Origin of the sequence: Bradyrhizobium sp. NAS80.1 (assembly GCF_001908205.1) — a bacterium.
Classification (GTDB): Bacteria; Pseudomonadota; Alphaproteobacteria; order Rhizobiales; family Xanthobacteraceae; genus Bradyrhizobium.
This window is the reverse complement of sequence record NZ_LGHL01000034.1, coordinates 1-45,971: the sequence shown is the minus strand read 5'-3', so window position 1 is coordinate 45,971 and position 45,971 is coordinate 1. Positions and strand designations below refer to the sequence as shown.

Here is a 45,971-nt window from a genome sequence, read left to right as displayed (position 1 = left end):
TTCAAAGGTGAGCTTTCAATTCTGCGTATTCTTCTCTCGTCAAAGCAAAACGCGCGCCGAGCGCCGACGCTGCGGCCGTTTGACCGGTCTGACTATGTATTGACTTCTCCTGAATGCTGAATGGCAGGACAGCATTCGCATCGTCGAGGGCAAACGTTGGCTAAGCGCCTTGCGCACAATTCCCGGATTTCTGTCAAACTCCAGCGACTGGATAAACAACTAACATCAGGTCGGGGCAGTCGTCATTCGGCGGCCGTCCACACCCTCGTTCGGGGATTGTGGCAATGATTTCCTCGCGAGCTGGCGTTTAGCGCCCATCAAGCATTTCAATCCGAACGCGGCGGCAACCTCGCCGAGTGGCGATACGCGATGAGCCTTGATCGGCCAGTTAGATGGTGCTCAATGCAATATTCCGCGATATTGGTAGAATCCAATGTTTGGATGCTAAGCATCGAGATGATGAAAGCGCGGAGACATGCGCGGAAACCTATGCCGGAATCACTTGCGGAAGAGCCAGATGGTGCAATCCAACCGTCACTTGCAGGAGCAGATCGCTATAATCCGCCACTTCGACCAGAACATGCGAGGCCCAATCTGGAGCGGTTTCGCGCGTGGGCGGCGGGGGTGAGGGATGAATGGGACGAGGCGGCAGCTGCGACTTCATCGACTCAAATGTCGCTGCCTCACGGAAATTGAGCGGCGCATCAGGCGCATGAACGATCGAGGTGCCGTGATTTGAGGTCCGACCATCCAAAGACCCAAATCGACCGGCGTGCTCGAGGTCAAACTCAGGTGAAAGAATTTCGGAGCGCGCGAGGGTGCTTTTGACCTGAAAGACTGAATGGGGACCTTGCGTTAAGTTTCGCGTGCCAGCATCGCAGAAATATTTGTGCTGCTTGGTGGGTTTTCTCACATCACGTTGTGAACGATTACGAGCGAGTTTTTGCCGATCTGCTGCGGCATCGCAAGATGTGTAAGTAAGACAAATCGAATTCGGTCGCAGTAAGCGCCATCGTCGCTGCGAAGGCATCAGCATCTTCGGCGCTCGACAGGGGAGCGGTAAACCTTTGAAAGATGCCGTGTATGATCGTGAGTCGCTCATCAGATCAAAAAGGGGCAAGAACGTGCATGAGACCGGGCGGCCCAAGTCCCAGGGCGCGTGACAGAACGCTTCCGTTGAGATCAAATGGCTTCAGGAGTTTCCCAACGCCGCTATTGGGATCCTGTCTCTCGCGCCGCTTGCGCCCATCGCAGTAGTTGAGACCCTATTTTTTTGGATGTCCCGGCGGCTGATCGGCACGCTGGATGGCATTATGCGGCTCTGTAAGGCATGCCTGTATCAACGCGTTCGGAATCCTGCGCAACCGACCAGAAATCGATGGATTTCGGCGCAATTTGCGTTCTCGCTTCGCAATATCGTAGAGCTCTTCCGTTTAAAAAGATTTATCTACGCAGGGAGATTGCAAATGAAGGTCGGGGTTCCCAAGGAAATCAAGGCGCACTAATATCGCGTGGGCCTAACTCCTGGGACTGTGCGCGAGTATGTGGCTGCGGGCCACAGTGTCGTCGTAGAGACCGATGCCGGGGGGAGGCATTGGCGCAACAGACGACAATTACCGCAAGGCTGGCGCAACGATCCTGGACTCCGCGCACGAGGTGTTTGCATCGAGCGAGATGATCGTAAAGGTGAAGGAACCTCAGCCGTCCGAATGGACGCAATTGCGTGAGAACCAAATCCTGTTTACCTATCTGCATCTGGCGCCAGACCCGGAGCAGGCGAAGGGTCTCCTAAACTCTGAGTGCACCGCAATCGCCTACGAGACCGTGACGGATGCGCATGGCGGCCTTCCGCTGCTGGCGCCGATGAGTGAGGTCGCGGGCAGACTTGCGATCGAAGCGGCAGGTAGCGCCCTGAAGCGGTATACAGGGGGGCGCGGACTGCTGATAGGGGGTGTGCCCGGTGTACAGCCGGCCCGTATCGTCGTGATTGGAGGCGGCGTTGTTGGCACGCATGCGGCTCGCATGGCGGTCGGCTTGGGTGGCGAGGTCTCCATCATTGACCGATCGATACCTCGACTTCGCGAACTTGACGAGCTATTCGGCGGTCGCGTTCGAACCAGGTTTTCGACGATTGACTCCGTGGAGGATGAGGTCCTGGCGGCCGACGTGGTCATTGGTGCGGTGCTCGTTGCCGGAGCGAGCGCGCCAAAACTGGTCAGCCGTGGCATGTTGAGCTCGATGCGCAAAGGTGCGGTGATCGTCGATGTCGCTATCGATCAGGGTGGATGCTTCGAGACATCTCACCCGACGACCCACGCTGACCCAACTTACGAGGTAGACGGCGTCATTCACTACTGTGTGGCTAATATGCCCGGAGCCGTCCCGCTCACCTCAAGCCAGGCGTTGAACAACGCCACGCTGCCATTCGGTTTGGCTCTGGCCAATAAAGGCTTTTCCTCCGTACGCGAAAATCCGCACCTTCGCGCGGGCCTCAACGTCCATCGAGGCCGGCTAACTTATAGGGCCGTCGCCGAGAGTCTCGGTCTGCCCTTCTCACCGATCGATCAGGCTGCGGCCTGATCCCAGGGGCCCCAGGCGGGGCGTTTCCTCCCTGACTTGGGCCACTTCACTCGGAGTGGCCCATTTTTTTTGAAAGGCTCGCATCCATTCCTGCCTGCGTCCCAATCTGGTAGCGGTTAGCCCCGTCAGTCAAATAATCTAAGCCATTGATATTGCGTTAATAGTCTCTTGGCGCTCGGTCCCAAATTGATCCCCAAGCGTGTCAGTGCACGGCTAAGCGATGTTTGCGAATTCCGACGATCCGCCTGAAGCGATCTGGAGTTCGGCACCCATTTACATTCCCAGCCGGTCGGCTGGGGGCTGATTGCCCTCGGTCCGCGAGCTCACCGATAGCCTGCAGATTACTCTTGTTCCGCTTTTTCGATCAGCGTTTCAGTAATACGCCGCGACCGATGCGGATTGCCGCTCCGAACTGTTAATGAAGAGCATGAGCAACTCTTTTCCGGGTTCACGGTAGGCCACAAGACTTAAACTCGCCTGTTGCTTTGTGTCGGTGGCGTGCAACGTCGCCGCTGAACTCTCCTTCGAAAATCGGCGAAATGTTGCGTGCTGTTTGATGGCATTCATTCACTCGCCTCCGCTGAAAGCCTTCGATCTTGACGATCGGCACGTCGCCTAAGCGGCCCAGAGCCGATATACATAAGGTGCGCTCTCGAAGTGACGCTGATCCCGCGAAGCACCTCTCGAAGAGGGAAGTACCGCATCGAAATCAAGCGTCGATGCCGACTGTAGAGTCTGCGACACACTGTCGAAGCGGTGACATTCGACAGAAAATAACGGAGGTAAACCAAGCCTCCGTAGTGTGGCACGAGACTTGAAACAAAGAAGCCGTCCCGCATTTTCTGCCCATGGAATCGCAGTGATGACTTACAAGATAATCGCGTCCCAATGCACCGGCTGCGGAGCATGCGAGTTCGAATGTCCCAACGCCGCAATCAGCCTCAAGAACGATGTGTATGTGATCAATCCGACGAAGTGCACCCAATGCGAGGGACATTTCGACGCGCCACAATGCGCCGTTGTCTGCCCAGTCCCCGGCACCTGCGCGCCGGGATAGACGTGCAGCCGTTTGGCGGCACCGCGGTACGTGTGAGGATTGAGACGCTATTGGCGGCCAGTTCAGTGGTGGGTCGCCTGATCGGAACGCTTCCAGGCGCCGACCTGGTTGTGACTTGCGCGATATCCTTCGTGGCAAAGGAAACCCGCCGCAGCGTCGCCGGAACGGGTCAAAATGGTTCTCGCACGGGTGGAGCAGGCGATGTAGCTCTTCTTGAGACCGTTGAGCGCGTCCGGCGCATCGACGTCGACCAGTATCGATATGGGTTTGAGACGCTGATCGAGTCTGACAAGGCCCCCAAGGGGTTGTCGGAAGAGACCGTCCGCTTCATCTCCACGAAAACGAAGCCCGCCTGGATGCTGGAGTGGCGCCTGGAGGCGTCTCGAAGATCTCCGAGGATGTGTTGTTCTACTGCATCCAACGCGGGCTATACCAGGAGGAAGCCATTGGCCTCGTCGTCAACGGCTTCGCCAGGGATGTATTACAGAAATTACCGAGAAATCACTTGCGGGCTCAATCTCACCGTCAATCCGGGCGAGGTGCACGCGATCATGGGGCCGAACGGCTCCGGCAAGTCGACGCTGTCACACTTCATCGCAGGCAAGCCGGGCTATGAGATAACTTCCGGCCAAATCCTTTTGAAGGGCGAAGACCTGCTCGCGATGGAGCCGGACAAGCGCGTCGCCAATGGCGTATTTCTCGCCCTCCAATACCCCATAGAAATTCCAGGCGTCACCACGATGAACTTCCTGCGCGCGGCGCTCAACGCTTAGCGCAAGGCACGCGGCAAAGAGGAACTGTCCACGCCCGCAAGGTCGCCAAATCTCATAAGATTCGGCAGGAGACGCTGAAGCGAGGCGTCAATGTCGGTTTTTTCGGCGGTGAATAGAAGCGCAACGAGATCATGCAGATGGCCCTTCTCGAGCCAAGTCTGTGCCTCCTGGACGAAATCGATTCCGGTCTCGATATCGATGCGCTGCGCATTGCGGCCGACGGCGTCAAGAAGCTGCGCTTCGCCCAAGCGTGCGATGGTCGTGATCATCCATTATCAGCGGCTTCTGAACTATATCGTGCCGGATGTGGTGCACGTGATGTCTAAACGACGCGTTATGGAGAGCGGCGACAAGCAGCTCGCCCTGGAGCTCGCGTCTCCGGCCACGCCCAGTTCGAGGGGGGCGCCTGACGGCGCAAGAAATCTTTGGGATGAATTTGGATCTGACTAAGACGGACCCTGCAGTCACGACAGGCAACATCTTCGCGGCCGCTCGAGAACGACTGCCCGGCGCTGGCCGCGTAGCTGAAATCCGCGCGACGCTTTCGAGGCCTACAAACGTGCCGCGTTGCCGCATTCACGCATCGAGGATTGGAAATACACGGATCCGCGCATGCTGATGCCCGACGTGCTGCCGCTGGCCGCGCACCCAATGCGGCTTCGCTGGAGCGGGCAAAGACTGCGGTCGAGCGGGCGGCAGTCGAGGAGGCAATCAAGCTAGTGCTGGTCGATGGCATATTCGTACCTAGCCTATCTGATGCCGCCAAGCTCGGAAAGAAAGTCGATCTACGGACGCTAAAGTCGATCTGCGGACGCTGCACGCAGTTCTGGAGAACCCGGCGAATGGCGCGATGGCCAATCTTGTATTGTCGACTACAAGTGACGCGATGGTCTCACTTAATTCCGCGATGGCGACTGACGGTGTGGTGATTACGATCGCCGACCATGAGCGATGAGACGTCCGATCCAAATCATTCACGTTGCGCCCGGATCCGCGGCATCCAGCTTTACGCGCTGCTATCTGCACCTCGGGAATGGTGCGCACGCGAGCGTGGTAGAAAATTTTATCGCGGCCGACAGCACATGTGGCCATCGAGCCAACGATGCAATAATCGTCCTGGTTGGCAATCAGGCAGCCCTCTCATATCTTCGCATGGGAGCCGACGCGGCTGACGCCGTAAACGTCTCGTCCGGAATCATCGTAGTCAGTGCCAAGGCGAAACTCAATCTATTCAACATGACCCACGGTGGCGCCGTCAGTCGCTATCAAGTATTTGTCACATTGGCAGGTGAGGGGGCTGAACTCTCCGTCAACGGGCTCAACCTGCTCAAGCACACGCAGCACGCAGATGCCACACTCGTGGTCGACCACGCCTTTCCGCATTGCACCAGCCGGAACAATTTTCACGCCGTCGTCGATGACGACGGCCGCTCCGTGTTCCAGCGCCGAATCATCGTTCGCCCCCACGCGCGAAAGACCGACGCCAAGCTGACGACGCGCGCGCTGCTCTTGTCAGACCAATCCGAGGCCGACAATAAGCCCGAGTTCGAAATCTTTGCCGACGACGTGAGCTGCGCGCACGGCGCGACATCAGGCGCGCTGGACGAGAATCTGCTATTCTATCTGCGCGCTCGAGGTATATCCGAGAGAGATTCGCAGGCGCTATTGATTAAAGCGTTCCTCGCCGAGGGGATCGCAGATGGCAAATTGCGCGATATTGCGACGGCGCAAACTGAGGGCTGGCTCGAGGCGCGGCGATGAAAAGGATACGCTCGACTGGGTGGGGAGCTGTCTGCGCTTGCTCTGATGTCCGTGGCAAGCCGCTAGTTCACCTCGATAACACCGCAGCTGCGCAAAATTTGCAAGACGGTGGTCGATCGGACAAACTAAGCCTGCGCGTGCGAATATGCCAGTGGTACGTGGCCGCCTGCACTCACTCGAGAGCGCTGCGACAGTGGCCTATGGGGGCGTGGCAAGGTGGTACAATTCGCGCGACTTCTGGCGTACCAAGATGGTCAGGATCACGCCTGTCTAACGTGCTCGGCACCGTCCCGCCCGCATAGATGTGGTGAGCAGCGCGCGTGCTCGCCGCACCCCCTGCCGCTCGGTGGTTCGCAGGCAAGCGCCTATCTGGAATATCGTTGTACGCGACATTGATCCCGATTTTTATGTGATGACGGGCCAATTGTATGGTCCAACAGGCATCGATGTACCCTTACGGTAAGTATGCAGTTCTGACGTCGATGCCGGCTTAACAGGGGCGGTGAGACGATCCGTGAGGTCTCGCTTTGACGCGTCAGCTATGCTGGTCCCCCGTAGCGCCGGGCTAGGTGCGCAGCCGATGTGGAGGTGATGCGGTTGGGCGCTGTTGCGGACTACATCAACTCTATGGGCAAGGCAAAGATACGCAAACCCGAAGGCGCGCGGCTCGCCTACGGAGAGCTCGGCGGCTTCAGCCCGCTACGCATGATCGGGACGACGGTTGTAGGACGCGCTGGGAACTTGGCTCATGCCGCCCTGTCTCTGGTTCTCTTCGTTATGCGCGCCATCCAGCTCGGTCCGCCAGGTACCCACTACCGTAGAGAATTGCCGTGCAGCTCATAGCGTGGACCGCGCTTGTTCTGTTTCTAACATGGCGAACGGGGACTGATCTGCACGAGGCGAAACTGTCGCATTCACAACAACATTCGGTCGCTTCACGCGCTAACTGATTCCAAATCCGCTCGTTTCTGCGTTCACTCGGCGCTGGCATGCTCGTTGCAAAAGGCTTGACCGACTGCTCCCCATTCCAACAGGAAAGCTTCGAAGGACATCAGCATGAGCCTCGTAACGACCCAGAGCGCAGCGGAAATCAGAGCGCGAAACAAGGAGCTGATTGAGGAGACATTGAAAGTCTATCCGGAGAAGACCGCGAAGCGGCGCGCCAAGCACCTGAATGTTCACGAGTCGGGCAAATCGGACTGCGGGGTCAAGTCCAACCTAAAATCAATACCCGGCGTGATGACGATTCGGGGGTGCGCCTACGCGGGTTCCAAGGGCGTGGTCTGGGGACCTATCAAGGACATGGTCCATATCAGCCACGGCCCGGTCGGTTGTGGCCAGTATTCGTGGGGCTCGCGGCGCAATTATTACGTCGGCACCACGGGAATAGATACGTTCGTGACCTTACAGCTAACCTCCGATTTTCAGGAAAAGGATATCGTGTTCGGTGGGGACAAGAAGCTCATCAAACTCATTGACGAAATCCAGGAGCTGTTCCCGCTCAACAATGGCATCACCATCCAGTCGGAATGTCCGATCGGCCTGATCGGCGATGACATTGAGGCGGTGTCTAGAGCGAAATCTAATGAATATGACGGAAAGACCATCGTTCCGGTCCGTTGCGAAGGTTTTCGTGGCGTGTCGCAATCGCTCGGCCACCATATTGCCAACGACGCGGTGCGCGATTGGATTTTCGACAAGAATGGGCCCGACAGCAAGCCGGAGTTCGAGTCGACGCCTTATGATGTCGCGATCATCGGCGACTACAATATTGGCGGCGATGCTTGGTCGTCTCGGATTTTGCTGGAGGAAATGGGGCTACGCGTGATTGCGCAATGGTCCGGCGACGGATCACTGGCCGAGCTGGAGGCAACGCCCAAGGCAAAGCTTAACATTCTGCATTGCTACCGCTCGATGAACTACATCTCGCGCCACATGGAAGAGAAGTTCGGCATTCCCTGGTGCGAATACAATTTCTTCGGACCATCGAAGATCGCGGAATCGTTGCGCAAGATTGCGAGCTTTTTCGATGACAAAATCAAAGAGGGCGCCGAGCGGGTGATCGAGAAATACCAGCCGCTGGTAAATGCGGTGATCGCGAAATATCGGCCGCGCCTCCAAGGCAAGACTGTGATGTTGTTCGTCGGCGGACTGCGGCCTCGTCATGTGATCGGCGCGTATGAGGACCTCGGAATGGAAGTTATCGGCACTGGATATGAGTTCGGTCACAACGACGATTATCAGCGCACCGCCCAGCATTACGTGAAGGACAGCACGCTCATCTACGACGACCTCAATGGCTACGAGTTTGAGCGCTTCGTAGAGAAGCTCCAACCCGACCTGGTCGGGTCAGGTATCAAGGAAAAATACGTGTTCCAGAAGATGGGTGTGCCGTTCAGGCAAATGCACTCCTGGGACTATTCCGGTCCATATCACGGCTATGACGGTTTTGCGATCTTCGCGCGCGATATGGACATGGCCGTTAATTCACCAATCTGGAAGAAGGTGAAGGCGCCTTGGAAGGATGTCCCGAAGCCGAAGCTCTTAGCCGCAGAATGACGCAAGTAGGTGCGCTCTCAGCCGAGAGCCGTAGTCCACAGTAATCAAAACTATATCTAAAAGGGTGTTGCCAATGGCGCAGAGTGCAGAACACGTGCTCGATCACTTCGAACTGTTCCGCGGTCCGGAGTACCAGCAGATGCTGGCCAAAAAGAAAGCGTTCGAGAATCCCCGCGATCCGGCAGAGGTTGAACGCGTAAAAGAATGGACAAAAACGCCAGAGTATCGCGAAAAGAATTTTGCGAGGGAAGCGTTGACGATAAACCCGGCCAAGGCCTGCCAACCACTGGGCGCCGTATTCGCCTCAGTTGGTTTCGAGGGCACGCTGCCATTCGTGCACGGCTCTCAAGGCTGTGTCGCCTATTACCGCAGCCATCTGTCGCGGCACTTCAAGGAGCCGAGCTCGTGCGTCTCCTCTTCGATGACAGAGGACGCAGCGGTATTCGGCGGCCTTAACAACATGGTCGACGGGCTCGCCAACAGCTACAACATGTACAAGCCGAAGATGATTGCGGTCTCCACCACCTGTATGGCCGAGGTGATCGGGGACGACCTCAATGCCTTCATCAAGACGTCTAAGGAAAAGGGGGCTGTTCCGGCGGATTTCGACGTGCCATTTGCGCATACTCCGGCGTTCGTCGGCAGCCACATCACCGGCTATGACAATGCGCTCAAGGGCATCCTGGAGCATTTTTGGGACGGGAAGGCAGGAACAGCCCCGAAGCTTGAGCGCAAACCGAATGACAAGGTCAACTTCATTGGCGGCTTCGACGGCTATACCGTCGGCAATCTTCGTGAGATCAAACGCATCTTGGAATTAATGGGCGTCGAATATACCATCCTCGCCGACAATTCCGAAGTGTTTGATACACCGACAGACGGCGAGTTTCGGATGTATGACGGTGGCACTACACTCGACGAGGCCGCGAACGCGGTTCACGCCAAGGGGACGATCTCTATGCAACAGTGGTCCACGGAAAAAACGCTTCCGTTCATCGCCGACCATGGCCAAGATGTTCTAGCTTTCAATTACCCTATGGGCGTATCCGCAACGGATGACTTCCTGATGGCATTGTCGCTTCTCAGCGGCAAAGGCATCCCGGAAGAACTAGCGCGAGAGCGCGGCCGCTTGGTCGATGCGATGACTGACTCCAGCGCGCACATCCATGGCAAAAAATTCGCCATCTATGGCGATCCAGATCTCTGCTACGGGTTGGCCGCCTTCCTGCTCGAGCTCGGCGCCGAACCGATCCATGTGCTGTCTACAAACGGCAATAAGGCTTGGGAGGAGAAAACAAAGGCGCTATTGGCCGGCTCGACGTTTGGGCAGGACTGCAATGTGTATCCGGGGCGAGACCTTTGGCACATGCGCTCGCTCTTGTTCACCGAGCCTGTCGATTACCTGATTGGCAACACCTATGGCAAGTATTTGGAACGAGACACCGGCACGCCGCTGATTCGTATCGGCTTTCCTGTGTTTGATCGCCATCACCATCACCGTTCTCCAGTATGGGGCTATCAAGGCGGCATGAATGTGCTGGTGAAGATTCTCGACAAGATCTTCGACGAGATCGACAAGAAGACCAGCCTTCTCGGCAAGACCGACTATAGCTTTGACATCATTCGTTGATGGCGAACGATGCGGGTGTCATCGCCGGTTAGATCGGCGATGACACAACCCATGACGGATCGATTCTTTTGTAGATCGCTTCAGTTGACAGGAGAGGCGGATGAGTTCGCTACGGGCCACGGTCCGGAACATTTTCAACGAGCCGGGCTGCGCCAAGAATGGCAGCAAGCCGGAGAGTGAGCGCAAGAAGGGTTGTACCAAGCAGCTACAGCCGGGTGGCGCCGCCGGAGGTTGCGCTTTTGACGGCGCCAAGATAGCGCTGCAGCCGTTTACCGACGTCGCTCACTTGGTGCATGGTCCGATCGCTTGCGAAGGCAATTCGTGGGACAGTCGCAGTGCGGCGTCATCGGGCTCGAACCTGTGGCGCACGGCATTCACGACGGATATGAACGAAACGGATATCGTATTCGGGGGCGAAAAACGACTCTACAAGGCGATTAAGCAGATAATCGACAAATACGACCCGCCTGCCATCTTCGTCTACCAGACTTGCGTGCCAGCCATGATAGGCGACGATATCGACGCCGTCTGTAAGGCGGCTGCGGGAAAGTTTGGCAAACCGGTGATCCCCGTCAATTCGCCGGGGTTCGTCGGTTCAAAGAACCTCGGCAGCAAGCTCGCCGGCGAGGCCTTGCTCGAACATGTCATCGGAACCCAAGAGCCGGACGACACCACGGCTTACGACATCAATCTGATTGGGGAATACAATCTGTCCGGCGAGCTCTGGCAGATTAAACCTCTGTTTGAGGAACTTGGTATTCGCATCCTCTCCTGCATCTCAGGCGATGGCAAGTATCGCGAAGTCGCCTCGTCACACCGGGCCCGTGCCGCCATGATGGTGTGTTCAAAGTCTTTGATCAATGTCGCGCGTAAGATGGAGGAGCGATATGAGATCCCGTTTTTCGAAGGCTCGTTCTACGGCATTCAGGACTCCAGCGACTCTCTGCGAGAGATCGCACGACTGCTGGTGGGGCGCGGTGCACCCGATCATTTGATCGAGCGCACAGAGTCGGTGATCGCACGCGAGGAAGCGCGCGCTTGGACTGCAATCGAGCCATACAAGGCACGTTTCAACGGCAAGAAGGTCTTGTTGATTACCGGCGGCGTCAAGTCCTGGTCGGTCGTTGCCGCGCTACAGGAAGCCGGACTGGAATTGGTTGGGACCAGCGTAAAGAAGTCCACCAAGGAGGACAAAGATCGCATCAAGCAGCTTATGGGGCAGGATGCGCACATGATCGAGGACATGCCACCGCGAGAGATGTACAGAATACTGAAAGACGCGAAAGCGGACATCATGCTCTCGGGCGGTAAGTCGCAGTTCGTCGCGCTGAAAACGGCGACGCCCTGGCTCGACATCAACCAGGAGCGTTGCCACGCCTACATGGGCTACGTCGGAATGGTCAAGCTCGTCGAGGAGATTGACAAATCTCTGTCCAATCCGATGTGGGAGCAACTTCGCCGACCGACGCCCTGGAACGCCTTGGCGAGAGCGATGGTGAAGGTGCGCTCGCAGGCCATCGCTAGCATCTCCGACGAAGCGATCGGCGAGACGGCCCGCCGGGCCAAGAAGATCTGCGTCTGCAACACAGTTGATCTCGGCACAATCGAGGACGCGACTTGTTCACATGGTCTAACGAGCGTTGAAGCAGTCAGACAGCACACCAATGAGGCCGGTGGTTGCTGCAGCAGACGGATCGAGAATATTCTTCGTTCGCCGCCTGCCATGTTTCAGGCGGCGGAATAGGGGATGTCATGGCTATCCTCATGACGCCGAAGAAGGCTTGCGCCGTCAACCCGCTGAAGATGAGCCAGCCGATTGGCGGGGCATTCGCCTTCATGGGGCTGCGCGGGGCGATGCCGATTCTACACGGCCCTCAAGGGTGCACGTCCTTCGGGCTCACACTGTTTGTGCGGCATTTCAAGGAGGCGGTTCCCTTGCAGACCACGGCGATGACCGAGGTCACGACCGTACTCGGCGGCTACGAAAACCTCGATCAGGCTATACTTAATATCTTCAACCGCGCCAAACCAGAGATAATCGGTATCTGCTCGACGGGTGTAACGGAAACCAATGGCGACGATGTTGACGCCTACATTAAGCTTGTTCGCGAGAAGCATCCCCAACTCGCCAGATTGCCTCTGGTCTATGTATCGACGCCCGATTTCAAGGACGCGTTCCAGGATGGCTGGGAGAGGGCTGTTGCGCGGATGGTCGAGGTGCTAGTTGAGACGCCTTCGGTCGAGGCGCCGCGTGATCCAGCGCGGGTGAACGTTCTTCCTGGATGTCACCTGACGCCGGGTGATCTGGATGAGCTCCGAAACATCCTTGAAGATTTCGGCTTGCAGCCATCCTTCCTACCTGACGTTGCTGGATCGCTCGATGGGCATATCCCCGATGAGTTCACACCGACGACGATCGGCGGCATCGGGGTCGACGAAGTCGCGGCCATGGGCCGGGCAGGCTGGACTATTGCCATCGGTTCGCAGATGCGGCGAGCTGCAGAGGCAATGCAGGCCAAGACTGGCGTGCCATTTCGACTCTTTGAGCGACTGTGTGGTCTTATTCCCAACGATGAATTCATCGCCTTTCTGAGCGAGATCAGCGGCCGTTCAGTGCCGGCAAAATATCGGCGTCAGCGCGGGCAGCTCGCTGACGCGATGCTGGACGGGCATTTTCTTATCGGTGGTCGCAGGCTTGCAATAGGAGCCGAGCCGGACCTCTTGTTCGACCTGTCGAGCATGCTGCACGATATGGGCGTTCACGTGATCGCGGCCGTGACGACCACGCACTCGCCGGTGCTGGAGCGGGTCGAGACGCAGGAGGTGCTGATCGGCGACCTCGAGGATCTAGGAGAGCTGGCCAAGAACAAGAATTGCGATCTGCTCATCACGCATTCTCATGGCCGGCAAGCGGCGGCGCAGCTGAAAATTCCGTTCTATCGGGCCGGCTTTCCGATGTTCGATAGGGTAGGCGCAGGACACCATATATCGGTCGGCTATCGGGGCACGCGCGATCTGATCTTCGCCATCGCGAATCTCGTGATCGCGGACCGCGAGCAGAATCATAGGCCTACGCCAGATACTTGGCGGGACTCGAAACTGCTCTCGAGGACCGGGCGAACAGAGAGGTCAGTTGCATGAAAGTGGCGTTCGCTACCCAAGACTTGCAGCGTGTCGACGCGCATTTTGGTTGGGCCAGAAATATCGCAATCTATGACGTCGGGTCGGAGGGGTACGTATTTCTGAACGTCGTGGAATTTCAAGGCGATCTCAAGGAGGACGGCGACGAGGACAAGATCGTGCCGAAAATCGCGGCGATCAAAGGCTGCGCCATCCTCTATGTCGCAGCCATCGGAGGTTCCGCTGCCGCGCGGGTGGTAGCCAACAAGATCCATCCGATCAAAGTGAGCAAGCCTGAGAACATCCTGGTGCTGCTCGAAAGACTCAAGCGCGTACTGAAGGGAACGCCACCCCCCTGGCTACGCAAAGCCTTGGCTAAAGATCAAAAGCGCACTGATTTCGACGAGTGAGGATGACATAGTGGAGGCCGCAGACATAGTGCAACGAAACGGCGCGCTCGATGCGCCGATCGTCAAAGAGCTGGTCAAGCTTTGGCGCGCCCAAGCTTCGCATGGGACTTGGCAGAACAGGAGCGATATCGACCTGCTCGAACCTTATATCTTGCATAGGGAGAAACGACGCGAACTTCCGATCGTCGGCGATCCGGATCCCAATACGATCCAGCGGCTCGAAGTGTTCTTTAACGCGGTCTCGCTTTCGATCGAGAGGGCGACCGCGGTGATGATCCAGCCGGTGTTGACGATGCATCGTGAAGGCTTTGGTCGCATAGTGCTGATCGGCGGCCGGCTGATTGTAGTGAACAAGCAGCTACGCGATGTGCATCGCTTTGGCTTCGATAGTCTCGCAAAGCTTGCGAGCGAGGGTGACAAATATGTCAGGGAAGGCGAAAACATGATCAGGAAATTTCCCGACGTAGCGAATTATTGAGGATGCCTCATGAATGATCGTGAAGGACTGAAAGAAGACTTGAAGAAGCTTTCGGCAAGAGCGACGCAGGCCAAAATGGATCTACACGATCTCTCGGAGGAATTGCCCGTCAATTGGTCCTCGATCATGGCGGTGGCGCAGAAGGCGCATGATGCCTTCGATGAACTCGAGCGCAAGAGACGGGAACTAGATCAGCTGGAAGAGCCTAAAGGTCTTCAATCATGTCAGTTGTAGCGCGTGATGGTCGCCGTTGGACGCCGGACTACCTGAACTCAATTGATGCCAAGAAGTGCATCGGCTGCGGCCGCTGTTTTAAGGTATGTGGTCGTGATGTCATGACGCTGAAGGGGATCAGCGAGGAGGGCGAACTTGTCGATCTCGACGATGACGAGGACGATGAGATTGAGAAGAAGATGATGGTTATAAGTGACCAAGGCGCATGCATCGGCTGCGGTGCATGTGCCAGGGTTTGCCCGGCCAATTGTCAAACTCACGTTTCGGCAGAAGCGAAGGCGGTGTGAAGGGCGCCTAAATCCAAGAGCAGTTCCTGTCGACGTCTACCTCATTCCGGCCAATTGTCTTCGGCAATATCGTTGTCCCGCTGATCTCCAATGAGAGTGTGCCTGCCTCCTGCGTTTTCGCGATCGGGATCGAGCAGCCGTCCCATGGATCTGCGAGCAGATGGGGCAGGGAGAGTTGTCAGAGCGTGGCAGCTAGCTCGCCTATTAGTGGCGTGGACGCGCGGCCAGCCATAGCCGGATGGATGCGAGTTGGACGAAGGCAAGGTAGTCTCCCGCAAGCCTGTCGTAACGCGTCGCCACACGACGACATTGTTTGATCCTGTTGAAGAACCGTTCGACCTGGTTGCGAGCGCGATAAAGGTGATCGGATTGCTGCGATTGCTTTTCGCGGGGATGTTGGCCTACGCCCCCTTTTTCATGGCCAGCTCTCTTATCCGGTCGGCGTCATAGCCACGGTCGGCAAGCAGCATTGACCCGCGCTTCAGGCGAGAGAGCAGTTTTCCGGCAAGTCGAACGTCGTGGGTCTTGCCGGGGCTCAACGCCAACCGTACCGGCAAACCATTGCTCGACGACCGCGTGGATTTTACTCGTCAAGCCGCCGCGTGACGTTCCCATCGATTGGCGCCGATTCCTGGTGATGTAGGCTCCATGCTGATGCACGCAGGACACGTCGGTCGTTCACCCGAGGAACGCCACGCGGCTTGTTAGGCAGCATCGGCCTTATGGCAATCCATTCATCGTCGGCGAGTTCGTAGCGCATGGTTCGAGCCCCCTGTTTGGGAGTTTGAATCACGGGCCGGCCTACTGCAACGCCTCTGGCTGGGCCCCGGTTCGGCGCTTACGGGCAGAAGCGAACATCAACCTGCCGACAATCCCTGATGAACGTCGAAAATGACCCAAACCTGACATCACTTAACCCATCAAATCCGCAAGAGTCCGAGTTCGTATTCAAAAAGGCTCATCGTACGGCAACCCTTGCGAGGCTCTTCGGTCCTGCCGATGAGGCGCTATTATAGCTATAAGCTGACAAAAGTATGGGTCTTCTAGAGTATCATTGCGCATCAAATCAGATCAGTTCCGCACAGCTTCTCGCGGTGCAGACGAGTGATCTCCATTGTAGATCTCAGGAGTACTCATCTGCTCGTCGAAAACGCGGGCTATATTTTTCTGGAAGATCAGCTTAGGCGAGACGGCGATCGCGGCTGTGATCTCGCGGTTGCCCTTGCAGCTATGGACCTCCTGCTGGGGGCGAGCTCCAAACGCGCCGGACTGTCCTCCAGATTGGTGCCGCCGAACGCCGGCTTCAGCCGCGGCGCCGGTCTCGACCAGCGATCGATAAGCTCGACGTTGATCTTGATGTCAAACGCGTCGACACCGGCGAACTCTTTGAAGCGTGCTGCCTTGCCTTCCATAGCGGGCTTTAGGTAGCGAGCCGATACTGCCAAGGCAGAGCACGCGGTCCCCGTTCTTGGCTCTCGCTGCGGTCCGCGGCAACATCAGGCGAATGGGCCAGCGCCAGGTTGCGTTGATTGGCAAGTGGCGTGATGAGCCTGGATCTCGAGCTTACCGGGCCGTGACAGACCGTGATAGGCGAGTGCTGCGTTGTTGAGTTCTTCAGACGATGACATAGGCTCCCCCTTGGATCCATGACGTGCGTCGGCGGACAAACTTCGTTGTTCGCGCGGATTCACCTATCGTGCTTGGCCTAGCTGTTAGTGGTTGTGCTTACGAACTCGATGCAATGGATTGTCCAACAGATGGAGGGATTCTTGCATGACGGATCGAAGGACAATCAATGAAGGCGTTGGTCATGAACGAGCAATGGATAGAACCAGCTATCGCCTATGCGATCTGTCGGTTCGATGGCATTCCAAGCCGCCGGGCGATGGGCTTCCATCTGATGATCGTCGATGAGGACGGCAGCCGAAGGCCCTGGTCCATCGTCGTGGTCCGCTGGGGCAAGAAGGTGCTTGGCTACGTCAACGAATGCCCGCACAACAACGTCAACTTAGACTGGGAACGTAACGAGTTCCTGGATCCGTACGGCATGCGGCTGATGTGCGGAAAGCACGGCTCAACCTTCGAGCTCGGCACTGGCCGCTGCATCGAAGGTCCATGTAAGGGCAGAGATCTTATGCCCGTCGCGCTGACAGTTCTCGATGGCGACATCTGTGTCGTTGGCGTGCGGCTTGTTGAGGACGATCCTTCTTGTAATATCTGAACCGGTGTTTAGACAGGCCGATTCTCGTTGCGGTTTTTCACTGGCCCCATTCTCGTCAGAACTTCTTCGTAAGAGATCTGGTCATAGGAGGAAACGTCTAGGGTCTTCGCCGCGTCAAGCAAATAATCGAGCTTGCCGCCCGCGTCTTGACTCTTGATATCGTTTTTATTGACCCCCACCAGGTCCATCATCTCCTTCCACACCGTGGATTCGTCGCATGGAAGAACGCGGAAGGTGATCTTACCAAGCTTGGTTCGGTACTTCGCCAACAGGTCTATGTTGTTGCAGAACATGAAGTAGCTGCCATCCGGGCTTAGCGCTGCGCCAAGGACATCTGCGACGTCGGCAAGATAGGCAAATGAGTGCAGATAGCCGGCCAGAATCGGGATGGTGCTTTCGCCCTCCTGCGCGATCGTCAACACTTGCTCGATCGAATAGGCTGGCGGCCGTTTCTCATCCGCGACCTGAATCTGGAATTTCAGTGCGATGTCGCCGCGAAAGCCGAACCGGCCCGGCTTCGTGGTCCCGCCTTTGAATACGGCGTTGAGCAAGCGCCCCTCCGCCTCAAGTCGGCCCAGTGCGGTGTTCTCGATTGAAGTCATCAAAACATCCTTGATCTAAACTCTTTACCGACGCCTTGGCCGGTGTGACACGCAATGCAAATTGCTTGCCGTCGCATGCGCGAGGGCTTTCCCGCGTAGCTCTAACGAGAACACGCAAGCATGGTGCGACATTCTCAAGGAGCGTTGTCAGGAACTCGACACAAGCTCGAGAGCCAACAGGTGAGCGTCGAAAAAGTCAGCACTTTCAGGGCATGTGCGAAGTGGCATGTCCCTTGCCAAGCGGTTGATCGAGTACAACCCAGATGAGAGCCGACTATGATCAATCTGACCGATAGCGCAGTGAATGCGCTCAAGAGCGCTATTTCAGTGTCGGCCCAGCCGGCAAGCGGCGTGCGCATCGCAGTCGAAGCAAGCCGTTGCGCCGAGTTCAAATACAAAATGGGTCTGGCCGGTCAGGCAGAACCCGCCGACACAGTAATCGAACGTGACGGGCTCAAGGTGTTCGTCGACAATAAGAGTCATCAGCATCTGGTGGGCACGACTATCGATTTCGTGGTGGCGCTGGAGGGCTCGGGCTTCACCTTCGACAATCCAAACGCAAAGTCGTGCTGCTCCTGCGGAAAATCCTTCAGCCAATGACGGGACGAACCGCAGCGTGCTGGCGAGCGCGAAAAACGACTGAAGCCGGGGCCGACCGGGAGCAGATCATTCGCGCCGTAATCGGGAAGAGCCGCCGGAATCTGCAGCGCGAGGGTGGCGAGGGCCAATCGACGGCAGCAGGGATCATGACGTCAGAAGGCTTTCAGGCGCGGCTGGTTAAAACCGGTGAATTCGTTCGGCCTGATCCGGGTGGCCAGCGCAATCAAGGCTCTGGATTGAGGGAGTATTAAGTGCCGATTTATCTCGACAACAATGCGACGACACGGACAGATCCATCAGTCGTACAAGCCATGTTGCCGTTCTTCTGCGAGCGGTTCGGCAATGCCTCCTCGGCCCATGCGTTGGGCAGAGAGGGGGCAGACGCCGTGAAGCAGGCGCGTCGCAGCTTGCAGCGATTGTTAGGCAGCGCGCATGATCACGAAATAGTCTTCACATCCGGCGGGAGCGAGGCCAATAACACGGCCATTCTTTCTGCGCTCGCGACCCAGCATGGCCGCGACGAGATCGTCACCACCTCCGTCGAGCATTCCGCCGTCCTTGCGTTGGTCGAGCAGTTGGCGGCAACGAGCGTCAAGACCCACGTGATCCCCGTAGATTCGCGCGGCCGGCTCGACATCGAGGCGTTTCGATGCACGCTCGGGCCACATACTGCCATTGTGTCTGTCATGTGGGCCAACAACGAGACCGGCACGATTTTTCCAGTGGAGTTTCTAGCTCGGTTGACGCGAGAGGCGGGCGCGCTGTTTCATACGGATGCGGTGCAAGCCGTAGGCAAGCTGCCCATCGACCTGAAGGACAGTGCCATCGACATGCTGTCGCTGTCCGGACACAAACTGCATGGTCCCAAGGGGGTCGGCGCGCTCTATTTGCGCAAAGGCACAAAATTCAGGCCGCTGATCTGGGGCGGATCACAGGAACGGCGCCGGCGTGGCGGAACCGAGAATGTCCCCGGCATCGTCGGTCTTGGAAAAGCTGCAGAGCTTGCGGCGCAGAGGGTCGATCCGGATCGCCTTCGCATTGGCGCATTGCGCGACCGCCTCGAGCTGGCGATTTTAGATCAGGCCGACTGCATGGTGCTTGGCGATATCAGTAACCGGCTACCAAACACGACAAATATCGCCTTTAGACATCTCGAAGGCGAAGCAATTCTGTATCATCTCAAACGTGCGGGCATTGCCGCTTCGCTCGGATCGGCCTGCGGTTGCCGCTCAATCGAGCCATCGCACGTCCTGCGCGCCATGGGCTTGCCGGAGGAGAGCATGCACGGGGCGGTGCGCTTGTCCCTGTCGCGTGAGACAACCCTCGAAGAGGTCGACCAGGTCGTCTCCGTACTGTCAAAGATCGTGGCTCAGCTGCGGGCCAACTCGCGGGAGCATGCGAAACCGTCCAGCATGCATCGCGGTCCAGGGAATTGACCTGATGAAAATCATGATTCGCCGCTCTCCCGATGTGGGCCTTTCGATTTACGTGCCGAAGAAAGATCTCGAAGAGCCGATCGTGGAATCCGAGTATGAGACGCTTTGGGGCGGTTGGATTAAAATTGCCAATGGCTGGGTGCTCGATCTGCCCGAGATGGCGAGCGACACGCCGCTGCCGATCACAATAAGTGCGAGGAAGCGTGGGGAAGACAGGGACGACCGATGAAGGCGCTCCCGCAAATTGAGTTTGTCAATAGAGCCGACGCGGAGCCGATTCTTGCTGGTCTCGCGGCTAGGATGAGGTCCGGCAGCATTGTTCCGTATCTCGGACACTGGCCTCGCCGAGTTGTTCGAACCCGATGAGCCAATAAGACACAAGGCCTTGGCCGCCTTCTTTCTCGAGCAAGGTTACGCTGCCGCGCCGGGCAAAGGCAACGGCTTCGCGTCGGCGCAGTATGTCGAGAGCAACATGCATCGCTCCACCGCGACAGCATTGATGGCGCAGGCGTTCGCTTTCCCGGTGGAGCGCCGCCAATGCAGCATCATCTCGCATCCTTGCCTCTGCCGATGATCGTCGACCCCTAGTACGACGGCGCGATGCGCTCGGCCCTCGGCACGTGTGACGGATGGTGTGAAGTGCGAGGCATCGCGCGTTCCGACATCCACGACGATCGCTGGTATCACGATGCGGCGGATTAGGAGGTTAGTGATGCCTCTGCGGCCCATTGGCCTCATGTGCTGTACAAGCCAGATGGCGGCACGTGCCGTTCAAGAACTTCCTGATTACTGATGCTGATTGTCTTGAGGTGCTGATTGAAATCGATCCAGACTCCGATTCCCGATATCATCAAGGAAAGGCGGAACGGGTGGCGTTTCCTACTCATCGGCTGTCGCTTCAACGACCAGCTATTACGTAGTTATGCGCGGCAGACCACCAAGCGCTCGGCCAACGTCCATTACGCGATCGTCAATCCGGAAGTGCTCTCGCCCAACGAACTTTGCTTTCTGGTCGAGCATCGCCTGACACCGCTCGCGATAGGGCTCCTGCGCGCGATGGAGATATTGCTTGCCAACGAACGTCGCAAAACCGACTGCCACCCGGTCCGCTAATGGGAAGAAGTCGCATCGCAAGCGACCGGTGCGGGTTGGGAGGATTCCACGCGAACTCATTGAGACCGTGACGGCCGTGTCTGTCAAAAATGGCCATGCCTGTCGCATTTGCGACGTATGAACCATCGTTGGGGCGTTCAGAACTGTGTGGATCGCTTCAGCTAACTCATTCACGTAGCAGAAATGCCATCGCCTCCGAGGTGGCACGCGAGTTGCTAACTGTCTTTTTGTGGTCGCTCGGGCTGGTCGCTCTGGGGACAGCCTGCAAGAGAGAACTGAAATGAACGCTGTTGCCGGAAGCGGAGAATATGTCATGGATGCTGAGGATAGCGGCGAGATGCGGGTCATTGCCGATTATAAGGGGTGCCAAAGCTCTCCGAAAAATGGCAAGGGGAGCTGCGGGTCACAGGCTGGCCAAGGCGATCTGCCGTCCGAAATCTGGCATAAAGTTAAGAACCATCCCTGCTATAGCGAGGAAGCTCATCATCATTACGCTCGCATGCATGTCGGGGTTGCGCCGGCTTGCAATATTCAGTGCAACTACTGCAATCGCAAATACGACTGCGCCAACGAATCGCGTCCGGGTGTCGTTAGTGAGAAGCTCACTCCTGAGCAGGCGGTCAAAAAGATGCTCGCTGTCGCCACGAGAATTCCACAGCTGACTGTGCTCGGCATCGCCGGCCCCGGCGACGCTTTGGCCAATCCAAAAAATACATTCAAGACGTTCGAACTCATCGCCAGGGCGGCGCCCGACATCCAGTTGTGTCTATCAACGAACGGGTTGGACCTGCCGGATCATGTCGACACGATATCCCGCTACAAAATCGACCACGTCACCATCACCATCAACATGATCGATCCCGAAATCGGTGCCAGGATATATCCGTGGATTTTCTTCAACCACAAGCGCTACTCCGGAATCGAAGCTGCAAAAATACTCACCATTCGTCAACTGCAGGGTCTCGAGATGCTCACGCAGCGGGGTGTCCTGTGCAAGATCAATTCAGTGATGATTCCCGGCATCAACGACCAGCACCTCATCGAGGTCAATAAGGCAGTGAAGTCGCGCGGCGCCTTCCTGCACAATATCATGCCACTGATCTCCGCGCCCGAGCACGGCACAGCATTCGGTCTCAAAGGCCAGCGAGGTCCGACGGCGCAGGAATTGAAGGCGCTTCAGGATGCTTGTGAAGGTCAGATAAACATGATGCGGCATTGCCGCCAGTGCCGCGCTGATGCTGTCGGCCTGCTCGGCGAGGATCGCAGCGGCGAGTTCACGACAGAGAAGGTGATGGCCATGGACGTTCAATATGACCTCGAAGCGCGCAAGGTTTATCAGGCCAGGATTGAGGATGAGCGTGCGGCGAACATCGCGACAAGTGAGGAGCTAGCGGAACTCGCTGGCGAGATGAGCGAAATCAACCTTCTAGCCGCGGTCGCAACCAAAGGCTCGGGCCTCATCAATGAGCATTTTGGGCATGCTAGGGAATTCCACGTGTACGAAATCTCGACGTCCGGCGTCAAACTCGTCGGGCACCGCCGCGTCGACGTTTACTGTCAGGGCGAATATGGCGAGGAGGATCGGCTCGCGAGCATCATCCGCGCCATCAACGACTGCCATGCTGTATTCGTGGCCAAGATCGGTGGCTGCCCAAGAGACATTCTGATCAACGCTGGGATCGAGCCGGTTGATCAATACGCACATGGCTCCATCGAGAAGTCGGCGATCGGCTGGTTCCGGGACTATCTCCATAAAATCAAAAGCGGTGAGATCCTGCACGTCAAGCGCGGCGAAGCCGCGATCCCGCAAGAACTACTGATCTCGGTCGCGTGAGAGGTTGTATCTATGCCATTCAAGATCATCGCCTCGCAATGCACGAGTTGCTCGGCTTGTGAACCCTTATGCCCGAACGTTGCAATCTGGGAGAAGGCCGGAAACTTCGTGATTAAACCAAATAAGTGCACCGAATGCATCGGCGATTTTCACGAGCCGCAGTGTGTCGCTGTCTGTCCAGTTGAAAACACCTGCGTTATCGACACATCAGTGCCGCGGTCCCAGGCGTCTGCCTAAAAGGGATGTGCTCGTGAACTTCAAGCCGAGCTCCGTCGCTGGAAACTCGCGATTATCGCCGTGTGCATTGCTGGCGCCGCTTCGCGCCGCGTCGACCTGGCTGGCTGATGAATGATGAGGCCAATGAGGTTCGCTACATGATGGCAGGACGTATGCGGCTACTTGCCAGGATGAACGACCCCGACACCTCCGTGCACCTCGAGATCGCGCAGCGACTTTCACCTCAGTCGCTAACCGCTCTGAATCGTGACAGCGAATGGCCTGCCCACTACGAAGTGACAATAGGCGTCGCGGATGGCGAGTTCACATGTCTCAGCAAAGATGAGAACGGTATGGTGCATAAGAGCGTCCGTACTCGCGTCGTTGTGCACCCTGCAGGTCCGCAAGGGGAAGGCGCATGAACAACATCGTTCGCGACAGTGATGTGGTCGAGCTAAACGGGCCGCCCGCGTTCACCTTTGGCGAAAAGGTGCGGGCCAGCCGCACCGTCCGCAATGACGGCACTTTTCGAGGCAAGGAGATCGGTGAAATTCTGGCGAGAAGGGGCGAGGTGGGTTATGTCATTTCGATCGGCACGTTCCTGCAGAAATTCTACATCTACGGTGTCGAATTTCTTGAAAGTGGCTACCGCGTCGGCATGAAGCGCAAAGAGCTCGATCCGGTCGGTTCGTGCGTCGAGAGCGATGATCTGCCCTTGCCGGACGAGGCTGTATCATGACGGAGGCGCGCGTTCCAAAATATCGATCGGGCCAGTGCGTGAGAATCGCAGTCGATCTCGTCAATGACGGGTCAGTTGCGACCGCGCCGCCTGATGGGATCCTGGTCGGCGCTGGTCGTATCGGCCAGATCGTTCGGGTCATGATGCATACCGAAACAAGCGTGCCGATCTATCTTGTAAAGTTCAGGGGAGGGCTGGTCGTCGGTTGTCTTGAAGAAGAGATCACAGTCCATTGAGGGGAGGAGTCTCGCAATGAGAGCAATGAAAAAGGTGCCAATAGGGTTGATCCCACATCCGAACGAGCTCGATCGCAAGCGGATCGAACGTGCCTTAATCTCGCGCAAGCATTACCGGTATGTCTCGCCCCGTGTGACGGCGGTAAGGGCTGGCTATCTCATCGAGAGTCCCTGCTGCTCGCGCAATATCGATAAGGGCGGCGGTCAGATCAATGTTGCGTTGTTTCAGTACGATGCTGTGAGCGGAACCTGGAAGCTGTTTTTCAAGAATCATGCACGACGAAGCTGGGAATTTTACAGCATTTTCCACCGGCTGGCGTCGGCGATCGACGAGTTGAACACGGATCCCGAGCGGCTGTTCTGGCAGTGATGCTCATTTGGGAGCAGTCTTACAGGAGCCACAATGGCGCTCGCCAAAGAACAACTGAACGAAATCGAACGCCTGCTTGCGACACGTAACACTGATACTAGCGCGCTTGCCGAACTAAGGCGCCGCTTTCCGCAGCTCACCTGGGTTCAATGTGATGCATCAGATGTGACGGAGCAGCCGTTCCGGCGTCTTCCGCGGTTTGACCTGCATCTAGTCGATGGATCCAACCCCTGCACGCAGATCACGGCCGACCAGGCGCGAGCCACTGGATTGGTGCTGGCTAGAAGGCATCTTGGACGGTGATTGGCACTGGACCCGCAGAGGATCACCTCGATGTCGCGCATTCGGTGAATGCGACGCCTCTTTCACTCGGCTCTCGGAGCGCCGAAGCGCTATCGCGTTCGAAGCGAATTTCTAATCGGCAGACGACTGAGAACGCTCGAGTGGGCTTTCGCGGCCTATCTTGGCCGTCAGTATGCCGTTGCGGTTCCAAGCGACCTGGGCGTATCGGCCACCCCTGCACCAATGCAGGCGCCGAGCCCAACTCTTGGCGTGAGGTCCAGCAAGGGGCTCGAAACTGAGGGCGTCACACTCTAGCTCTTCAGACTTCGGCTTCCGGTCTCTAAACCTAACAACAACGGGAACGATATGAATTCGCAGATCATTATTCACGTCCGCTTCGCCCCAAATAGCAGGGTGATCCATATCAGCGAGCGTCCGGCGAGGCTTACGCCCGAGCAATGGTTCGATTTCCTCAAGGCCCGAGCCGGCTCTGCATATCGTCCACTGGGCCGTTGTCGCGGCGTTTTCCAGCTGACGCGCGCGGCAGTGGATGCCTTCAGGCAGGAAGCTGTAGCGCCTGCGGAGCGAAGAAATCAGTGAGACCCTGGCTCGCCGCGAGGTTGAGCCCTTCGCATTCTCCAGCCGATGCGATCGAGTGGGCGGCGCAGGGCGTTTAGTCTATCGCGGATCGAACACGACAGCGAGAAGCGGCCGCTTCCAATTGTTGTGATGCGAGCTTTCGGCAATGACTATTGGGGTTATCTCTTCGCATGATGGCGTGGAGCCTGGATTAAGAAGTCGAATGGTGGAGCAGATCAAAATGGACCAAAGGGGTGTGACGACAAGATCAAACACTGGAATTAGCGAGGACTGTGACGCTGAGGTTATAGGTAACTGATCTCGCCGGCGAGGCCAATGATCATGGTGCCAGCGTGTTGGCTGTCTGCGCAACCGGCAGGTGGAGCGCTATCATTTCGTGCGTGCGCCTTCAAACGAAAAGCGGTCGTCAGAGACGATGAGCTCGTACCCGATCGTTCATTTTCAGAGAGATTGCGAGCCAGAGGCATGATGCCTAGAAATAATTCGCGTTTCCTCAACTCTATAGCATCGTGTCGTTGCCTGCCACACCGAGCGTCCGCCCACTGATCCCGCTTCCGGCGCCATTGCCCTATGGACGATCGGGCAAGGCGATCGAAGCGCATGCCCTCTCGGATGTCGGCTTTGGCGGCGGCGGGTTGCCTCGGCTTTGCAACACAGGTCCGTTGGTGGTTGTCTATCTCGACGGTGTCTGGCACCGCCCGGCCACGACCGAAGGCATTGACGAAATCGTGCCACCTCAGGGAACGGCAAACGAGTCGATCGCCTTGTGAGTGTATTGAAACGTACCTAAAAACGCTCGGCTCGCGCTCGCGTTAGCCGGGAGCGGCTTATCCTGCTGGAACCGACGCCTCTGGAATTGTGGATCTTCGTCAGCAAAACAAAACGTCGCCTCGAGAATCCTTTGAGAATTCCGTGCGCCATGTAAGGCCTTGCATGTTGCTGATTTCATCGGGCTTTTAGTGGGATCGATGTTCCATCGCGGATCACGTGGAACGACCCACTTCGTTTATTGTGGCGCTGTCCACCCGAAGTCTATCTTTGATCAATGTCTTGCCCGCTGCGAGGCTGAATTTCGCGACCGGCGCGCCAACGAAAGAATAACCTGGTCGGACACTTTCTTTGGCACTGCGTCCGACATTGGCTCGTTCGAGCGAGATGCGGTTGTTTGAATCGTCATCACGCTCTATCCTTGGATCAAACCTAACCTTGCGGGATGTCGCGTCAGAACTTGTACGCGATGCCGCCGCTGACCAGCCATGGGTCCATATTGGCGTGTCCGAAGACTGGAATCGTGTTGTTTGCAAGTGCCGAATAACTCGGCCTCAGCCACAACTTCTTCACATCGAAGTTGAGGCCCCAATGAGGATCGAGCATGTAGTCGAAGCCAAATTGGACGGCCGGGGCAACTTGGTTGCTGATGCGCAGATCGGTCACGACCAAGCCAGCGAACGGCGTATTGGCGGCGGATTGGTTGAAGAATACGGTGTAATTGATGCCAGCACCGACATACGGCTTGAACGCGCCGAAATCGGTGAAGTGATATTGCAAAGTCAGCGTCGGCGGCAACAGCGAGGCTTTGCCGATATCAAGCCCGTTGAGCGTCCCGGTGCCGATGATATGATGCGTGGTCACGCCGAGAATAAGTTCGGCAGCGATGTTCCGCGTGAAGAAATAACTGATATCGAGTTCCGGTATGACTTGATCGCTGATCGCTGATCGAGAGCGCGGAGTGCGGGGAGGACAGGAGCGGGACGCCAGCGACATTGACCGAGGTCCCGCCGACATCCGGCACAACGCCCAGTACGCGCAAGCGGATCATCCATGGATTGCAAGCGTCGACGACCGGCGCTTTGGTATAGAGGGGCGCGTACGCCAGATCGGCAGCCTGTACGGTCATGGCGCCTGCACCGAGCGTCGCAGCTAGCACAATCGTCAGAAGTGTCCTTGTTCTCATCGAAATCTCCATTCCAAATCCATCGCGAGGAGTCGCGGGACATCTCTGACACAAGTTGGATGGCAAAGAGGTTGATGCCGATCAAATCGAGCAGCTCGTGGATCGATTGTTTCACGACGTTGAAGGATCGCCGTCGTCAAGCATTAGTCTCCTCTTCTAAACATCATTCGGCATGTCGTGCCTGAGTTTCGCTTCTTAGAAACCGCGTTTTGGCGTCATGCTCTGGCGTAAATCCATTTGCGGTATAGCGCCGTGATCCTGGTGTTCGATCTGTGCGCGCGAATGCCTAAAGGAGATCGTGTTCGCGAGGCGAAAAGCCGAATTGAAGCTCTGGTCTGTGAATACCGCTACTCACCTTCGAGCTTGCCCCGAACAGTAGCCTATGGGAGAGCCGCGTTCTTCTCTCCCACACGCACGCCAGCAAGTTCTGAAATCCTATCACATGGGCGGACAATGCGTGCTCGGTTCATCGCGTGAGCATCGCTGGGGATCATCTTGAGTGCTCCATCCAAGCAACGACAGTACTGGGGTCCAGGCTCAATTGAGCCAATATTCGACGAGACCGGCGAGATGAACAGCGGCCAGTAAATTCCGGGCGAGCTTGTCGTATCGGCTGGCGACGCGGCGGAAGTCTTTGAGCCTGCAAAAGCAGCGCTCGATGACATTTCGGCCTTTGTAGGTGCGTTTGTTGAAGCGATGGATGAGGACGCGGTTGGATTTGTTCAAGATGACTGGCTTGACGCCGCGACGAACAATCGCCGCGAGGGTTGTCGCCGTCATATCCTTTGTGAGCGAGGAGCGCGCTCATGGGCGGCGCGAGCGCCAGAACATCGGGCGCCGCGATATCGGCATCCTGGCCTCGGGTCAGATGCACGACGACCGGCCGGCAGAGCGGATTGCTCAGCTTATGGATTTTTGTCGTGCGGCCTCCGCGCGAGCGGTCGATTGCTCGATTGTGCCCCCCACTTTTTCGCCGAAGGCACACCAGTGAGCTTTAATCGAGGTCGAGTCGAGCGACAGCACGACGCAGTCTTCGCTGGGCGTGGCCCTTCGAAGATGCGCACCAGAGGTCTCCTGGCATCATTCCAGGACAGGACAACTGATAAAGAAGGTGCCGCCGGTCTGGCGTCTGACGACCGTACTATCCGACACTGGTCTGTCACCTTTGTCGGCTTCGCGACACCGGCCTATTTCGCCGGGCTCTTGTCCGGCCTCAGGCTAATCCGCTGAAAAGCAATCACAATGTTGTTGTCCTGCTGGGTCGGCCAATTTGGCACGAGTTTTGATACTCTTTCGTTGCGAGCCGGGAGCCGCCGACCGAGCTTCATTTCGTCGATGACCCCGATCTATGGAACGAAGAAAGAAAAGCAAAATGTCAAATCTGCATCATTCTATAGGAAGGGGCCTCGGCGAAACAGCCCCTAGCAAACAGGCTCGCCGTCCTTGTCCATCCTTGCGCAGGAAATCTTGATGGCCGGCTGCGACTGAAAGGCCCACCACACTCGCCTTATCCTGAACTCGAAGGCGCAGGATAAAGTTCTGCATCTCGCCGCGGTATGCCGACAGTTACACGTTGGCCGATCTTCAAAATCGAGTCGGGCTACGCCGCGGAGGACGTCGTCTACATGCCGTCTTACTTCATTCGCCGCCCGCAGCCCCTGACGGTCACCTTCCGTCCTTCCATCGCTTAGAGAGTGAAGTGCTACCATGTCCGAACAACCCTTGCCGACGCTGCCGATGTCGCGCGTCGATCACATCGAGCCCTCGCCCGAGATGTTGGCGCTACGCGCCAACGGTCCGATCCACCGCGTAAGCTTCCCATCCGGGCACCAAGGCTGGTGGGTGACAGGCTACGACGAGGCCAGAGCGGTGCTGTCTGACGCGGCGTTCCGGCCCGCGGGAATGCCGCCGGCGGCATTCACCCCGGATTCGGTGATTCTCGGTTCGCCGGGGTGGCTGGTCTCGCACGACGGGGGCGAGCATGCCCGGTTACGCACGATCGTGGCGCCGGCCTTCAACGACCGCAGGGTGAAGCTGCTCGCGCAGCAGCTTGAGGCGATCGCCGCGCAGTTGTTCGAGACGCTGGCGGCCCAGCCCCAGCCCGCCGACCTGCGGCGCCACCTCTCCTTTCCGCTTCCAGCCATGGTCATCAGCGCGCTGATGGGCGTGCTCTACGAGGATCACGCCTTGTTCGCCGGGCGGTCCGATGAGGTGATGACGCACCAGCATGAAAGCGGCCCGCGCAGCGCGTCGCGCCTGGCCTGGGAAGAACTGCGCGCCTACATTCGCGGCAAGATGCGGAACAAGCGCCAGGATCCGGGCGACAACCTGCTGACGGATCTGCTCGCGGCCGTCGACCAGGGCAAAGCGACGGAGGAAGAGGCGATCCGCCTTGCTGCGAGCATGCTGGTGGCGGGGCACGAGAGCACCGCCGCGCAGATCGAATACGGCCTGCTGGCCATGTTCCGCCATCCGCAACAGCGCGAATGCCTGGTCGGCGATCCATCCCTGGTAGACAAGGCGGTGGAGGAAATCCTGCGCATGTACCCGCCGGGCGCGGGCTGGGACGCATCATGAGATCATCACTGGCGGGTTCGAGGAGTTGCCGGTGCTCTGGTGATGAGGGACGCCGCCGGGAAACGCGATCTTCTCCGCAATTTGCCGGCGCGCCTGGCGCGCGCCGGTCAGATCAGCCAGCCGAAAGGTAACCAAGATGGACGTGCAAAAAACCAAGGCAGCATGCCGGGACGCCTTCGCCGAACTGGCGTCGCCAGCGTGCATCCATGACCCCTATCCGTTCATGCGGTGGTTGCGCGAGCACGATCCGGTGCATCGCGCGGTGTCGGGCCGCTTTCTGTTGAGCCGCCACGCCGACATCTACTGGGCGCTCATGGCCACGGGCGATGCCTTTCGGGGACCGGCGCCGGACGAACTGGCGCGCTATTTCCCGCGTGCGGCGACCAGCCTGTCGCTCAATCTGCTGGCGTCTACGCTAGCGATGAAGGACCCACCGACGCATACGCGTCTGCGCCGGCTGATCTCACGCGATTTCACCATCCGTCAGATCGACAACCTGCGGCCGAGCATCGCGCGCATCGTCGCAGCGCGCCTGGACGGCATGGCGCCCGCGCTCGAGCGCGGTGAGGCGGTGGACCTGCATCGGGAATTCGCGCTGGCCTTGCCCATGCTGGTCTTCGCCGAACTGTTCGGCATGCCCCACGACGACATGTTTGGGCTTGCCGGCGGCATCGGAGCCATTCTGGAAGGGCTGAGCCCGCACGCCAGCGATCCCCAGCTCGCCGCTGCGGACGCGGCCAGCGCCAGGGCGCAGGCCTACTTCGGAGACCTCATAGAGCGCAAGCGCGCCGATCCCCGCCACGACATCGTGTCGATGCTGGTCGGCGCACACGACGACGATGCCGACACGCTGTCGGATGCGGAGTTGATCAGCATGCTGTGGGGCATGATACTGGGCGGCTTCGCCACCACTGCGGCGACCATCGACCATGCGGTCCTGGCGATGCTGGCGTATCCCGAACAGCGGCACTGGCTGCAGGGAGACGCTGTGGGGGTGAAGGCATTCGTCGAAGAAGTCCTGCGCTGCGACGCGCCCGTCATGTTCAGCGCCACTGCGCGTATCGCCCAGCGCGACATCGAACTGGGCGGCGTGGTGATCCCGAAAAATGCGGATGTGCGCGTGCTGATCGCGGCCGGCAATCGCGACCCGGACGCCTTCGCCGATCCCGACCGCTTCGATCCATCGCGGTTCTACGGCACCAGTCCTGGCATGTCGACCGACGGGAAGATCATGCTTAGCTTCGGCCACGGCATCCACTTCTGTCCCGGTGCGCAACTGGCTCGGGTGCAGTTGGCCGAGAGCCTGCCGCGGATCCAGGCGCGCTTCCCCTTGCTGGCATTGGCCGAGCAGCCGACCCGGGAGCCCTCCGCGTTCCTTAGGACGTTCCGCGCGCTGCCGGTGCGGCTGCATGCGAAAGGGGAGGGCTGAGATGCGCGTCGTGGTCGACCAGGATCTGTGCGGAACTACCGGTCAGTGCGTGCTGACGCTGCCGGGCACCTTTCGCCAGCGCGAACCGGACGGCGTGGCCGAAGTGTGCGGGGCGACGGTCCCGCTGGCACTGCACGCCGCCGTGCGGCTCGCCGCCAACCAGTGCCCCGTCGCCGCTATTCGAGTCATCGAAAGCGACGCTGGCGATGACGAGCGCGCCAGCGCCGATCCTGCTCCTTCTCCGGCGGAGGCCGAGCGGCATGCCGCGAAAGACCAACGCAATCCAGGAGGACACGATGGGACGGTTTGAAGGCAAGGTGGCCGTGGTGACCGGCGCCGGCGCCGGCATCGGCAAGGCATGCGCCCTCGCCATCTCGCGCGAGGGCGGCAGAGTGGTGGTGGCCGACATTGATGGCTCGGCGGCCATCGCCTGCACCGCGCAGATCGCGGCAGAAGCGGGCCACGCGCTGGCCCTGGCCATGGACATCGCCGATGCGCAGGCGGTGGCAGCGCTGTTCGAGACGGCGCAGCGGCACTTCGGTGGGGTCGACCTGCTCGTGAACAACGCAAGCGCCATGCATCTGACCCCGCGCGACCGCGCGATCCTCGACCTGGACCTGGCCGTCTGGGATCAGACCATGGCGACCAATCTGCGCGGCACGCTGCTCTGCTGCCGGCAGGTCATCCCACGGATGATCGCTCGCGGCGGTGGCGCGATCGTCAACATGTCGTCGTGCCAGGGGCTCAGCGGTGACACCGCACAGACGTCCTACGCCGCGTCGAAGGCGGCGATGAACATGCTGTCGGCCTCGCTCGCCACCCAGTACGGTCATGCGCAGATCCGCTGCAACGCGGTTGCGCCAGGTCTCGTCCTGACCGAGCGTCTCCTAGCCAAGTTGGACGAGCGCATGCAACGGTATCTGCGCCGGCACCAGCTCCTGCCGCGCGTCGGCCGCCCCGAGGACGTGGCCGCGCTGGTGGCGTTCCTGCTCTCCGACGATGCTGCGTTCATCACCGGCCAGGTCGTGTGCATCGATGGCGGCATGCTGGCGCATGTGCCGACCTACGCCGATGGTGGCAACAGCCGCGCCGCGCGGCCTGGCGGCGACACCGCCGAAGCGGCCGCGGCGCCGCGCTGCTGATGGACATGCTGCTCAACCCGCTGCACCGTCGGCACCGGCTGCGGTCCGACATCCCGGTCGTGCCCGGCGCTTTCCCCCTGGTCGGGCATCTTCCCGCCATCGTCTGCGACCTGCCGCGCCTGCTGCGGCGCGCGGAACGGACGCTGGGCAGCCACTTCTGGCTGGATTTCGGCCCTGCTGGACACCTGATGACCTGCGTGGATCTGGATGCGTTCGCACTGCTCCGGCACAAGGACGTGTCCTCGGCGCTGATCGAAGAGATCGCGCCCGAATTGTTTGGCGGAACGTTGGTTGTTCAGGACGGCGGCGCGCACCGGCGGGCGCGCGATGCGATCAAGGCGCCGTTCCTGCCCACGGGGCTGACCCAGGCCGGCATCGGCGACCTGTTCGCGCTCGTCATCCGGGAGCGGGTGCAGGCGTGGCGCGACCGCGGTGACGTAACCATCCTGCGCGAAACCGGCGACCTGATGCTCAAGCTCATCTTTAGCCTCATGGGAATCCCCCCGCAGGACCTGCCGGGATGGCATCGCAAGTACCGGCAACTGCTCCAGTTGATCGTCGCGCCCCCGGTCGACCTGCCCGGACTGCCCTTGCGGCGCGGCCGCGCCGCCCGCGACTGGATCGACGCGCAGTTGCGCCAGTTCGTCCGCGACGCGCGCGCGCATGCCGCACGCACTGGATTGATCAACGACATGGTAAGCGCCTTCGATCGCGGCGACGATGCGCTCTCCGATGACGTCCTGGTCGCCAATATCCGCTTGCTGCTGCTTGGCGGTCACGACACCACTGCCTCGACGATGGCCTGGATGGTGATCGAGCTGGCGCGGCAGCCTTTTCTGTGGGACGCCCTGGTCGAGGAGGCGCAACGCGTCGGCGGGGTGCCGACCCGGCACGCGGACCTGGCGCAGTGTCCGGTCGCCGAGGCATTGTTCCGCGAGACGCTGCGCTTGCATCCGGCGACCACGGTCCTGCCGCGTCGCGCGCTGCAGGAATTGCAACTCGGCCAACGGCGCATTCCCGCGGGCACCCATCTGTGCATCCCGCTGCTGCATTTCTCGACCTCGCCGCTGCTGCACGAGGCGCCTGATCAGTTCCGCCTGGCGCGGTGGCTGCAACGCACGGAGCCGATTCGGCCGGTTGACATGCTGCAGTTCGGTACCGGCCCACACGTCTGCATCGGCTACCACTTGGTATGGCTGGAATTGGTGCAGTTCGGCATCGCCTTGGCGCTGACCATGCACAAGGCCGGGATGCGGCCGCGTTTGTTGAGCGGCGTCGAAAAAGGCCGGCGCTATTATCCGACCGCACACCCGTCCATGACAATCCGCATCGGATTCTCATGAGCTGGCATCGCATGCCCCGTGTGGCGTGGCAGCGGCGCCGGCGACGCGCGGCATTGCTGCACTCGGCGCGCGCGCTCGGGGCGATGCGGGTAACAAGCGGCGGCTCGGCGCTCGCAATGGCCGTGTCAGGTAGAAGGACATTAACAACATGCAGACCGGTTCCACGCTACCCGACGATCGAACTGGCGTTTGCGCGCTCGGCGGATTGGGCGCGCAGGCGCGCGGCGCATCCGGCAGGCTACTGCCGGCGATCTGGATGCAGGACGGCGCAAAGCGGGTCGAGCAGGCGCTGGCGCGTCTTCTCTGCGCCGAAGTCGACGGTGAGACCGAGCTGATCGCGGCGATGCGCTACGCCACCTTGCATGGTGGGAAGCGCACCCGCGCCTTGCTCTGTCTGGCTGCCGGCGCACTGGCCGACACGCCGGCGCACATGCTCGACGACGTCGGCGCCGCCATCGAGATGATGCACGCCTGTACCCTGGTCCATGACGACCTGCCCGCGATGGACGACGACGTGCTTCGCCGCGGCCTTCCGACCGTGCACGTCAAGTTCGGCGAAGCCACTGCGATCCTGGTCGGCGATGCGCTGCAGGCGCACGCGTTCCTGACCCTCGCGAGCATGGATGCGCCGGGCGACAACCGCATCGCGCTCGTGCGCGAACTGGCGCAGGCGGTGTCCGCCGAGGGTGCCGCGGGCGGGCAGGCCATCGATCTATCGCTGGTCGGAAAGCACGTCGAGCTGGACAAGATCGTGGCGATGCACCGGATGAAGAGCGGAGCGCTAGTGCGCGCGTCCGTTCGCATGGGCGCGCTATGCGCCATGGCGGAGGATGCCGCGCACGGTGCGCTGTACCGTGCGCTCGATCGCTACGCCGCCTGTTTCGGCCTGGCGTTGCAGGTGGTCGACGACATTCTCGACGCTACAGCGGATACCGCGACGCTGGGCAAGACCCCCGGCAAGGACGCGGCGGCGCAGAAGCCGACCTGCGCGTCGATCATGGGGCTGCAGGCAGCGCGCCAGTTCGCGCTGGATTTGTTGCGCGACGCCGGGGAGGCCATCGCCCCGCTGGGGCCGCGTGCGGAACTGTTGGCGCAGATGCTGCAGCGGGCCAACGCGTATCTGTTCAAGCACGCGCCATCCGCATGAGCGCGCCCGTCCGCATGGAGTCGCCCGTGTGCCGCTGCGATCGGCCGGCGGCAGCGGTGCATGCTGCACTGTGTCCGCGTCCGCGGCGCCGATCGCAGCGGTTGCCCAGCACGGCCGCGGCGCACGCGGCGCGCTGCGCGCAAGCCTATGCGGTGGCGCCAGCATCGGGGCGCGTCATCGCGCCGGAGCAGGGCGGCCGTCCGGCGCTGCCCATGCGCCGGGCCGCGACGGGACTGCGGCGACGTGCGCGGCGTCCGCCCGATCCTGGTTCTCGTCAATCGTCTGCAGAAGGAACATCCCGCGTGAACGCGCTGTCCGAACAGATCCTTTCCGAATTGCGCCACCTGCTCAGCGAGATGAGCGACGGCGGCAGCGTCGGTCCATCCGTATACGACACGGCGCGAGCTCTGCAGTTTTACGGCAACGTCACCGGTCGGCAGGACGCATACGCGTGGCTCATCGCGCAGCAACAGGCCGATGGCGGATGGGGAAGCGCGGACTTCCCGCTGTTCCGCCATGCGCCCACGTGGGCGGCGTTGCTGGCATTGCAGCGTGGCGATCCTCTTCCCGGCGCTGCCGACGCAGTCCAGGCTGCAACCCGGTTCCTCGAGCGCCAGCCCGATCCCTACGCGCATGCGGTGCCGGAAGACGCGCCGATCGGCGCGGAGCTGATCCTGCCCCAATTGCGCGGCGAGGCCGCATCCGTGCTGGGCGGCGTGGCGTTTCCGCGCCACCCGGCGCTGTTGCCGTTGCGGCAAGCGTGCCTGGTCAAGCTGGGGGCGGGGGCGACATTGCCGAGCGGCCATCCGTTGCTGCACTCCTGGGAAGCCTGGGGGACGGCGCCGACCACCGCATGTCCGGATGACGACGGCAGCATCGGCATCAGTCCGGCGGCCACCGCCGCCTGGCGTGGGCACGCCGTGACACAGAGGAGCACGCCGCAGGTCGGGCGCGCCGACGAGTATCTGCAGGCGGCATCGCGGGCAACGCGCAGCGGCATCGAAGGTGTCGTTCCCAACGTCTGGCCGATCAATGTGTTCGAGCCATGCTGGTCGCTGTACACCCTGCATCTGGCGGGGCTGTTCGCGCATCCCGCGCTCGCCGAGGCGGTGCGCGTGATCGTCGCGCAGCTCGACGCCCGCCTGGGCGTGCGCGGTCTGGGCCCGGCCTTGCACTTCGCGGCCGATGCGGACGACACCGCCGTTGCGTTGTGCGTCCTGCGCCTTGCAGGCCGCGACCCGACGGTCGATGCGTTGCGCCATTTCGAAATCGGCGAGCTGTTCGTCACCTTCCCCGGCGAGCGCAATGCCTCGGTGTCGACCAACATCCATGCCCTGCATGCGTTGCGACTGTTGGGAAAGCCCGCCGCCGGCACCAGCGCCTTTGTCGAGGCCAATCGCAACCCGCACGGTCTATGGGACAACGAAAAATGGCACGTTTCGTGGCTGTATCCGACCGCGCATGCGCTCGCTGCGCTGGCGCAAGGCAAGCCCCAGTGGCGCGACGAGCGCGCGCTGGCGGCGCTGCTGCAGGCGCAGCGCGACGACGGCGGCTGGGGCGCCGGTCGTGCATCCACATTCGAGGAAACCGCCTATGCGCTGTTCGCGTTGTACGTGATGGACGGGAGCGAAGAGCCGACGGGGCGCCGGCGCATCGCGCAGGCGGTGGCGCGCGCGCTGGAGTGGATGCTCGCCCGCCATGCGGCGCATGCATTGCCGCAGACGCCGCTGTGGATCGGCAAGGAACTGTATTGCCCCACACGGGTCGTGCGCGTAGCCGAACTTGCCGGGTTGTGGCTGGCGCTTCGTTGGGGGCGGGGCGTCCTGGCCGAGGGAGCAGGAGCGGCGCCATGATCCAGACCGAACGCGCGCTGCAACAGGTGCTGGGATGGGGGCGTTCCCTGACCGGGTTCGCCGACGAGCATGCCGCGGAAGCGGTCAGGGGCGGCCAGTACATTCTGCAGCGCATCCACCCGAGCCTGCGCGACACCAGCGCCCGCACCGGCCGCGATCCGCAGGACGAAACGCTGATCGTGGCGTTCTATCGCGAACTGGCGCTGCTGTTCTGGCTCGACGATTGCAACGACCTTGGCCTGATCGCGCCGGAGCAGCTCGCAGCTGTGGAGCAGGCGCTGGGGCAGGGCATGCCGTGCGCACTCCCCGGATTCGAGGGCTGCGCTGTGCTGCGCGCTTCGCTGGCCGCTCTCGCCTACGATCGTCGCGACTATGATCAGCTTCTCGACGATACCCGCTGCTACTGCGCGGCGCTGCGCGCCGGACACGCGCAGGCGGCAGGGGCGGAACGCTGGTCCTACGCCGAGTACCTGCACAACGGCATCGATTCGATCGCCTACACGAACGTGTGCTGTTGCCTGTCGTTGCTGTGGGGGCTGGACATGGCGACCTTGCGCACGCGTCCGGCGTTTCGCCAGGTCCTGCGGCTCATCTCCGCGATAGGTCGCCTGCAGAACGATCTGCATGGGCGCGACAAGGACAGGACGGCCGGCGAGGCCGACAACGCGGCGATCCTGCTGCTGCAGCGCTATCCGGCTATGCCTGTGGTCGAGTTCCTCAACGACGAGCTGGTCGGCCATACGCGCATGCTGCACCGGGTAATGGCGGAAGAGCTCTTTCCCGCGCCGTGGGGACCGTTGATCGAGGCGATGGCGGCCATCCGCGCGCAGTACTACCAGACTTCGACCAGCCGCTACCGCAGCGACGCTGCGGGCGGAGGCCAGCGTGCGCCGGCCTGAACGCGCGGGAGGCGGCGGCGTGCGCGCGCTGCCGTCGGTCCGATCCGACGCAACGCTTCGCCCGTGCGACGGATGGAGCGCGCATGAGCGACACCTGCCTGAGCCGGCGCAAGGACGACCATCTGGACATCGTGCTGGATCGGCGAACGGCGCCGGCCACGGTCACCGCCTGCTGGGAGTACATCCGTTTCGAACACTGCGCATTGCCCGAGTTGGACCTGACGCAGATCGACCTGCGCGCCTCGCTGCTCGGCAAGACCATGCGCGCGCCGCTGCTGATCAGCTCCATGACCGGCGGCATGCCACGCGCCGAGGCCATCAACCGGCATCTGAGCGAAGCAGCGCAAGCCTTGGGAATCGCCATGTGCGTCGGTTCGCAGCGCGTGAGTCTGCAATCCCGAAACTCCCAGGTACTGACGCGCGCGCTGCGCCGCCTGGCCCCAGACATTCCCTTGCTCGGCAATATCGGCGCGGCGCAACTGCGCGAGGCCGACGGCCTGGACCTGGCGCGCCGGGCGGTGGATGCGCTGGAGGCCGATGGACTCATCGTCCATCTCAATCCGCTGCAGGAAGCGGTACAGCCGGAGGGCGACCGCGACTGGCGCGGCGTCTTGGCGCAGATCGCTCGCGCCGCGCGTAGCGTGGGCGTGCCGATCGTGGCCAAGGAAGTGGGGTCGGGCCTGTCCGCTCGGTGGCCTGTGCGCTCGTCGAGGCGGGCGTGGCGGTGATCGATGTCGCCGGCGCCGGCGGCACCAGTTGGCCCGCGGTGGAGGGTGAGCGCGCCCGCGATGCCGCCGACCGCGCAGTGGCGATGGCGTTCGCCGATTGGGGGATTCCGACCCCGGCCAGCGTGCAGGCGGTACGTCGGGCGCTCCCAACGGTGAAGCTGATCGCGTCGGGCGGGATCCGCGACGGCGTCGACGTGGCCAAGGCCATCCGCCTGGGCGCGGACACGGCCGGGCAGGCGGCCGGCGTGCTGCGCGCGGCTACGGTATCCACTGAGGCGGTTGTCGCGCATTTCGAGATCGTCATCCGCCAGTTGGCCGTCGCCTGCTTCTGCACCGGCTCGGCTGATCTGGCGGCGTTGCGTCAGGCGCGCTTTTGTCCTCGGCGCATCTGCCCGCCGGTTGATGCCGGCGTCGATTTCAGAGCCGCGCGTGGATTTCGTCCTTTTCGACAACGAATACTCCCAATCCGAATCAATCGCTGTCGACGGAAACCAGACCTGCATTGTCGCTCTGCTCACCTCGCCATGATGACCGGCTTGCAAAGCGATCGGCAATTGCCGTTCCACATCTGAGCGAACCGTATGGCAGCAACTGCCTTACGATTGATGGCGATCCTTGTTTGCTATCTGACATTAGGAAAAATCCTGTCGGATCCAAAACACCTGATGTCGTCCAAACACACATCGAGTTCTTAAACGAAAGCAGATGCTTGAAGCGAACGACGAGCGCTGGCACGGCGATTGCAGACCAGGATCGAGCAACACTGACGAGGGCTGAGTGCACGCAGACGCGCAAGACGAGCGATGCTCTCCTTCCCCCGTGTCCCTCGCTTCTGAGAGGGAAATAAGCTCGCCCGCACAACAGCGCGCAACTTTGGCAAATGGTTTATGGAGAGCAACATGTCGTCGCTGAGACAAATCGCATTCTACGGCAAGGGAGGCATCGGAAAGTCGACCACCTCCCAGAACACCTTGGCAGCGCTGGCCGAAATGGGTCACAAGATCCTAATTGTGGGCTGCGATCCTAAGGCGGACTCGACCCGCCTGATCCTGCACGCGAAGGCGCAGGACACAATCCTAAGCCTCGCAGCAAGCGCCGGCAGTGTGGAAGACCTCGAACTCGAGGATGTGATGAAAATCGGCTACAGGGACATCCGCTGCGTGGAGTCGGGTGGGCCTGAGCCGGGTGTCGGCTGCGCTGGACGTGGCGTCATCACATCGATCAATTTCCTGGAGGAGAATGGCGCCTATGAGAACATCGACTACGTCTCCTACGACGTGCTCGGGGACGTCGTCTGCGGCGGCTTTGCCATGCCAATCCGCGAGAACAAGGCGCAGGAGATTTATATCGTGATGTCCGGTGAGATGATGGCGATGTATGCCGCCAATAACATCTCCAAAGGCATCCTGAAGTATGCCCTCTCTGGTGGCGTGCGGCTCGGCGGTCTTGTCTGCAACGAGCGGCAGACCGACAAGGAGTTGGAACTAGCTGAGGCGCTGGCCAAGAAACTCGGAACCCAGCTAATCTATTTTGTGCCGCGCGACAACGTCGTGCAGCACGCAGAGTTACGCCGCATGACCGTGCTGGAGTATGCACCAGACTCCAAGCAGGCCGACCACTATCGCAATCTGGCGACCAAAATCCACGGCAATGGCGGCAAAGGCATCGTCCCGACCCCAATTTCCATGGATGAGCTCGAGGATATGCTAATGGAGCACGGCATTCTAACGGCGGCTGACGAGTCCATCATCGGAAAGCCCGCCGCCGAACGCGCGGCCTCGTAAGGGGCGCGAGTCGCGGCCTTGCAAGGGGCCGCGACGGATGCCGGTCTCCCTGCTCCCCCTTCCCAGGGAGGCCGGTATTTGCATCAGAGACTCGTGATCAGGACAAGAAGCGGGGGTATCTGATCCTCGTAAAACCCGCAAAGCCATGTTCCAAACGAAAATCTTTCCCTTTATGGCTGACAGTTCCACAGATGCGACCAGTCAAGCGCACCATGCAACCAACACGTATCGCTTGCTCACCGGGATGTATCCGGCAGAGGCCGATACCAGCAGTGACAGCAATTTCGATCGCCATGCGCTAGCGTCGATTCTGGCGGCTGCCACGATGGATGGTGGTTCAGTTCCCGAGAAAGCCGGCGTGTCCGGCCATGAGCTATCAGTACTGCTCGAGCAATACTTCCCTGCGATTGAAATCAAAGCCGAGAAACAGCTCTTGAATGTCAAGTGCAATGAGGATGAGGAGGTCGCTATGGTTAGTGATCTCTTGCTCCGCCAACGGTCGACAGAAGGGAACGTTGGCCGTTGGCTGGCTGCCATGATTGCACGTCGCGCCATAGAGGCAAATCACCTTTGGGAAGATCTCGGATTGCGCGATCGCGGGGAACTCTCGCGGTTGCTTACTCGTCATTTCGCTCCGCTCGCCGCGCGCAACATCAACAATATGCGATGGAAGCGTTTCTTCTATCGGATGCTGTGCGAGGACGATGGCCTCGTGATGTGCACGACACCCGTGTGCGCGCAATGTAATGATTTCAACGTCTGCTTTGGCACTGAAAGCGGCGAGAGCCGGGTGGCCGGGCACCCTCGCGACTTTCTACGACAGGCATCTGGTGAGGTCCTCGACGACCGGCCTATCTGATTGGAACTTGGATTGTCCGTTGGATATGCCTCGAATCGACGCTGCGCAGTTCTGGCAGGCTTCGAAGAAGCAGGGATTCGATGACCTTGGAGTCTCCTCCTAGGCGGCCTCTGTCTCGTAACAACGTGTTTAGGATCTCGCTCAAGGCGAGGCAGGGAGAGTTTTCGATGAGTGACAAACCAGTGAGATCCGGCATCCTGGACCGGCTCAACAAGGCGTCCTCCGCCGAGGATTTTTTTTGCCCTGCTTGGCGTCGATTACGATCCCAAGGTCGTCAATGTCGCGCGCCTGCATATTTTAAGGCGCATGGGCCAACACCTCGGCAAGGAACAGTTCGCCGGTGCTGCGGAGGCGGAAGTCACAGCTCGATGCAAGTCGATGTTGGAACGAGCCTATGCCGATTTCGCGGCATCCTCGCCGATTGACCAACGCGTGTTCAAAGTCTTGCAGGATGCGATCGCAGAGCCCAAGAAGCCGGCGGCGTTCGTGCCATTGAGTGAATTGAAGTAACCTCGCGCATTCCCCAGTATCGCGTTGCCCTATTGTCGCAGCCGGTTGCGCCGGTTTTAATCGTCATCCAGAGCGCCTTTGCAGCAACAGGCAAAGCGCAGTGTCGCATACCAGACGATGTCCGGAATTGTCGTATCTAACATGCTGATGGTCGCTATCAAGTTCTCTCAAGTCATTGCCCTGCCACTTAATTCTTGATGGCACCCTAGCTGGTACGGCATTTGCTGTTGTCGTGGCATCAGCGTCATTGACGCCGAATACATCCGTGTCCGGAGATAAGGTTTGAGAGTAAGCCAATGACGTTGCCTATGTTGTACAGCTCTCTTGCCGCCATCATTTGGGTGTCGCTCGCAGGAATGCCGCTCGAAATGGACTTGGATGCCGTTGAGGTCGATATTGGCCGAGTGATGCCGGTTAATGACTAGCTTGCGCGTCCAAGCGACACCTAGAGAGGGCATGCAGTCTACCGTCTGCGCTGTCCCGATCCGCGCCCACGCAACGACAAGCTGCAGCTTGCGTCAGCGTGGCCGACTATCAACATTGACCCATGCAAGCGGCTCGCGCTGGAGGCCGCGCACGAACTGCATAACGGACTCAAGATCATCATGCCCACGGCTGTCGAGCCCTACCGCGGCACGCGGACGATGGTCATGCGCCCCTTTGTACCGTCGGTCCGCAGTGCGAAGGCGGGGGCAGAGAGAGCCCGCCGAGCAACGGGCCAGGTGCTGATCCGACCCATCTTCGACAGGCAACTCACGCTCCTGGAGAGCGATCTTGCGCCGAAAGCGCGCGGGTTTTTAGGGGAGTTCAAACGTATGACCAAGGTTTCGAAAGCTGTGGCGCCGGCCACGTCCAGCCGGGCTGCAGCCAAAAGAGAATTGCCGGAACACTTTAAGGCCTACAAGCACGTCTGGGTCTTCGTCGAGCAGGAACGCGGTCAGGTGCATCCCGTTTCCTGGGAGCTTATGGGTGCGGGCCGCAGACTTGCTGACAAGCTGAAGGTCGATCTTGCAGCCGTGGTAATTGGCCCGGAAGGTGAGGCCACACGTGACGCCGCTCTTGAATCCTTCTGCTACGGCGCCGATCTGACCTATCTCGTGACCGACAATGTGCTGTTGGAGTATCGCAACGAAGCCTACACCAAAGCGCTAAGCGAACTGGTCAACAAATACAAGCCTGAGATATTGCTGTTGGGGGCGACTACCCTTGGTCGCGATCTCGCCGGCTCGGTAGCGACGACGCTGTTGACGGGTCTCACTGCCGACTGCACGGCTCTTGACGTTGACGCGGATGGTTCGCTTGCGGCTACGCGTCCGACTTTCGGCGGCTCGCTGCTCTGCACAATCTACACGTTGAACTACCGGCCGCAGATGGCAACCGTTCGGCCGCGCGTGATGCCAATGCCCGATCGTGTCGTTCGCGACGCCGCTCGCATCATTATCCATCCTCTTAACCTTGTTGAAGACGATATCGTCACGAAGGTGCTCTCGTTCATCCCCGACCGCGATTCCGAAATATCCAATCTGGCCTACGCCGATATCGTGGTTGCCGGCGGCTTGGGGCTGGGATCGCAGGAGAACTTTCATTTGGTGCGCCAACTGGCGGTGCTGCTGGGCGCAGAGTACGGCTGCTCGCGTCCGCTGGTACAGAGGGGGTGGGTTACGTCCGACCGGCAGATCGGGCAGACAGGAAAAACCATCCGGCCAAAGCTCTATATCGCGGCCGGCATTTCCGGCGCGATCCAACATCGGGTCGGTGTGGAGGGCGCCGATCTGATCGTCGCCATCAACACCGACAAGAACGCGCCGATCTTCGATTTCGCCCATATCGCCATAGTTAAGGATGCGATGCAGCTGTTACCGGCGCTGACGGCTGCATTTCGAGCGCGGCTTTTGCCGCTTTCGCGTGCCCAGATTGCTAGCTAGAGAGGTGATCATGATAGATGAGAGGTTCGATGCAATCGTGGTCGGCGCCGGCATGGCGGGCAACGCGGCGGCGCTGACCATGGCAAGGAATGGTATGAAGGTGCTGCAGCTCGAGCGCGGTGAGTATGCAGGTTCGAAGAACGTCCAGGGCGCAATTCTCTATGCGGACATGATGGAAAAGCTAATCCCGGAATTTCGCGAGGAAGCGCCGCTTGAGCGTCATTTGGTCGAGCAACGCTTCTGGATGATGGACGACAAATCCCACGTCGGCATGCATTACCGTTCTGACGAATTCAACGAAGAGCGGCCGAACCGCTACACCATCATCCGCGCACAGTTCGACAAATGGTTTTCATCAAAAGTACGGGAGGCCGGCGCGATCGTCCTGTACGAGACCACAGTCACGGAACTTGCACGTGACGACCACGGATGGGTCATTGGTGTCCGTACAGATCGCCGAGACGGCGAGATACACGCCGACGTCGTGGTGCTGGCCGAAGGCGTTAACGGCCTGCTCGGCACGCGGGCGGGCCTACGTGAACGACCAACAGCGGACAAGGTTGCGCTCGCGGTAAAGGAAATGCATTTTTTGCCTCGCGAGACGATTGAGGCTCGTTTCAATCTCCAGGGCGACGAGGGGGTTGTGATTGAGGCGGCGGGTACGATTTCCCGCGGCATGACGGGTATGGGCTTCATCTATGCCAACAAGGAATGCATTTCGCTCGGTATCGGTTGTCTTGTCGCTGACTTCCAGCGCACCGGCGAAACGCCCTACGGGTTGCTCGATCAGTTCAAGAGACATCCATCTGTGGCGCCCCTGATCGTTGGCTCCGAGGTCAAAGAATACTCCGCGCATCTCATTCCTGAAGGCGGCTACAAGGCAATCCCGCAGCTCTATGGCGAAGGCTGGCTCGTGGTGGGCGACGCGGCGCAGCTCAACAATGCCATTCATCGCGAGGGATCCAACCTCGCTATGACATCAGGTCGCATCGCGGCCGAAGCAATCGTCCAGCTCAAGTCGCGGCGCGAGCGCATGACGGCGAGAAATCTGTCGCTCTACAAGAAGATGTTGGACGATTCGTTTGTCATGAAAGACCTCAAAAAGTACAAGGATCTACCGACGCTGATGCACACAAATTCGCAAAGCTTTTTTCTCACCTATCCACAACTCGTCTCGAAGGCGATGCAGAACGTTCTACGCGTCGATGGTACGCCAAAGATTGAGAAAGAGAAGGCGACGGTCAAATCCTTCGTCAAGGCACGGTCATGGACAGGTCTGATCGGCGATGCATTCCGTCTTGCTCGCGCCTGGCGCTGACGAAGCAGAAATCGAAGCCGAACAAAGGAGGCCTAAAGGATGAAGGTCGAGTCTTCAGTGCGCGTCGAGGACAAGCTATACTCCAACCGCTACCTGGTTGACGTCGGTCGTCCGCACGTCAAGGTCCGCGCGCACGAGACCCCCTCACGACAGCTAAAGGCGCTTTTGAAAGCGTGCCCTGCGCGCTGCTACGAACTCAACGACAAGGGACAGGTTGAGATAACTGTCGACGGCTGCATCGAGTGTGGCACTTGCCGGGTGATCGCCGAACCTGGCGGCGACATCGAATGGAACTATCCGCGAGGCGGATATGGGGTGTTATTCAAGTTTGGATGAAATCGAACGAGGTACCGCGGTGTGATCGCTCTTTGGAGATGCGATCATTTCCGCGGGGCCTGTCCGCCGGCCCCAACTTGCGTGGAGAGTCAAAATCCGAGCGGGTTCTAATGGAACGTGAGGGTGAACATTTCCTTAACTGGGCTTGCGATATCCAACCCTCGTTCCGGCTCAGTGAAGAACTAGTGTGGATCACCAGCGCTTGTTCAAGCCGCCTCGATGCCACCGCGGCCAGCTGCACGATCGCAGCAAAACGCACCGCGATCTGGATCGCGTCGGAACCAACGCTCGCCTCCCGCAGCGCCTTTCAATGAGCATCTAGGCAAGTGCCGCAGCCATCTAGGGAGACCGCAAGCGACCACAGCTCGAATTCGAACTTGTCCAGGCCGGGATTGCCATTTTCCCGGGAAGCTCTTCTCAGTCAGTGTTTCGAACGATGGCAGCTTACATCCAATTCCAATCATATTGTATTCTCCTAAGGTCGCTCAGCGCAGATGGCAACACCGTGAACGAAGCAAGCTGTATGCCATTCGTTTTTAAGTACGGTTTGTCGGATATGTAACAGCCGACGCTTGGCTGCAGCCATTCGCGGAAGATAGCAACTCGCTATCGCCCTTCGGGACGCTCCGCTCGATATCAAGTCACCCAAATCAACGGCTCTCATAACGCCGGCTCATGTCATCTATGTGCGTGTTGCCATCCTTTCGGCTCGACCGGTGGTGAAAAGTTCGGTCAGCGCGTTGCGAGCAGCAGGTGGGCTTCAGTGAAACTTGCCGACAAGCGGATACCGCAACACAGAAGCGCATCGAAGCGAAGAAGACCGGATGGTCAACGGTGAGGAAGACCGTCAAGAGGGTCGGCGACAGCCGCTGGTGGAGAAAGCGATCGCCAAGCGCAGCTGAAAAGAATGTAGGGCATAGGGAGCAAGTGAGAGAGCGATCGCCGAGGTGCGCCGTCGCTTCGGCTATCGGCGCCTGCATGTTCTGCTCAAGCGGGAGGGCTATCTGGTCAACCACAAGAAGCTGTTCC

General features: G+C 59.6%; 38 protein-coding genes and 15 pseudogenes. 45 read left to right on the top strand and 8 right to left on the bottom strand.

Going from position 1 to position 45,971, the window contains the following annotated elements; all coding sequences use genetic code 11:
- Positions 1 to 487: 487 nt before the first annotated feature.
- Positions 488 to 1,036, bottom strand: a complete 549-nt coding sequence (locus AC629_RS45095) for a hypothetical protein (RefSeq protein WP_143198479.1) — start codon at positions 1,034 to 1,036, stop codon at positions 488 to 490.
- Between the two features lie 475 nt (positions 1,037 to 1,511).
- Between AC629_RS45095 and ald the strand changes: the two are divergent.
- Positions 1,512 to 2,580, top strand: a pseudogene (gene ald / locus AC629_RS08485) (alanine dehydrogenase).
- A 372-nt stretch (positions 2,581 to 2,952) separates the two neighbouring features.
- Here the strand turns inward: ald and AC629_RS08480 are convergent.
- On the bottom strand, positions 2,953 to 3,147 hold the full coding sequence (locus tag AC629_RS08480; protein WP_074122451.1) for a hypothetical protein: 195 nt from the start codon (positions 3,145 to 3,147) through the stop codon (positions 2,953 to 2,955).
- A gap of 295 nt (positions 3,148 to 3,442) precedes the next feature.
- On the opposite strand from AC629_RS08480, the gene AC629_RS08475 reads away from it, so the two are divergent.
- The 12 genes and pseudogenes from AC629_RS08475 to fdxB all read left to right on the top strand — a co-directional run bounded on the left by AC629_RS08475 (position 3,443) and on the right by fdxB (position 14,889).
- Positions 3,443 to 3,637 carry a 4Fe-4S binding protein gene (locus tag AC629_RS08475; RefSeq protein ID WP_074122450.1) on the top strand — a complete coding sequence of 65 codons (195 nt, stop codon included), beginning with the start codon at positions 3,443 to 3,445 and terminating at the stop codon, positions 3,635 to 3,637.
- 239 nt (positions 3,638 to 3,876) lie between these two features.
- Positions 3,877 to 4,026 (top strand): annotated as a pseudogene (locus AC629_RS45090) (Fe-S cluster assembly protein SufB); the annotation flags it as partial.
- An 87-nt stretch (positions 4,027 to 4,113) separates the two neighbouring features.
- Positions 4,114 to 4,820: pseudogene (gene sufC / locus AC629_RS08470) on the top strand (Fe-S cluster assembly ATPase SufC).
- 20 nt (positions 4,821 to 4,840) lie between these two features.
- Positions 4,841 to 6,171: pseudogene (gene sufD, locus AC629_RS50475) on the top strand (Fe-S cluster assembly protein SufD).
- 1,056 nt (positions 6,172 to 7,227) lie between these two features.
- Entirely contained in the window at positions 7,228 to 8,730 is a 1,503-nt protein-coding gene (nifD, locus tag AC629_RS08455; protein WP_074122449.1) for a nitrogenase molybdenum-iron protein alpha chain, read from the top strand.
- Between the two features lie 73 nt (positions 8,731 to 8,803).
- Complete coding sequence (gene nifK / locus AC629_RS08450) at positions 8,804 to 10,360, top strand: nitrogenase molybdenum-iron protein subunit beta (protein ID WP_084804211.1); 1,557 nt, start codon at positions 8,804 to 8,806, stop codon at positions 10,358 to 10,360.
- A 100-nt stretch (positions 10,361 to 10,460) separates the two neighbouring features.
- Complete coding sequence (nifE, locus tag AC629_RS08445) at positions 10,461 to 12,104, top strand: nitrogenase iron-molybdenum cofactor biosynthesis protein NifE (RefSeq protein WP_074122447.1); 1,644 nt, start codon at positions 10,461 to 10,463, stop codon at positions 12,102 to 12,104.
- A gap of 8 nt (positions 12,105 to 12,112) precedes the next feature.
- Complete coding sequence (nifN, locus tag AC629_RS08440) at positions 12,113 to 13,501, top strand: nitrogenase iron-molybdenum cofactor biosynthesis protein NifN (protein ID WP_074122446.1); 1,389 nt, start codon at positions 12,113 to 12,115, stop codon at positions 13,499 to 13,501.
- The gene (nifX, locus tag AC629_RS08435) at positions 13,498 to 13,890 is read left to right on the top strand and encodes a nitrogen fixation protein NifX (protein WP_074122445.1); all 393 of its coding nucleotides are present in this window, start codon (positions 13,498 to 13,500) and stop codon (positions 13,888 to 13,890) included. Before nifN ends, nifX begins: the two co-directional genes overlap by 4 nt.
- Before the next feature lie 10 nt (positions 13,891 to 13,900).
- Positions 13,901 to 14,368 carry a NifX-associated nitrogen fixation protein gene (locus AC629_RS08430; protein ID WP_502691557.1) on the top strand — a complete coding sequence of 156 codons (468 nt, stop codon included), beginning with the start codon at positions 13,901 to 13,903 and terminating at the stop codon, positions 14,366 to 14,368.
- Positions 14,369 to 14,377: 9 nt separating this feature from the next.
- Positions 14,378 to 14,602 (top strand): CCE_0567 family metalloprotein, encoded by a 225-nt coding sequence (locus tag AC629_RS08425; protein ID WP_074122443.1) that lies wholly within the window; start codon positions 14,378 to 14,380, stop codon positions 14,600 to 14,602.
- Positions 14,590 to 14,889, top strand: a complete 300-nt coding sequence (fdxB, locus tag AC629_RS08420) for a ferredoxin III, nif-specific (protein WP_074122442.1) — start codon at positions 14,590 to 14,592, stop codon at positions 14,887 to 14,889. Before AC629_RS08425 ends, fdxB begins: the two co-directional genes overlap by 13 nt.
- Positions 14,890 to 15,093: 204 nt before the next feature.
- Here fdxB and AC629_RS48445 read toward each other — a convergent pair.
- A pseudogene (locus tag AC629_RS48445) lies at positions 15,094 to 15,428 on the bottom strand (transposase).
- Between the two features lie 511 nt (positions 15,429 to 15,939).
- Here AC629_RS48445 and AC629_RS50470 point away from each other — a divergent pair.
- Positions 15,940 to 16,080 (top strand): annotated as a pseudogene (locus tag AC629_RS50470) (hypothetical protein); the annotation flags it as partial.
- Positions 16,081 to 16,160: 80 nt separating this feature from the next.
- Here the strand turns inward: AC629_RS50470 and AC629_RS48435 are convergent.
- Positions 16,161 to 16,517, bottom strand: a pseudogene (locus AC629_RS48435) (NADP-dependent malic enzyme); the annotation flags it as partial.
- A 167-nt stretch (positions 16,518 to 16,684) separates the two neighbouring features.
- Here AC629_RS48435 and AC629_RS08405 point away from each other — a divergent pair.
- Positions 16,685 to 17,110 (top strand): Rieske (2Fe-2S) protein, encoded by a 426-nt coding sequence (locus AC629_RS08405; RefSeq protein ID WP_502691498.1) that lies wholly within the window; start codon positions 16,685 to 16,687, stop codon positions 17,108 to 17,110.
- An 8-nt stretch (positions 17,111 to 17,118) separates the two neighbouring features.
- On the opposite strand, the gene AC629_RS08400 is transcribed toward AC629_RS08405, so the two are convergent.
- The gene (locus tag AC629_RS08400; RefSeq protein ID WP_074117087.1) at positions 17,119 to 17,712 is read right to left on the bottom strand and encodes a hypothetical protein; all 594 of its coding nucleotides are present in this window, start codon (positions 17,710 to 17,712) and stop codon (positions 17,119 to 17,121) included.
- A 276-nt stretch (positions 17,713 to 17,988) separates the two neighbouring features.
- On the opposite strand from AC629_RS08400, the gene AC629_RS08395 reads away from it, so the two are divergent.
- From AC629_RS08395 to AC629_RS08335, 12 genes are all read left to right on the top strand, one after another.
- On the top strand, positions 17,989 to 18,312 hold the full coding sequence (locus AC629_RS08395; protein WP_074117086.1) for a HesB/IscA family protein: 324 nt from the start codon (positions 17,989 to 17,991) through the stop codon (positions 18,310 to 18,312).
- Between the two features lie 251 nt (positions 18,313 to 18,563).
- Entirely contained in the window at positions 18,564 to 19,748 is a 1,185-nt protein-coding gene (gene nifS, locus AC629_RS08385) for a cysteine desulfurase NifS (RefSeq protein WP_074117085.1), read from the top strand.
- Between the two features lie 4 nt (positions 19,749 to 19,752).
- A complete protein-coding gene (gene nifT / locus AC629_RS08380; RefSeq protein ID WP_074117084.1) occupies positions 19,753 to 19,977 on the top strand; it encodes a putative nitrogen fixation protein NifT in 225 nt (74 codons plus the stop codon).
- Positions 19,978 to 20,133: 156 nt separating this feature from the next.
- Positions 20,134 to 20,322, top strand: a complete 189-nt coding sequence (locus AC629_RS48430; RefSeq protein ID WP_245330248.1) for a hypothetical protein — start codon at positions 20,134 to 20,136, stop codon at positions 20,320 to 20,322.
- A 242-nt stretch (positions 20,323 to 20,564) separates the two neighbouring features.
- Entirely contained in the window at positions 20,565 to 20,861 is a 297-nt protein-coding gene (locus AC629_RS48425; RefSeq protein WP_245330247.1) for an SIR2 family protein, read from the top strand.
- A gap of 280 nt (positions 20,862 to 21,141) precedes the next feature.
- Positions 21,142 to 22,695 carry a nitrogenase cofactor biosynthesis protein NifB gene (nifB, locus tag AC629_RS08370; RefSeq protein WP_074117083.1) on the top strand — a complete coding sequence of 518 codons (1,554 nt, stop codon included), beginning with the start codon at positions 21,142 to 21,144 and terminating at the stop codon, positions 22,693 to 22,695.
- Positions 22,696 to 22,707: 12 nt separating this feature from the next.
- The gene (locus tag AC629_RS08365) at positions 22,708 to 22,932 is read left to right on the top strand and encodes a 4Fe-4S binding protein (RefSeq protein WP_074117082.1); all 225 of its coding nucleotides are present in this window, start codon (positions 22,708 to 22,710) and stop codon (positions 22,930 to 22,932) included.
- Positions 22,933 to 23,329: 397 nt separating this feature from the next.
- Complete coding sequence (locus AC629_RS08355) at positions 23,330 to 23,650, top strand: nitrogen fixation protein NifZ (protein ID WP_074117080.1); 321 nt, start codon at positions 23,330 to 23,332, stop codon at positions 23,648 to 23,650.
- On the top strand, positions 23,647 to 23,886 hold the full coding sequence (locus tag AC629_RS08350) for a nitrogen fixation protein NifZ (RefSeq protein ID WP_074117079.1): 240 nt from the start codon (positions 23,647 to 23,649) through the stop codon (positions 23,884 to 23,886). Before AC629_RS08355 ends, AC629_RS08350 begins: the two co-directional genes overlap by 4 nt.
- A gap of 16 nt (positions 23,887 to 23,902) precedes the next feature.
- A complete protein-coding gene (locus AC629_RS08345; protein WP_074117078.1) occupies positions 23,903 to 24,256 on the top strand; it encodes a DUF3024 domain-containing protein in 354 nt (117 codons plus the stop codon).
- 33 nt (positions 24,257 to 24,289) lie between these two features.
- Entirely contained in the window at positions 24,290 to 24,559 is a 270-nt protein-coding gene (locus AC629_RS08340; protein WP_074117077.1) for a DUF6129 family protein, read from the top strand.
- A 345-nt stretch (positions 24,560 to 24,904) separates the two neighbouring features.
- Positions 24,905 to 25,138 (top strand): hypothetical protein, encoded by a 234-nt coding sequence (locus AC629_RS08335; RefSeq protein ID WP_074117076.1) that lies wholly within the window; start codon positions 24,905 to 24,907, stop codon positions 25,136 to 25,138.
- A gap of 1,221 nt (positions 25,139 to 26,359) precedes the next feature.
- Here AC629_RS08335 and AC629_RS08325 read toward each other — a convergent pair.
- Both AC629_RS08325 and AC629_RS08320 read right to left on the bottom strand, forming a co-directional pair.
- A pseudogene (locus tag AC629_RS08325) lies at positions 26,360 to 27,104 on the bottom strand (OmpW/AlkL family protein).
- A 525-nt stretch (positions 27,105 to 27,629) separates the two neighbouring features.
- A pseudogene (locus AC629_RS08320) lies at positions 27,630 to 28,139 on the bottom strand (IS5 family transposase); the annotation flags it as partial.
- Positions 28,140 to 28,544: 405 nt separating this feature from the next.
- Here AC629_RS08320 and nifH (AC629_RS50465) point away from each other — a divergent pair.
- The 17 genes and pseudogenes from nifH (AC629_RS50465) to AC629_RS08245 form a co-directional block, all read left to right on the top strand.
- A pseudogene (gene nifH / locus AC629_RS50465) lies at positions 28,545 to 28,646 on the top strand (nitrogenase reductase); the annotation flags it as partial.
- Between the two features lie 153 nt (positions 28,647 to 28,799).
- A pseudogene (locus AC629_RS08315) lies at positions 28,800 to 29,660 on the top strand (cytochrome P450); the annotation flags it as partial.
- Positions 29,661 to 29,805: 145 nt separating this feature from the next.
- Positions 29,806 to 31,098, top strand: coding sequence for a cytochrome P450 (locus AC629_RS08310; RefSeq protein WP_074117075.1), 1,293 nt, complete (start codon positions 29,806 to 29,808; stop codon positions 31,096 to 31,098).
- A 1-nt stretch (position 31,099) separates the two neighbouring features.
- On the top strand, positions 31,100 to 31,408 hold the full coding sequence (locus AC629_RS08305; protein WP_074117074.1) for a ferredoxin: 309 nt from the start codon (positions 31,100 to 31,102) through the stop codon (positions 31,406 to 31,408).
- Positions 31,395 to 32,240, top strand: a complete 846-nt coding sequence (locus tag AC629_RS08300) for an SDR family oxidoreductase (RefSeq protein WP_074117073.1) — start codon at positions 31,395 to 31,397, stop codon at positions 32,238 to 32,240. Before AC629_RS08305 ends, AC629_RS08300 begins: the two co-directional genes overlap by 14 nt.
- Positions 32,240 to 33,583: a cytochrome P450 gene (locus tag AC629_RS08295; RefSeq protein ID WP_074117072.1), complete on the top strand. Its 1,344-nt coding sequence runs from the start codon at positions 32,240 to 32,242 to the stop codon at positions 33,581 to 33,583. Before AC629_RS08300 ends, AC629_RS08295 begins: the two co-directional genes overlap by 1 nt.
- Before the next feature lie 148 nt (positions 33,584 to 33,731).
- Entirely contained in the window at positions 33,732 to 34,730 is a 999-nt protein-coding gene (locus AC629_RS08290; RefSeq protein ID WP_084804209.1) for a polyprenyl synthetase family protein, read from the top strand.
- Positions 34,731 to 35,032: 302 nt separating this feature from the next.
- Positions 35,033 to 36,583, top strand: a complete 1,551-nt coding sequence (locus AC629_RS08285) for a hypothetical protein (RefSeq protein ID WP_074117093.1) — start codon at positions 35,033 to 35,035, stop codon at positions 36,581 to 36,583.
- Complete coding sequence (locus AC629_RS08280; RefSeq protein WP_084804208.1) at positions 36,580 to 37,482, top strand: terpene synthase family protein; 903 nt, start codon at positions 36,580 to 36,582, stop codon at positions 37,480 to 37,482. The genes AC629_RS08285 and AC629_RS08280 overlap by 4 nt, the downstream gene beginning before the upstream one ends.
- 28 nt (positions 37,483 to 37,510) lie before the next feature.
- Positions 37,511 to 38,613 (top strand): annotated as a pseudogene (gene fni / locus AC629_RS08275) (type 2 isopentenyl-diphosphate Delta-isomerase).
- 496 nt (positions 38,614 to 39,109) lie between these two features.
- Positions 39,110 to 39,994, top strand: a complete 885-nt coding sequence (nifH, locus tag AC629_RS08270) for a nitrogenase iron protein (RefSeq protein WP_074117092.1) — start codon at positions 39,110 to 39,112, stop codon at positions 39,992 to 39,994.
- Between the two features lie 145 nt (positions 39,995 to 40,139).
- Entirely contained in the window at positions 40,140 to 40,853 is a 714-nt protein-coding gene (locus AC629_RS08265) for a nitrogen fixation protein NifQ (protein ID WP_245330246.1), read from the top strand.
- A gap of 167 nt (positions 40,854 to 41,020) precedes the next feature.
- Positions 41,021 to 41,363 (top strand): annotated as a pseudogene (gene nifW, locus AC629_RS08260) (nitrogenase stabilizing/protective protein NifW).
- Between the two features lie 296 nt (positions 41,364 to 41,659).
- A complete protein-coding gene (locus AC629_RS49775) occupies positions 41,660 to 41,788 on the top strand; it encodes a hypothetical protein (protein ID WP_283808381.1) in 129 nt (42 codons plus the stop codon).
- Positions 41,789 to 42,178: 390 nt separating this feature from the next.
- Complete coding sequence (locus tag AC629_RS08255; protein WP_074117090.1) at positions 42,179 to 43,288, top strand: electron transfer flavoprotein subunit alpha/FixB family protein; 1,110 nt, start codon at positions 42,179 to 42,181, stop codon at positions 43,286 to 43,288.
- A 10-nt stretch (positions 43,289 to 43,298) separates the two neighbouring features.
- The gene (locus AC629_RS08250; RefSeq protein ID WP_074117089.1) at positions 43,299 to 44,606 is read left to right on the top strand and encodes an FAD-dependent oxidoreductase; all 1,308 of its coding nucleotides are present in this window, start codon (positions 43,299 to 43,301) and stop codon (positions 44,604 to 44,606) included.
- A gap of 39 nt (positions 44,607 to 44,645) precedes the next feature.
- Positions 44,646 to 44,942, top strand: a complete 297-nt coding sequence (locus AC629_RS08245) for a ferredoxin family protein (RefSeq protein WP_074117069.1) — start codon at positions 44,646 to 44,648, stop codon at positions 44,940 to 44,942.
- Between the two features lie 220 nt (positions 44,943 to 45,162).
- On the opposite strand, the pseudogene AC629_RS48420 reads toward AC629_RS08245, so the two are convergent.
- Positions 45,163 to 45,336 (bottom strand): annotated as a pseudogene (locus tag AC629_RS48420) (carboxymuconolactone decarboxylase family protein); the annotation flags it as partial.
- Between the two features lie 538 nt (positions 45,337 to 45,874).
- Here AC629_RS48420 and AC629_RS08240 point away from each other — a divergent pair.
- Positions 45,875 to 45,971 (top strand): annotated as a pseudogene (locus AC629_RS08240) (IS3 family transposase); the annotation flags it as partial.

Excerpts from the sequence above, each read along its gene's own strand:
- AC629_RS45095 (WP_143198479.1), bottom strand. The coding sequence starts at position 1,036 with ATGCTGATGCCTTCGCAGCGACGATGGCGCTTACTGCGACCGAATTCG.
- AC629_RS08480 (WP_074122451.1), bottom strand. The coding sequence starts at position 3,147 with ATGAATGCCATCAAACAGCACGCAACATTTCGCCGATTTTCGAAGGAG.
- AC629_RS08475 (WP_074122450.1), top strand. The coding sequence starts at position 3,443 with ATGACTTACAAGATAATCGCGTCCCAATGCACCGGCTGCGGAGCATGC.
- nifD (WP_074122449.1), top strand. The coding sequence starts at position 7,228 with ATGAGCCTCGTAACGACCCAGAGCGCAGCGGAAATCAGAGCGCGAAAC.
- nifK (WP_084804211.1), top strand. The coding sequence starts at position 8,804 with ATGGCGCAGAGTGCAGAACACGTGCTCGATCACTTCGAACTGTTCCGC.
- nifE (WP_074122447.1), top strand. The coding sequence starts at position 10,461 with ATGAGTTCGCTACGGGCCACGGTCCGGAACATTTTCAACGAGCCGGGC.
- nifN (WP_074122446.1), top strand. The coding sequence starts at position 12,113 with ATGGCTATCCTCATGACGCCGAAGAAGGCTTGCGCCGTCAACCCGCTG.
- nifX (WP_074122445.1), top strand. The coding sequence starts at position 13,498 with ATGAAAGTGGCGTTCGCTACCCAAGACTTGCAGCGTGTCGACGCGCAT.
- AC629_RS08425 (WP_074122443.1), top strand. The coding sequence starts at position 14,378 with ATGAATGATCGTGAAGGACTGAAAGAAGACTTGAAGAAGCTTTCGGCA.
- fdxB (WP_074122442.1), top strand. The coding sequence starts at position 14,590 with ATGTCAGTTGTAGCGCGTGATGGTCGCCGTTGGACGCCGGACTACCTG.
- AC629_RS08405 (WP_502691498.1), top strand. The coding sequence starts at position 16,685 with ATGAAGGCGTTGGTCATGAACGAGCAATGGATAGAACCAGCTATCGCC.
- AC629_RS08400 (WP_074117087.1), bottom strand. The coding sequence starts at position 17,712 with ATGACTTCAATCGAGAACACCGCACTGGGCCGACTTGAGGCGGAGGGG.
- AC629_RS08395 (WP_074117086.1), top strand. The coding sequence starts at position 17,989 with ATGATCAATCTGACCGATAGCGCAGTGAATGCGCTCAAGAGCGCTATT.
- nifT (WP_074117084.1), top strand. The coding sequence starts at position 19,753 with ATGAAAATCATGATTCGCCGCTCTCCCGATGTGGGCCTTTCGATTTAC.
- nifB (WP_074117083.1), top strand. The coding sequence starts at position 21,142 with ATGAACGCTGTTGCCGGAAGCGGAGAATATGTCATGGATGCTGAGGAT.
- AC629_RS08365 (WP_074117082.1), top strand. The coding sequence starts at position 22,708 with ATGCCATTCAAGATCATCGCCTCGCAATGCACGAGTTGCTCGGCTTGT.
- AC629_RS08355 (WP_074117080.1), top strand. The coding sequence starts at position 23,330 with ATGAACAACATCGTTCGCGACAGTGATGTGGTCGAGCTAAACGGGCCG.
- AC629_RS08350 (WP_074117079.1), top strand. The coding sequence starts at position 23,647 with ATGACGGAGGCGCGCGTTCCAAAATATCGATCGGGCCAGTGCGTGAGA.
- AC629_RS08345 (WP_074117078.1), top strand. The coding sequence starts at position 23,903 with ATGAGAGCAATGAAAAAGGTGCCAATAGGGTTGATCCCACATCCGAAC.
- AC629_RS08340 (WP_074117077.1), top strand. The coding sequence starts at position 24,290 with ATGGCGCTCGCCAAAGAACAACTGAACGAAATCGAACGCCTGCTTGCG.
- AC629_RS08335 (WP_074117076.1), top strand. The coding sequence starts at position 24,905 with ATGAATTCGCAGATCATTATTCACGTCCGCTTCGCCCCAAATAGCAGG.
- AC629_RS08310 (WP_074117075.1), top strand. The coding sequence starts at position 29,806 with ATGGACGTGCAAAAAACCAAGGCAGCATGCCGGGACGCCTTCGCCGAA.
- AC629_RS08305 (WP_074117074.1), top strand. The coding sequence starts at position 31,100 with ATGCGCGTCGTGGTCGACCAGGATCTGTGCGGAACTACCGGTCAGTGC.
- AC629_RS08300 (WP_074117073.1), top strand. The coding sequence starts at position 31,395 with ATGGGACGGTTTGAAGGCAAGGTGGCCGTGGTGACCGGCGCCGGCGCC.
- AC629_RS08295 (WP_074117072.1), top strand. The coding sequence starts at position 32,240 with ATGGACATGCTGCTCAACCCGCTGCACCGTCGGCACCGGCTGCGGTCC.
- AC629_RS08290 (WP_084804209.1), top strand. The coding sequence starts at position 33,732 with ATGCAGACCGGTTCCACGCTACCCGACGATCGAACTGGCGTTTGCGCG.
- AC629_RS08280 (WP_084804208.1), top strand. The coding sequence starts at position 36,580 with ATGATCCAGACCGAACGCGCGCTGCAACAGGTGCTGGGATGGGGGCGT.
- nifH (WP_074117092.1), top strand. The coding sequence starts at position 39,110 with ATGTCGTCGCTGAGACAAATCGCATTCTACGGCAAGGGAGGCATCGGA.
- AC629_RS08265 (WP_245330246.1), top strand. The coding sequence starts at position 40,140 with ATGTTCCAAACGAAAATCTTTCCCTTTATGGCTGACAGTTCCACAGAT.
- AC629_RS49775 (WP_283808381.1), top strand. The coding sequence starts at position 41,660 with ATGACGTTGCCTATGTTGTACAGCTCTCTTGCCGCCATCATTTGGGTG.
- AC629_RS08255 (WP_074117090.1), top strand. The coding sequence starts at position 42,179 with ATGACCAAGGTTTCGAAAGCTGTGGCGCCGGCCACGTCCAGCCGGGCT.
- AC629_RS08250 (WP_074117089.1), top strand. The coding sequence starts at position 43,299 with ATGATAGATGAGAGGTTCGATGCAATCGTGGTCGGCGCCGGCATGGCG.
- AC629_RS08245 (WP_074117069.1), top strand. The coding sequence starts at position 44,646 with ATGAAGGTCGAGTCTTCAGTGCGCGTCGAGGACAAGCTATACTCCAAC.